Origin of the sequence: Streptomyces sp. NPDC127119, assembly GCF_042677425.1 — a bacterium.
Classification (GTDB): Bacteria; Actinomycetota; Actinomycetes; order Streptomycetales; family Streptomycetaceae; genus Streptomyces.
In genome coordinates, this window is record NZ_JBHXTO010000001.1 from 1 (window position 1) to 56,837 (window position 56,837).

Below are 56,837 nucleotides of genomic sequence, written 5' to 3' on the forward strand. Positions count from 1 at the left end.
CCCGGCTGCCCCCCTCCCTCCTCGCCGCGTGCGGGGTCCCACCGCCGCCTCGGGGGGCGGAGGGGGCGGGCGTCCACCGCGCCCGGCCCCGGAGGCACCGCACAGCTCTGTGAGGGCGCGGGGAAGCGCGCAGGGCATTGCCTCCACCCGTGGGTGGAGATCAGCGGTCGCCGGGATCCACCCACGATCCACCCCTGCTCCGATCCGCGGACCGGCGCGTTTCCGTAGCGTCGAAGGCGTCGGCAGCACTCGCTGCCGGCGCCTTCCTTCCTCGCTCACGGAGGCCGTGATGTCCGGGCTTGTCGATGTCCTGGCGATTGTCGCCGTAGTCGTCCTGGTGATCGCCCGCCAGTTCCGCCCCCGGCAGTTGGACGCGGACAGGCGCTGGTGGGTCGTGCCCGGGGTGCTCGTCTTTCTCGCCGTGCGCGAGCCCGGCCTGCTGGATCCAGGCCATCGGACCGCATCCGCTCTCCTGCTCGGCGTCGAACTCCTCGTCGCCCTGGTCACCGGCCTCGGCTGGGCATGGACCACCCGCATCTGGGCCATGCCGGACGGAGAGGTGTGGAGCAAGGGCACCAAAGCCGGCGTCGGCGTCTGGATCACCGGCATAGCCCTGCGCACGGGCCTGGTCGGCCTCGGCGCCGCGTTCGGCCTCCACCAGAACACCTCGGCGCTCCTTCTCGGGCTCGCTCTGACGCTGCTCGTCCGCTCCGGCATCCTGGCCTGGCGGGCGCAGGGACTGCGTCCGGCGACCGGGCGGAGCGCGGCCTACGGTGCGGACGGGCCGCGCACCTTGCGGAAGGAGCACGTGTGACGGAGAACGTCTGGCAGCGCTGGCCCTCCCGCGAGGCGCTCTCCGGAGCGGGGGTGCACAGGGCCCGGCACGCGCTCACGCTGGCCTCGCGCATCCTCGCCGTCGGGATTCTCCTGGTGGCGGCCTTCAAGGACAGCGACCTGCACGGCTGGGGTGTCGCGGCAGCCGTCCTGGGAGTCCTCGCGTGCGGATTCGGCGTCTGGGGCTTCACGAGGACCACGCTCGACCACCGGCTCCTGCCCTCCCTCGGGCTGCTGGCCCTGCTGTTCGCCGCCGCCGTGGTGGCGCACGGTGTCGGGCTCCGGACGCCCGCACTCGTCCTGTGGTGCGTATGCGGCGTCATCGCGATGGAGCGGTTGCCCCTGCTGGCCGCACTCCCCGCCACCTGCGCGGCGCTGGGGGCGTACGCGGTCGTCAATCACGACGGCCTGCTGCCCACCGTGGCCACGACAGGAGGGATCGCCCTGGCCGGCTACGTGCTCCGGCTGGACGCCGAGGCCCGGGGCAGCACCCAGCGGTTGCTCACCCAGGAGCGTGCGGCGCGGGCGGCCGAGGCGGAGTCCGCGGCACTGGCGGAGCGGGCCCGGATCGCGCGGGAGATCCACGACGTACTGGCGCACAGTCTCTCCGCCCAGCTCGTGCACCTGGAGGCGGCCCGGCTGCTGATCGAGGGAGGAGGAGAGAAGGACCAGGTCCTCGACCGTGTCGTGGACGCGCGAAGAATGGCCCGTGAAGGGCTCGCCGAGACCAGGCAGGCGCTTTCCGCCCTGCGCGGTGAGCTGTCTCCGCTGGAGGAGTTCCTGAGCGAGCTCGTCGCCGAGTCCGACAGCGCCGACGTCACTGTCACGGGTGAAAAGCGACTGCTGCCGGCCGAGGTGTCCCAAGCGGTCCGCAGAGTCGCCCAGGAGGCGCTGACGAACGTCCGGAAGCATGCGCCGGGCGCCAAGGTCCGCATACGGATGGAGTACGGGCCGCACGAAGTGACCCTGCGCGTACGGGACTCGGGCGCGCCGCCGGGGGAATTCACCCACACCGGCGCCGGATACGGTCTGCTCGGAATGCGGGAGCGGGCCGAGCTGCTGGGCGGCTCGCTGGAGGCCGGGCCGTACGAGGAGGGGTTCGTGGTGACGCTGAAGGTGCCCGTATGACGGAGGAGCACGGTGCCGCGCCGGCCCGTGTCGTGGTGGCGGACGACCAGACGGTGGTGCGGGAGGGCATCGTGATGCTGCTCGGTCTGCTGCCAGGGATCGAGGTCGTCGGTGCGGCCGCCGACGGGTACGAGGCGGTACGGCTGGTGGCCGAGCTGGACCCGGACGTGGTGCTGATGGATTTGCGGATGCCCCGCTGCGACGGAGCCGAGGCGACCAGACGCATCAGGTCCGAGCACCCGAGGACCCAGGTCGTCGTGCTCACCACGTTCGGGGACGACGAGTCGCTGTTTCCCGCTCTGCGGGCGGGTGCCCGCGGCTATCTCACCAAGGACGCGAGCGGCGACGAGATCGTCAGAGCCGTGCGGAGCGTGCTGTCCGGGGGCGCGGGACTCTCGCCGGTCATCCAGCGGCGTTTGCTGGAGCGACTGTCGGAACCGGAGGCCGTCGTGCCCGCGCAGGAGACTCCGGACGGGCTGACCCTGCGGGAGAAGGAGGTGCTGGTGCTGATCGCCGAGGGTCTGAGCAACCAGGAGATCGCCCGCAGGCTGCAAGTGTCCACGGCCACGGTGAAGACCCACATCAACAACCTCTTCGCCAAGACGGGACTCAAGGGTCGTGCTCAAGCCGTCCGTTACGCCTTCGGGAAAGGACTTGTGCGGCCACCAGGGGGGTGAGTCACCTGATGGGGTGAAGTGCGGGGAGAGAAGAGTCAGGGATCTTCCCGTTCTGTCCATCCTTGGGCACGCGGCCGAAACGGGCGGCGGACAAGGAGAGTTCGGTGGAGAAGCACGACGGTCCCGACCCCGGACAGGTCCGGATCGACGACCCCTGGTACGACGCGCTCGCCTCCGGGTGGGGCGAGTTGGACGGTACGGGTGCGCCCGCTCCCGTTGTGCCGCCCGCGCGCGGGGAGCGGGAGGACCTCAGCGCGCGCGCCGCCGACGTCTATCTGGAGGTGCAGCGCAGTGCCGCCTTCCAGGAGGTGCGCAGCCGGTATCGGCGGTTCGTGATTCCCGCCGTCGCGGTGTTCTTCACCTGGTACGTGGCGTATGTCGTGACGGCCACCACGGCGCCGGCCTTCATGGCACGGCCCGTCGTCGGCGCGGTGAACGTGGCGATGGTCGCGGGGCTCGGGCAGTTCCTCACGACGTTCCTCTTCACCTGGGCGTACGCGCGGCACGCGCGGCTGCGCAGGGACTGGGCCGCGCTCGACCTGCGCTGGGACACACAGGAGCTGACGCGCAGCGTCGCGGGCGGTGGGAGGTGACGGGGAACCATCAGACGCTGGCCCTGCTGCTCTTCAGTGTGTTCGTCGCGATCACTCTGGGGATCACGACCTGGGTGAGCCGTCACCGGCACGGTTCGGCGGAGGAGTTCTACGCGGGCGGCCGGCTCTTCTCGCCGATGGAGAATGGTTTTGCCATCGCGGGCGACTACATGTCCGCCGCCTCCTTCCTCGGTATCTCGGGTCTGATCGCGCTCTTCGGCTACGACGGGCTGCTGTACTCGGTGGGCTTCCTGGTCGCGTGGCTGGTCGTCCTCTTCCTGGTCGCCGAACTGGTGCGCAACTGCGGGCGGTTCACGCTCGCCGACGTCGTCGCCGCCCGGATGAGTGAGCGGCCGGTCCGTATCGCGGCGGGAACGTCCTCCGTGACCGTGTCGATCCTGTACCTGGTCGCCCAGATGGTGGGAGCGGGCAGCCTGGTCGCGCTGCTGCTGGGAGGCACGAGCGAGGCGGCACAGACCTGGACGGTCATCGGCGTCGGCGCGCTCATGGTCGTGTACGTGTCGTTCGGCGGGATGCGGGCCACCACATGGATCCAGATCGTCAAGGCGGTCCTGCTCATGGGCGGGGCGATCGCGTTGACCGTGCTCGTCCTGGTGCGGTTCCACGGGGACTTCGACCAGTTGCTGCGTACGGCGGCGGATCGGAGCGGGCACGGGAAGTCGTTCCTGGCGCCGGGCCTGAAGTACGGCGGTGACTGGACGGCGCGCCTCGACTTCATCAGCCTGGGACTGGCCCTGGTGCTCGGCACGGCGGGCCTGCCGCACATCCTGTCGCGCTTCTACACCGTGCCGACCGCCCGTGCCGCCCGTCGCTCCGTCGTCTGGTCGATCGGGCTGATCGGCGGGTTCTACCTGATGACGATCGTGCTGGGGTTCGGTGCGGCGGCGATCGTCGGCCCCGAGGCCGTACGCGGATCGAACGCGGCCGGGAACACGGCGGTTCCGCTACTGGCGCTCGATCTGGGCGGCGGAGCCGCGTCCACTGGAGGAACGGTTCTTTTTGCGATCGTCGCGGCGATCGCCTTCGCCACGATCCTCGCGGTGGTCGCCGGCATCACGCTCGCCTCCTCGGCTTCCGTGGCACACGACCTCTATGCGTCGCTACGGCGACGGCGCGCCAAGCCGCGCAGCGAGGTCGCCGTGGCGCGCGTCGCCGCGGTCGGGGTCGGCGTCGTGGCCATCGCGCTCGGTCTGCTGGCGCGCGACCTCAATGTGGCGTTCCTGGTGGGACTGGCCTTCGCGGTCGCCGCGTCGGCGAACCTGCCCGTCCTGCTGTACTCGCTGTTCTGGCGGAACTTCACGACGCGCGGCGCGGTGTGGTCCGTGTACGGGGGCCTGGTGCCCGCCCTGGTGCTCGTGGTGCTGTCGCCCGTGGTGTCGGGCAGTCCCGGTTCGCTGTTCCCGGGCGTCGACCTCCAGTACTTCCCGCTGGACAATCCGGGCCTGGTGTCCATTCCGTTGGGCTTCTTCGCGGGCTGGCTCGGCACGATCACGTCGACGGAGGCGCCGGACGAGGCCAAACACGCGGAGACGGAGGTGCGGGCGCTCACGGGGGCGGGGGCGGTCTGAGACGCCGTGGGGGTTCTCCTCAGGTTCGGGTCGCCCAGACATAGCGGTGTTCGGGGCGGCCCGCGTCGCCGTACTTCAGGCTCAGGGTGGCCCGGCCGGTGCGCTCCAGCAGCTTCAGATAGCGTTGGGCGGTCTGCCGGCTGAGGCCCGTCCGGTCGGCGATCTCCTGGGCGGACAGGGGGCTTTCCGCGGTCACCAGAGCCTGGCGCACCGCCTCCGCGGTGGTGGGGGAGTGCCCTTTGGGCAGGTCCGGTTCCGTGCCCGTGGAGAGGGCGCCGAAGATCTTGTCGACCTCTGCCTGCTCGGCCTCGCCGCCGCCGTCGAGGGTGCGACGCAGTTCGGCGTACGCCTCAAGCTTCGCGCGGAGCCCGGCGAAGGCGAACGGCTTCACCAGGTACTGCAGAGCGCCCTGCCGCATCGCCGCCTGGACCGTGGTGATGTCACGGGCCGCCGTCACCATGATCACGTCGGCCTGGAGGCCCCGCCTCCGCATCTCCTGGACGACCGCCAGACCCGTCTCGTCGGGCAGGTAGTGGTCGAGCAGCACCAGATCCAGCCGGGGCAGCGCCTCCAGCTGCCGCAGGGCCTCCGCCGCGGAATGCGCCTCGGCCGCGACATGGAAACCCGCGACCTTCTCGACGTAGGCGGCGTTGACCCGGGCGACCCGGACGTCGTCGTCCACGACCAGTACCTCGATCATCGCGGCTCCTCCTTGGTGGTCGTGGCGGATCTCTCCGGTACGGAGCCGGGTTCCGGCCCGGATGGCGGTGCCGGTTCCGCGAGGGCTTCCGGCAGCACGATCGTGAATTCCGCGCCTCCGCCCTCCGCCTGCGCGACCTGTGCGCTGCCACCCTGCCGTTCGGCGAGCCGGCGCACCAGCGACAGGCCGATCCCGCGCTCCCGGTGGGCCGGCGGTTCCTTGGTGGACCAGCCGTCCGTGAAGATCAACTCACGTTGCCCGGCGGGGACCCCCGGCCCGGTGTCCCGCACCTTGAGCACGGCCGTACGTCCCTCCGCGCGCAATTCGACCTCCACGCGTGCGTGGAAGGTGCCCGCGACGGCGTCGAGCGCGTTGTCGACGAGGTTCCCGACGATCGTGACCAGCCCCCGGGCATCGATCAGCCGGTCGGGAAACAGTGTCCTGTCGGAGACCGTCAGGGCCACGGCGCGCTCCGCCGCGACGGTGGCCTTGCCCACCAGAAGAGCGGCGAGCAGCGGGTCGTGGATCTTCTCGGTGATCTGTTCCGCGGTGGCCCTGTGGTCGCCGACCACCTCGCCGACGAACTCCACGGCGTCGTCGAACATCTCCAGTTCCAGCAGCCCGAGCAGGGTGTGCATCCGGTTGGCGTGCTCGTGGTCCTGGGCGCGCAGGGCGTCGATCAGACCGCGCGTGGAGTCCAGCTCGCGGCCCAGCTGCTCCAGTTCCGTGCGGTCCCGCAGCGTGGCGACGGCGCCGCCGTCGTCGGTGGGCATGCGGTTGGCGACCAGGACCCGCTGCCCGCGGACGGTGAGCAGATCGGTTCCGCTGACACTCCCGGCCAGCACATCGGTCGTACGTCCCTCGCCGAGGGCCGTGTCCAGAGGCTGCCCCACGGCTTCGTCGCCGAGGCCGAGCAGGCGCCGGGCCTCGTCGTTGAGGAGCCGGATCCTGCCCTCGCGGTCCAGCGCGACGACACCCTCCCTGATGCCGTGCAGCATGGCCTCACGTTCCGCCAGAAGTCCGGCGATGTCCGAGAAGGCCAGGTCACGGGTCTGCCGCTGCACCCGCCGTGAGATCAGGTACGCGGCCAGCGCGCCCACCGCCATCGCCCCGCCCGCGTAGGCGAAGAGCCCCGGGATGGCGTGGATGAGGCGGGCCCGCACGCTGTCGTACTCGATACCGACCGAGACCGCGCCGACGATGTCCCCGCCGGCGTCCCGCAGCGGCACCTTGCCGCGTGCCGAGCGGCCCAGCGTGCCGTCGTCGATCTGCATGACCTCCTGGCCCGCCAGCGCCTGCTGGGGGTCGGTGGAGACGCGTCCCCCGATCTCGGCGGGGTTGGTGTGCGACCAGCGCACGCCGCGCATGTCCATGACGACGACATACTCGGCTCCGCTCGCCTTGCGGATACGTTCCGCCTCGGCCTGGACGGGTCCGTCCGTCGAGGGACGCGTCGACGTCAGCTCGTCGGCGAGCTGCGGCTGTGCCGCCGTGGTCTGCGCGATCGCGAGCGCGCGACGCATCGCCTGGTCGTCCAGCTGGTCGCTGAGAGGGGCGAGGAACAGACCCGTCGCGAGTACGGCGACTCCGGCGGCGATCGCCACCTGCATCAGCAGCACCTGCGAGAACATCCGCCTCGGCATGCCGAGGCGGAGTCGTCGAGCAGGGGGAGTGGGGCTCATACCCATGACGGTACGGGGAAGGGTGGGCCGGGCTGGGGACGAAGTGGCGTGGATCTCGTTCGGATGCCGTGGTCAGGCGGGTCGGCGGGTCAACAGGCCGGTGGGTCGGCGGGCCGGCGCATCAGCAGGTCAACGGGTCGCGGGGCTCATGGCGGTCGTAGGCGACAGCTCACGTACCGCCGTCACGTCCATGCGGGCCGGGGAACCGAGAGCCGAGCCGCAGCTCTCCGCACGGGGCGGCGACGAGGCACCCTGGCTGACCGCGACGAGCCAGTTGCGGCCGTCGGTGTGGGCGACCGTCACCTCCCAGTGAGGTGCCTCGCCCTCGGTACGGACCACGCTCAGCGCGCCCGCCGCATCCTCGCGCACGGCTGTACGTACTGCCAGTTCGGCGGCCTGGCCGGGGCGCTCCCAGGCGGAGCTGCCGCGACACCCCTCGGTGACGACACGCCCTTCGCGTACGCCCTGGAGGACCTCCTTCACGGCATGGGCCTCGGCGCGCCCGTACGCGTAACCGAACGGCAGGACGAGGAGCGTGGGTGAGAAGCGGTGGCCCCCCAGGTGCGTGACCTCCCAGGCTCCGGCCACTCCGGAGGCGGCGAGTTCGGCGGCGAGGGGACGGCCGAGCAGGGCACAGCACCGGTCGCGCTTGCCGTTGGTGCATACGAGGGCGAGCGGGTCCCCGTCGTGGGGGCGGCCGTCGAGCCCGGAGTCGAAGGTGCCGGACAGGCCCCTGCCCAGCTCGGCGAAATCAAGTTTGAGCAGTTGCTCGGGGTCCGATGTGCTGGCGCTGTGCAGCCATACGTTTCCCGGAGTGGTGTGGGCCGCGTACACGTGACGCTCGGCGGCCGTGTGACAGTCCGCGTGGCGTCCCGGGCGGCGGATGAGGGCGACGCGGACGCCGGTGCCTTCGACGGCCCGCTGCAGGGCCCGGCCCAGGGCGGGATCCAGATGGCTCGACGTCAGCGCTTCGGCGCCCCAGGGGCCGGGCTGTTCGACCAGCAGCCACGTCCTCGCCGTGGCGGCGGTCCCCGCGAGGGGCTCCTCCAGGTCTCGTGAGACCTTCGCGCACGTACTCACAGAGGTGAGCCTAACCTGACTTGGCTCCTGGTGACTGGTGGGGCCGGTGGTGTCACTGCTCCGGAAGTGGTTGGGGCGGCCGTTCTCCTACGTAGTGTCCGCTCGGGCGCATACGCAGTGGTGCCTCGCCGTACTCCTCCAGGGTGTGGGCGATCCAGCCGGCGGTGCGGGCCACGGCGAAGATCGTCTCGCCTGCCGAGGCCGGCATGCCGGACGAGGCCGTGAGGACGGCGAGGGCCAGGTCGACGTTGGCGTGCAGCGGGACGTGGCGAGCGGTCGTGGTCACGACGTCATGGGCCGCGGCCAGCGCGGGCGCGGCGTCGGGGATGTCCTCCAGGAGGGCGAACAGTGCCCGCGCGCGTGGGTCCTCGCCCGCATAGAGGCGGTGGCCGAGGCCCGGGACGCGGCGCCCCGCGCGCAGTTCGTCGGCGATCACGGGGGCAGCTGTGCCGCGGTCGAGGACATCCAGGAGCATCCGGTGTGCAAGGCCACTGGCTGCCCCGTGGAGGGGGCCTTCTAGTACGCCCAGGCCCGCCGAGACGGCTGCGTACGGATGCGCGCGGGCCGAGGCCGCCACCCGGACCGCCAGTGTCGAGGCCGCCAGGTCGTGGTCGACGAGCAGCGCGAGAGCCGTGTCCAGGGCCCGCAGGGATGCTTCCGAGGCCTCGCGTCCGCTGAGCCGGGCCCACAGGCGATGGGCCAGCGGGCCGTCGTCCCGCTGATCGTGCCTCTTGGGCGGCAGGGCGGCGACGAGCGTGGGGATCAAGGTGCGGGCCGTGCCCAGCACGGACTGTTCCGAAAGGTCGAAACGCAGTGGATCGGCTGCCGCCGCGGCGATGGCGGCCACGCGGAGCCGGTCCGTGGGGCTCGTGTGCTCGGGCAGCGCGTCGACGGCGCGGCGTGCCACTGTGAGGGATTCCCCGGGCGCCGTGAAGGTCGCGCCGGGACGCAGGACGCCTGTCCAGAGCCACTCCGCGACCTCCTCGTAGGAGTGGCGTGCGGCGAGCTCGGTCGCGTCGACACCGCGGAAGTAGTAGCGGTCTTTGTCGATCAAGGTGATCCGGGTGCGGACGGAGAGCGTGCCCGCGGTCGGTGAACTCATCGCCGGTTCACGCCTGTTGCGGCGCGCGAGAGCCTCCACCTCCTGGGGGTCGAAGGTGCTGCCGCGGCCGCCGGGGTTGATCTGGCTGCCGAGTCGGCCACGGCTCACGTACGCGTACACCGTCTCCGGTTTCACGCCGAGCAGCTCGGCGGCTTGGCGGGTGCTGATCCGTCGCTCCTCGCCTTTGCGCGCCGGGGCTTCTTCTTGATCCGTCATGGGCGTCACCGTATCTGTGGGTCATGTATTGATTCAATCAATATTGACAATGAATAAGTCAAGCATGGACAGTCAAATCAAGTTCAGGGAGGCAAGCAATGTCGATCAACCGGGCCGCGAACGGTCGGGACGCGGGCACTTTTGTCGACGTCCCGCGAGGACTCGCGGGCGTCGTCGTCACCGATACCGTGCTGGGTGACGTCAGAGGGGCTGAGGGGTTCTACCACTACCGCCAGTACTCGGCCGTGGAACTCGCGAGGAGCCGCGGCTTCGAGGACGTCTGGCATCTGCTGATGCACGGTGAACTGCCGGACGCGGCGCAGAGTTCCGCCTTCGCCGCGCGCACGGCGGAACTGCGACGGCTGCCCGAGGAGGTGCGGGGGGCGCTGCCCGCGATCGCCGCGGCCAGTGGGCGGGCCGGGGCGATCGCCGGGATGAGGACGGCGTTGTCCCTGTTCGGTGCGGCGCGTGGGTTCCGGCCGGTGTACGACCTCGACGGCGAGCAGCGCCGGGCGGACGCGCTCGCCGCGTCGGCGGCCGTGCCGACGCTGTTGACGGCGCTTCACCGGCTCGGACAGGGCCTTGCTCCGGTCGAGCCGCGTGACGACCTGTCGTATGCCGCCAACTACCTCTACATGATGGCGGGTTCCGAGCCGGAGCCTGGCCGCGTGCGGGCCGTCGAGCAGTACCTGATCTCAACCATTGATCATGGATTCAACGCTTCAACATTCACTGCTCGGGTGATCGCGTCGACGGGGGCTGATGTGGCGGCCTGTCTCGGCGGGGCGGTGGGGGCGCTTTCCGGTCCGCTGCACGGTGGGGCGCCGAGTCGGGCCCTGGACACCCTGGACGCGATCGGGACGCCCGACCGTATCGACTCCTGGATCCGTGAACGGGTTCTGGCGGGCGACCGCATCATGGGCTTCGGTCATCCCGTCTACCGCACCGAGGACCCCCGCTCGCGCATGCTCCGCGAGATCGCCCAGGGCTTCGGCGGCCCGCTGGTGGACTTCGCCGTCGAGGTCGAGCGCCAGGTGGAGGCCATTCTGGCGGAGCTCAAACCAGGTCGTGAGCTGCACACCAACGTGGAGTTCTACGCGGGCGTCGTCATGGAACTCTGCGGCCTCCCGCGCGAGATGTTCACGCCGACGTTCGCGGCGGCACGTGTGGTCGGCTGGAGCGCGAACATCCTGGAACAGGCGGAGGACCCGAAAATCATTCGGCCGGCGGCGCGGTATGTGGGGCCGGGGGCGCCGGTCGGAGTGCCTGCGGTCGCCTGACCGCTTCGGCTACTGCCGCGCTGGGTGCGCATGAGGCCCGGAGCGCCGGTCTGGCGCCGGGCCTTGCGGTGTGTCGTCGAGCAGTGATCGGTTGGTGTGCTGCCCGGTCGGGGACGGCCTTCTACCTGCACCGAGGTGGGGGTGCGGCGAGGCGACGGCTATCACGGAGCGAGTCAGGGGTGGACTCGTCTTCCGTCCGCGGGGTTCAGGCGTCGGGGATATCGGCCTTGGCGCGAATCAAGGTCTCCCGGCTCACCACGACGATGCGTTCGTAGTCGGCACGCGCGGCGTCGGCGGGAAGCTCGGTGTCGAGCGCCGCTGTGGCCTCTGTGCCGATGACAGCGAAATTTCCATCGCTGAGTTCGAAGATGTCGGGGCAGGTCTCGCCGGACACGCTGCCTCGTTCACGAGGAGACGCGCCGATGCGACGCACGATTTTCAAAGGGGATCCCGGTCCTCAGGAGAATAGACAGAAGAGCGGGGCAAATGTAGTCCGTCGGTGCCCCGGGGACGAACCCGGGTCACCGAGGGTACTAGCCCAACTGGCCCTATATTGAAGGTGGTTCACCCACGACCCACCACTCTTCCGTGTCTGCCTCGGTCAGATCGCGGACAAGCCCGTCCACCATTTTCCCTACGCGAGCCTCCTCGGACGAGTCGTCGAGGCTGGCGCGATGGTGTCGGGTGGCCTCCCAGAAATCGCGGAACACACTGCTCTGGCAGAGCACCCGAAGGTGTCCGTGCAGCTCCTGCCAGTTGACGCCTCCGGCGTAGAAGGTGTGCAGAGCGTTCGTGTACAGCGCGTTGGCGAAGAGATACTGGCGTCGCAGCCTGGGGCGTTCGGCGACCGGCGCTGCGCTGAGATCGACGGTGCTCATCACGACGGCCAGTTCTGGGTTGTCCATCGCCTTGCTCAGCAACTGGAGGTGCACGCGCTGCTGCTCCACCCGCAGTCTCATCCTGTTGTACTGACGCTGCTGGAAGGTGAGGACTGCGAGAGTTCCTGCTGTGAACGCGAGTCCCGCCACAGAGGCGGTGCTCAACCCCCGGATCTGCAATTTCCGTGTGGCCATGTCAACCCCCGAATCAGGCGACCGTCCGCCGGTCGTCGGGTGCGGGTCGACAGGGAGCGGACCGGCGAAGCGTTGGGCGGCGCTTGCCGTCTCCCAGCGTGTCGAGCGGTCTGATCGGCTGGGAGGCGGAGAGGCGGCGCACGGAGGTAAGCGCGGGTCGCGCAACTCGGCGCCTTGCCCAACGTGTGCCCCGCGAGCGCCGCTAACAATCGTTCACTTCGGGCGCTTTCCGGGACGGCTCGTATCCTTGGCGGGCATTCGTCCCCCGTCGTGAGAGCCGGTTTGCGAGCCGGAGCACGCAACTGGTGTGAGAGAGGTCGCGTGTCGAGTCAGGCGAGCCCCCAGCAGATCCCGGTCCTCGTCCTCGCCGGGTTCCTCGGCTCCGGGAAGACCACACTGCTCAACCACCTCCTGCATCGAAGCGGAGGCAGTCGTATCGGTGCCATCGTCAATGATTTCGGGGCCATCGAGATCGATGCCATGGCCGTGGCCGGCGCGCTCGGCGACTCCACCGTCTCGCTGGGCAACGGGTGTCTGTGCTGTGCCGTCGACGCCAGTGAACTCGATCTGTATCTGGACCGGCTCGCCCGGCCCTCGTCCCGGATGGACGTGATCGTCATCGAGGCGAGCGGTCTCGCCGAGCCCCAGGAGCTGGTGAAGATGCTCCTGGCCAGCGAGAACCCGCACATCGTCTACGGCGGACTGGTGGAGGTCGTCGACGCCGTCGAGTTCGACGCCACCCGTGAGAAGCATCCCGAGATCGACCGGCACCTCGCCATCGCCGACCTGGTCGTCGTCAACAAGGCGGACCGCGCGCCGGATCCCGACCGTGTGACGGGGCTGGTGCGTACGCTCGCCGACGGTGCCGCCGTCGTATCCGCGTCGTACGGGAGGATCGACCCCGAGTTCCTCTTCGACTGCCGGCCGACCGAGGAGCGTATCGGCCAGCTGTCCTTCGACGACCTGCACCGGCACGAGGACCGTGACCGTGGTGACGGTGGCGCCGACGCGCATCCCGGACATCTGCACTCGGCCTACGAGTCCGTCTCCTTCACCTCCGAAGTACCCCTCGGACCCCGGCGGTTGATGGACTTCCTCGACAGCAGGCCCGACGGTCTGTACCGGATCAAGGGGTACGTCGACTTCGGCGCCGCCGATCCACGTAACCGGTACGCCGTGCACGCGGTGGGGCGGTTCCTGCGTTTCTACCCGGAACCCTGGGCTCCGGGCGAGCGGCTGACCCAGCTCGTGCTCATCGGGTCCGGCATCGACGCCGTCGCGCTCGGCAAGGAACTGGAGGCCTGCAAGGACGACGCCCCACACGCCGACGAGCGCAGCATGTGGGGCGTCCTGCGGTACGTACAGGAGCAGGAGGCAGAGACTGGGTGGGACGACCTGCCGGGCGGCGGTGGCTAGACCGGGCCCGCCACCACCGAGACCGTCTTCGCCAGGGAGACTCCCGAGCCGTCGCGGCGCGGGTCCATCTCCGGCAGCTCAGCGGGCGTTCCGTCCTTCTGCGCGGCCCGTGCGGGGGCGGGGCCCGCCCAGGCCAGGCTCAGGCAGTCCTCGCCCTTCAGGAACCGCTGGCAGCGCACGCCACCTGTGGCGCGGCCCTTGCGCGGGTACTGGTCGAAGGGGGTCAGCTTGGCCGTCGTCTGGACCGAGTCGTCCAGCGTGCCCCGCGAACCCGCCACGGTGAAGACCACCGCGTCCACGGCCGGGTCGACCGCCGTGAACGAGATCACCTTGGCCCCGTCCGTGAGCTTCACACCCGTCATGCCGCCCGCCGGCCGGCCCTGCGGGCGGACCTGGGACGCCTGGTAGCGCAGCAGCTGCGCGTCGTCGGTGATGAAGATCAGGTCCTCCTCGCCGGTGCGCAACTCGGCCCCGCCGACGATCCGGTCACCGTCCTTGAGGGTGATGACCTCCAGCTCCTCCTTGTTCGACGGGTAGTCCGGGACCACGCGCTTGACCACACCCTGCTGGGTGCCGATGGCCAGGCCGGGCGACGACTCGTCGAGCGTCATCAGGCAGACCACCTGCTCGTCGCCCTCCAGGGCCAGGAACTCCGAGATCGGCGCGCCTCCGGAGAGGTTGGGCGCCGAGGCGGTCTCGGGCAGCTGCGGGAGGTCGATGACGTTGAGCCGCAGGAGCCGTCCGCTGGACGTGACCGCGCCGATCTCGCCCTGGGCCGTCGCCGGGACGGCGGAGATGATCAGATCGTGCTTGACGCGCCTGCCCTCGCTCTCCCCGAAGGGGTCACCGTTGGCGGTACGCGCGAGCAGTGCCGTCGACGACAGGAGTACCCGGCACGGGTCGTCCGCCACCTGCAGCGGAACGGCCGTGGTGGCGGAACCGGCCGACTCCAGCAGCACCGTACGCCGGTCGGTGCCGAACTTCTTGGCCACCGCGGCCAGTTCGGCCGACACCAGCTTGCGCAGCTCGGCGTCCGAGTCCAGGATGCCGGTCAGCTCGTCGATCTCGCCGTTGAGGCGGTCGCGCTCGGTCTCCAGCTCGATGCGGTCGAACTTCGTCAGCCGGCGCAGCGGCGTGTCCAGGATGTACTGCGTCTGGATCTCGCTCAGTGAGAAGTGCTCGATCAGGCGCTGCTTGGCCTGGGCCGAGTTCTCACTGGAGCGGATGAGGCGGATGACCTCGTCGATGTCCAGCAGGGCGACGAGCAGGCCCTCGACCAGGTGCAGCCGGTCGCGCTTCTTGGTGCGGCGGAACTCGCTGCGGCGGCGCACGACCTCGAAGCGGTGGTCGAGGTACACCTCCAGCAGTTCCTTGAGGCCGAGCGTGAGCGGCTGGCCGTCCACCAGGGCCACGTTGTTGATGCCGAAGGACTCCTCCATCGGCGTCAGCTTGTAGAGCTGCTCCAGGACCGCTTCCGGTACGAAGCCGTTCTTGACCTCGATGACCAGGCGCAGGCCGTGCGAGCGGTCGGTGAGGTCCTTGACGTCGGCGATGCCCTGCAGCTTCTTCGAGCCGACCAGGTCCTTGATCTTCGCGATCACCTTCTCCGGGCCGACGGTGAAGGGCAGTTCGGTGACGACGAGGCCCTTGCGGCGCGCCGTCACGTTCTCCACGGACACCGTCGCGCGGATCTTGAAGGTGCCGCGACCCGATTCGTACGCGTCCCTGATGCCGGACAGGCCGACGATGCGGCCGCCGGTGGGCAGGTCGGGGCCCGGGACGTACTTCATGAGCGTTTCGAGATCGGCCGCGGGGTGGCGGATCAGATGGCGGGCGGCGGCGATGACCTCGCCGAGGTTGTGCGGCGCCATGTTCGTCGCCATGCCGACCGCGATGCCCGACGCGCCGTTGACCAGGAGGTTCGGATACGCGGCCGGGAGGACCGACGGCTCCTGCTCCTGGCCGTCGTAGTTCGGGGCGAAGTCGACCGTGTTCTCTTCGATCGACTCCGTCATGAGGGAGGTGGCGTCGGCCATCCTCGCCTCGGTGTACCGCATGGCGGCCGGCGGGTCGTCGTTGCCCAGCGAACCGAAGTTGCCGTGGCCGTCGACCAGGGGCAGCCGCATGGAGAAGGGCTGGGCGAGGCGGACCAGGGCGTCGTAGATCGACGCGTCGCCGTGGGGGTGGAGCTTACCCATGACCTCGCCGACGACGCGGGCGCACTTCACATAGCCGCGGTCGGGGCGGAGCCCCATCTCGTTCATCTGGTAGACGATGCGGCGGTGCACGGGCTTGAGGCCGTCGCGGGCGTCCGGCAGGGCTCGGGAGTAGATGACCGAGTACGCGTACTCAAGGAAAGAGCCCTGCATCTCGTCGACGACGTCGATGTCGAGGATGCGCTCCTCGAAGTCGTCGGAAGGCGGGGTCTTCGTGCTGCGGCGGGCCATCGCTGCTGCGACTCCTTCACAGTCTTTGCCGGGGCATGAACGGGTTCTGACGCGGTCCATTGTGGACCGCAGTACTGACAACGCGGACCACGACCCGTCCGTACGGGCCTGTCGGGCCGGGTGCGCGATCGCCCCAACAGGCCTGGCAGGCCCCGATCGAGGCGGCCCCGGAGGCTCCACGAGCGCGACCCGCGGGTGCCCGCGGAGGTTTGAGGACGCTACCGCGTTCCGTTTCCACGGGGGTGGTGGAGGGGGCTTGTCGGGTGTGGGGCGTCCTGGTCGGTCGCACAGTTCCCCGCGTCCCCGGAGGGGTGCTTTTTTGGGGAGCGCCCCTGGAGGAGTGCCCCTGCGGGGCGGCTCCCCGGAGGGGTGCCGGGCGGCGGGCCTGTCGGCTGCGGGTCCGCTGCGGCTGGTCGCGCAGTTCCCCGCGCCCCCTGGCAGGGCGCGTGCTCGCGTGCTCGCTCTCGGCGTACTCGATGCGGGAACTTCGCCAGCCGTCCGCGCGCTTGCATACAGTGGCACGACTAGCAGGAATCAGCAGTTTTCCGCGATCGAAGGGACGTACATGCCCATGGGTCACACGGCCACAGCCGAGGCCGGTTCCGGCGGCCTGACAGCGACCGAGCACCGCCTGGCCAACGGCCTGCGTGTGGTGCTCTCCGAGGACCACCTGACCCCGGTCGCGGCGGTGTGCCTCTGGTACGACGTCGGCTCGCGTCACGAGGTCGCCGGCCGCACCGGGCTCGCCCACCTCTTCGAGCACCTGATGTTCCAGGGTTCGGGCCAGGTGAAGGGCAACGGCCACTTCGAACTGGTCCAGGGAGCGGGCGGTTCGCTCAACGGCACGACGAGCTTCGAGCGCACCAACTATTTCGAGACCATGCCGACGCACCAGCTGGAGCTCGCTCTCTGGCTGGAGGCCGACCGCATGGGCTCGCTGCTCGCCGCGCTCGACGACGAGTCGATGGAGAACCAGCGGGACGTCGTCAAGAACGAGCGCAGGCAGCGCTACGACAACGTCCCCTACGGCACCGCCTTCGAGAAGCTGACCGCCCTCGCGTACCCGGAGGGCCACCCCTACCACCACACGCCGATCGGCTCGATGGCCGACCTGGACGCGGCCACCCTTGAGGACGCGCGGGCGTTCTTCCGCACCTACTACGCGCCCAACAACGCCGTGCTGTCGATCGTCGGGGACATCGACCCGGAGCAGACGCTCGCCTGGGTCGAGAAGTACTTCGGTTCCATCGCCGGGCACGACGGCAAGCCCGCCCCGCGCGACGGCTCGCTCCCGGAGACCATGGGCGGGCAGCTGCGCGAGGTCGTCGAGGAGGAGGTCCCGGCGCGCGCGCTGATGGCCGCCTACCGGCTCCCGGAGGACGGCACGCGCGCGTCGGACGCCGCCGACCTGGCCCTGACCGTGCTCGGCGGCGGCGAGTCGTCCCGGCTCTACAACCGGCTCGTACGCCGCGACCGCACCGCCGTCGCGGCCGGGTTCGGCCTGCTGCGCCTCGCCGGAGCGCCCTCCCTGGGGTGGCTCGACGTGAAGACGTCCGGCGACGTCGAGGTCCCGGTCATCGAGACCGCCGTCGACGAGGAGCTCGCCCGGTTCGCCGAGGAGGGCCCCACCGCCGAGGAGATGGAGCGCGCTCAGGCCCAGTTGGAGCGCGAGTGGCTGGACCGTCTCGGCACGGTCGCGGGCCGCGCCGACGAACTGTGCCGGTACGCGGTCCTGTTCGGCGACCCCCAGCTCGCCCTGACCGCCGTGCAGCGCGTTCTCGACATCACCGCGGAGGAGGTCCAGGAGGTCGCCAAGGCCCGCCTGCGCCCCGACAACCGCGCGGTGCTGGTCTACGAGCCGGTCGCCCCCGAGGAGACCGACGCGGCCGAAGAGACCGGCGCCGCCGACAACACCGACGAGGAGGCGGCCAAGTGACCGAGCTCGCCACGATGGAGTTCCACCCGCAGCCCCAGGCCGGCGAGGCCAGGCCCTGGGCCTTCCCGGCGCCCGAGCGCGGCACCCTGGGCAACGGCCTGACGCTGCTGCGCTGCCACCGCCCCGGCCAGCAGGTCGTCGCCGTGGAGGTCCTTCTGGACGCTCCGCTCGAAGCCGAGCCCAAGGGCCTCGACGGCATCGCCACGATCATGGCGCGAGCCTTCTCGGAGGGCACCGACAAGCACTCCGCCGAGGAGTTCGCCGCCGAGCTGGAGCGCTGCGGCGCCACCCTGGACGCCCACGCCGACCACCCCGGCGTACGGCTCAGCCTCGAAGTGCCCGTCTCCCGGCTGCCCAAGGCGCTCGGCCTGCTCGCCGACGCCCTCAGGGCACCCGCGTTCGAGGACGGCGAGATCGAGCGGCTGGTGCGCAACCGGCTCGACGAGATCCCGCACGAGAGTGCCAACCCGGCCCGGCGGGCCGCCAAGGAGCTGTCCCGGCAGCTCTTCCCGGCGGACTCCCGGATGTCGCGCCCGCGCCAGGGCACCGAGGAGACGGTCACCGCGATCGACTCGGCGGCCGTACGCGCCTTCTACGAGAAGCACGTACGCCCCGCCACGGCCACCGCGGTCGTCGTCGGCGACCTCACGGACGTCGACCTCGACGCGCTGCTCGGGGACACCCTCGGCACCTGGACCGGCTCGCAGGCCCAGGCGCGTCCCGTGCCCTCGGTGACCGCCGACGACACCGGCCGCGTGATCATCGTGGACCGGCCCGGAGCCGTCCAGACGCAGCTGCTCATCGGCCGCGTCGGCGCGGACCGCCACGACCGTGTGTGGCCCGCCCAGGTGCTCGGCACGTACTGCCTCGGTGGCACCCTCACCTCCCGCCTGGACCGCGTCCTGCGCGAGGAGAAGGGATACACCTACGGTGTGCGGGCGTTCGGCCAGGTGCTGCGCTCCGCTCCGGACGGGACGGGCATCTCGATGCTCGCCATCAGCGGCTCCGTGGACACCCCGAACACCGGTCCGGCGCTCGACGACCTGTGGAAGGTGCTGCGCACCCTCGCCGCCGAGGGTCTGACGGACGCCGAGCGCGACGTCGCCGTGCAGAACCTGGTGGGTGTGGCGCCCCTGAAGTACGAGACCGCGGGCGCCGTCGCGGGCACGCTCGCCGACCAGGTCGAGCAGCACCTGCCGGACGACTTCCAGGCGACGCTGTACAAGCAGCTCGCCGCGACCGGCACCGTGGAGGCCACCGCTGCCGCCGTCAACGCGTTCCCGGTGGACCGTCTGGTGACCGTCCTCGTCGGGGACGCCGCGCAGATCGAGGAGCCCGTCAGGGCCCTCGGCGTCGGCGAAGTCAGCGTCGTGACGGCCGAGTAGGGATCTGAGGCCGGGCAGGGCCCGCGATCGGGCGGGACACTGTTCACGGCCGGGGCCCGGGTGACTGGACGAGTCACCCGGGCCCTTTTCTGTCCTTCTTCGTCCATGGTTTGTCCGTATTGCAGGGAAGTTGCCTGTCTGCCCTGTGGCATGCGCTACAAAAATGGTGATCCGTTTGTCTATTGAAAGAGGCGCCGCTTAGCGTCGGTCCGGCTGTTCGTCAGGCACTGCGCCGCGTCCGCGGCACCGGACAGTCATCGCCGAGTCCCCGTACGGCGCGAGCCAGGGGAGCCGGGGACCCAGGTCCCTGGGGTGAATCGGACGCCCTTCCCGAAGGGGGTCCGTAGGAGACCTTCCTGCTCCGAACCCGTCAGCTAACCCGGTAGGCGAGAAGGAAGGAAAGGACCAGCCACTTCATGGCGTTCACCCGCGCCACGGGGAAGCACCGTCTTCCCAGCCGCATGACGCGCACCACCCGCAGGACCGTCGGCGTCGCCGCCCTGGCCACCACCGGTGTCGTGGGCACGCTGGCCGCCCCGGCGTTCGCCGCCGAGAGCGAGATCGAGCAGACGGGCCCCCTCAAGGCCGTCACCATGGGCGACTCGGTCGCCCACGAGATCGACGCGCAGGCCGTCGCCCAGCGCCAGGCCGCCGACCAGGCCGCCGCCCGCGAGAAGGCCGAGGCCGCCGCGAAGAAGCGTGCGGAGGAGGCCAGGGAGAAGGCCGAGAAGGAGCGCGAGGCCAAGGCCCGTGCGGCCCGCGAGGCCGAGCGCAAGCGCCTCAACGCCTACACCGCGCCGATCACCGGCTCGTACGTCTCCACGTCCTACCAGGCCGGCGGCGGCATCTGGTCCTCCGGCAGCCACACCGGCATCGACTTCCACGCCGCCAGCGGCACAGCCGTGCACGCGGTGGGCTCCGGCACCGTCGTGGAGGCCGGCTGGGGCGGCTCGTACGGCAACCAGATCGTCATCAAGATGGTCGACGGCACGTACACCCAGTACGGGCACCTCTCGTCCATCGGTGTCTCGGTCGGCCAGACGGTCACTCCGGGGCAGCAGATAGCCCTCTCCGGGGCGACGGGCAACGTCACGGGGGCGCACCTGCACTTCGAGGCGCGGACCACCGCCGAGTACGGCTCCGACATGGACCCGATCGCGTACCTCCGCGGGCACGGCGTGAACGTCTGACCGCACGGCACCCGCCGCCGCGGCTCCGCGCGGCACCGCACCTCCGTCGCAGGCCCCGGCTCACCGAGCCGGGGCCTGCGTGCGTTCGGACGGCTTCCGGTCGCTTTCGTACCGGACGACCGCCTGTTCAGAAGCCCGGTGTGTCCAAAAAATATCCATGGATTCCCGGCTGCCTTCGGAATTTCCCGTTCTCTGCAATAGAGTCACCGAACAAGCGTCAATCGACCGCGTTTCGCGGGGATTAAGGCGGAGGTCCGGTCATGCGTATTCCCGCGCGCTCGGTATGCACGGCGATCCGGGACGACATCGTCGCGGGTGTCTACGAGCGCGGCAGCCGGCTCACCGAAGAACTGCTCGCGCGCCGCTACGGCGTCTCGCGGGTCCCCGTGCGCGAGGCGCTGCGCACCCTGGAGGCGGAGGGCTTCGTGGTCACCCGCCGGCACGCGGGCGCGTGCGTCGCGGAACCCACGGAGCAGGAGGCCGCCGACCTCCTGGAGATGCGCGTGCTGCTGGAGCCGCTGGGCGCCGCCCGTGCCGCCCAGCGGCGCACCGAGGCCCATCTCAAGGTGCTGCGCGGCCTGGTCAGGCTCGGCCAGGAGCGGGCCAGGCGGGGCAACAGCGAGGATCTGCGCTCGCTCGGCGGCTGGTTCCACGAGACGCTCGCGCAGTCCTCGGGCAGCCCGGCGCTGACCTCGACGCTCGGCCAGCTGCGGCACAAGATCGCCTGGATGTACTCGGTCGAGGCGCCCGCGCACCCCGCCGAGTCCTGGACCGAGCACGGGGCCATCGTGGACGCCGTGGCCCGCGGTGACAGCGACCGGGCCAGGGCGATCACGGCGCTGCACACGGAGCGGGCGATGTCCGCGCACCGGCTGCGTTTTCCCGGCGGGGACCGCGCCGAGCGTGTGAGGACTTCGCAACATCCCGTAAACACAGCGGGCCTGCGGCATTAACAGAAGCACCGTATACAAAGAGAGATATTCGGCGGGGCCCTATTTCCGGTGCCCTTTTCTTCCGCGTGCCCTGAATTGCGGAGCACGTCATTTCCGTGTGCGCGGAAGCGGGTGGAGGCGGGCGGAAATCAATACGCCGCAGGCAGGAAAAGAACGGCCCCCGGCCCTGCACGCTCCCGGACGCGCGAACGGCGGAGCCGCGTCGCCCGGGGTGTGGGTGACGCGGCTCCGCCGTACGGGATCCGGGGCGACCGATGGGGTCCGACGGAATCCGGGGAGACCCCAAGAGGTCCCAAGAGGTCCGAGAGGCCCTGAGGGTCAGACGGTCTCGGGGAGTTCGTCGAGGCCCTCGGCGACCAGCTTCGCGAGGCGGTCGAGCGCGGCGTCCGCACCCTCGGCGTCGGAGGCCAGGACGATCTCCTCGCCGCCCTGGGCGCCCAGGCCGAGGACCGCGAGCATGGACGCGGCGTTGACGGGGTTGCCGTCGGCCTTGGCGATCGTCACGGGGACGCCGGTGGCCGTGGCCGCCCGGACGAAGATGGAGGCGGGACGGGCGTGCAGGCCCTCGGCCCAGCCGACGTTGACGCGGCGCTCAGCCATGTGATGCTGCCCTTCAGGTGTCAAGGTTGTCTAGACCAGTGTTCCATACGGTGAACAGTGGGGCGTGCCGTGCGCGGGTGCGGGCCCGGACCGGCCCGGGCCCCAAGACTGCCCCGGGTCCCCGCCGGGCGCGAACCCGCCGTTGTCGGACCCGAGTCGTACTCTGGGCCCCATGCAGACCCCGACGGACCGGCACGAGTACCCCGCTCACTGGGAGGCCGACGTCGTGCTGCGCGACGGCGGCACCGCGCGCGTCCGGCCCATCGCGGCCGACGACGCGGACCGCCTCGTCAGCTTCTACGAGCAGGTGTCCGCCGAGTCGAAGTACTACCGCTTCTTCGCGCCGTACCCGCGTCTGTCCGCCAAGGACGTCCACCGTTTCACCCACCACGACTTCGTGGACCGGGTGGGACTCGCGGCGACCGTCGGCGGCGAATTCATCGCCACCGTACGGTACGACCGCATCGCCGCGGACGGCCGGCCCGCCTCCGCCCCCGCGGACGAGGCGGAGGTCGCCTTCCTCGTCCAGGACGCCCACCAGGGCCGCGGCGTGGCCTCCGCCCTGCTCGAACATGTCGCGGCCGTCGCCCGTGAGCGCGGCATCCGCCGCTTCGCCGCCGAGGTGCTGCCCGCCAACAGCAAGATGATCAAGGTCTTCACGGACGCCGGATACCAGCAGAAGCGCAGCTTCGAGGACGGCGTCGTACGCCTGGAGTTCGACCTGGAGCCCACCGACCGTTCGCTCGCCGTGCAGCGCGCGCGGGAGCAGCGGGCGGAGGCGCGTTCCGTGGCCCGGCTCCTGGCACCCGGTTCGGTCGCGGTCGTCGGAGCGGGCCGCACACCCGGGGGAGTGGGCCGCAGCATCCTGGACAACCTGCGCGACGCGGGCTTCACCGGGCGTCTGTACGCGGTGAACGGCGCACTTCAGGAGAAGGAGCTCGCCGGAGTCCCGGCCCACCGCTCCGTGCGCGACATCGGCGAGCCCGTCGACCTCGCGGTGATCGCCGTCCCGGCCGAGCGGGTCCCCGAAGCGGTCGCGGAGTGCGGCGAGCACGGGGTGCAGGGGCTCGTCGTGGTCTCCGCGGGGTACGCCGAGAGCGGCCCCGAGGGCAGGGAGCGCCAGCGCGAGCTCGTACGCCAGGTGCGGACGTACGGAATGCGCCTGATCGGGCCGAACGCCTTCGGAGTCATCAACACCTCCCCGCGCACCCGGCTCAACGCCTCGCTCGCCCCGGAGATGCCACGCACCGGACGCATCGGCCTGTTCGCCCAGTCCGGAGCCATCGGGATCGCGCTGCTGTCCCGGCTGCACCGGCGCGGCGGCGGGGTCACCGGGGTGACGGGCGTGTCGACCTTCGTCTCCTCCGGCAACCGCGCGGACGTGTCCGGCAACGACGTCCTTCAGTACTGGTACGACGACCCGGACACCGATGTCGCGCTCATGTACCTCGAATCGATCGGCAACCCCCGGAAGTTCACCCGCCTCGCCCGGCGCACGGCCGCGGCCAAGCCGCTGGTCGTCGTCCAGGGCGCGCGGCACGGCGGAGCCGCGCCCCAGGGACACGCGGTACGGGCCACCCGGCTGCCGCACGCCACGGTGTCCGCCCTGCTGCGGCAGGCCGGCGTCATCCGGGTGGACACGATCACCGAGCTGGTCGACGCGGGGCTGCTCCTGGCACGCCAGCCCCTGCCCGCGGGCCCCAGGGTGGCGATCCTCGGGAACTCCGAATCGCTCGGGCTGCTGACGTACGACGCGTGTCTCGCCCAGGACCTGCGGCCGCTGCCGCCCCGCGACCTGACGACGGGCGCCTCCGCCGAGGACTTCCGGGACGCGCTGGCGCACGCCCTGGCCGACGACGCCTGCGACGCCGTCGTGGTCACCGCGATCCCGGCGGTGGGCGAGAGATCGGCGGCGGACGCCGCGCTGGCGGAGGCCCTGCGTTCGGCATCGGCGGCGGCTCCCGCCAAACCGGTCCTCGTGGTGCACGTGGAGCTGGGCGGACTCGCGGAGGCCCTGTCCGCGGCGGCCAGCACCGCACCGGCCGGAAGTACGGCACCGGCCGACACCACAGCGGACGGCACGTCACGGGTCGCCACCACACCGGATGGCGCCACACCGGACGGCACCTCACCGTTCGCCGGCACACCGGACGGCGCCACACCGCTCGGCGCCGCGTCAGCGGCAGCCGGCCCCGCCCCACAAACCGCTCCCGTCCTCCCCGAGGCGGCGGACGGCGCCGGGGCGGAGAGCGCCGCGGTGGACTCCCGGCTCATCCCCGCCTACCCCGCCGCCGAGCGGGCCGTGCGCGCGCTCGCGGAAGCGGTGAAATACGGCCAGTGGCGGCAGGAGGCCGCCGATCCGGGGCGGGTGCCCGAGTACGAGGACATCGACGAGAAGGGCGCGGCCGAACAGATCGGCCGCCTTCTCGTCGACGGGGAGGGCAGCACCACCGCGGAAGCGGGACAGACGGAGCCGGGAGCGGCGGTGCCGGCGTGGGAGCCGGGCCCGGCCGAGGGCGCGCTCACCCTCGGCCCCGACGACACCTGCGCCCTCCTCGCCCGGTACGGCATCGATGTCCGCCGAGCCCTGCCCGCGCCCACCCCCGGGGAGGCCGTCGCCGCGGCGGAACACCTCGGCCACCCCGTGGCCCTGAAGACCACCGCCCCCCACCTGCGGCACCGCGCCGACCTCGGCGGCGTCCGCCTCGACCTGGCGGACGAGGAGCAACTGCGGCGCGCGTACGCCGAGTTGACCAGTCTCTTCGGAGAGCCCGAGGAACTGCGCCCGGTGGTACAGGCCATGGCACCGCGCGGCGTGGACACGGTCGTACGGGCGGTCATCGACCCGGCCGCCGGAGCGGTGCTCTCCTTCGGGCTCGCCGGAGCGGCGTCGGAACTGCTCGGAGACACCGCGCACCGACTGATTCCGGTCACCGACCGCGACGCCGCCTCACTGGTCCGATCCATCCGGACCGCGCCCCTCCTCTTCGGCTGGCGCGGCTCGGCCCCCGCGGACGTCGCGGCACTGGAGCACCTGCTGCTGCGCCTGTCACGGCTCGTCGACGACCACCCCGAAGTCGTCTCCGTGTCCCTGGAACCGGTCGTCGTCGCCCCGCATGGGCTGAGCGTGCTCGGCGCGTCCGTACGGCTCGCGCCGCCGCCCGCCCGCGACGACCTCGGCCCCCGCACGCTTCCTGTGTACTGAGCGGTGCCTCGCAGTCAGTACGCCCCCGTAGAATGGACATCATGGCCAAGACCAGTACGACGACCCAGGGGCTGCGAGCGGCGATCGAGCGCAGCGGCTACTACCCGGCCCTCGTGGCCGAGGCGGTGGAGGCCGCTGTAGGGGGCGAGCCCATCCGGTCGTATCTGGTCCACCAGGAGACGACGTTCGACGCGAACGAGGTGCGCCGGCATGTGACGGTGCTCGTTCTCACGGGCAACCGTTTCATCGTGAGCCACACCGACGAGCAGGCGGCGGACAGCACGTCCCCCACGCCGTACGCGACGACGTCCACCGAGTCCGTGAAGCTTGGCCGGATCTCGTCCGTCGTGCTCAGCCGGGTCGTGGCGAACCCCGAGAAGTACGTGGTGGGGACCCTTCCGCGCGAGGTCGTCCTCACGATCGGCTGGGGCGCGGTCGCCCGTATCGACCTGGAGCCCGCGGCCTGCGGCGACTCCAACTGCGAGGCTGACCACGGCTACACCGGCAGTTCGACGGCGGACGACCTGAGCCTGCGCGTCAGCGAGGCCGGTGACGGGCCGGACGCCGTGCGCCAGACGCTCGCCTTCGCGCAGTCGCTCTCCGAGGCGACCGCGGACGTCACCCGCTGATGTCCCAGCAAGTCTGGGACGACCCGGAACCGCTCACCGTCGAATCAGCGCCCGTACCCGAGTACGGAACGGGGTCGCTCGCCGACCTCCTGCCCACCCTGGCCGCGGGCATGGACGTACCGGACATGACCGCCTCGCTCGGCGAACTGGGCCCGGCCGACCGGAACTGCGTCTTCCTCATCGACGGCCTCGGCTGGGAACAGCTGAAGGCCCACCCGGACGAGGCCCCGTTCATGAGCTCCCTGCTGGGCAGCTCGCGCGGCGGCACCGGACGGCCGATCACGGCGGGCTATCCCGCGACCACCGCCACCTCGCTGGCCTCGGTCGGCACCGGACTGCCCCCGGGAGCCCACGGACTGCCCGGCTACACCGCGCGCAACCCGGAGACCGGCGAGCTGATGAACCAGCTCCGGTGGATCCCCTGGACCAAGCCGGGCAAGTGGCAGCCGTACCCCACGGTGTTCCAGCTGGCCGACGCGGCGGGTGTGCACACGGCCCAGGTGTCGGCCCCGCACTTCCAGAACACCCCCCTGACCAAGATCGCGCTCAGCGGCGGCACGTTCCACGGCCGGCTGACCGGCGAGGACCGCATGGACATGGCGGCCGAGCAACTGGCCGCCGGGGACCGCTCGCTGGTCTACACGTACTACGCGGAGGTCGACGGCAAGGGGCACCGCTTCGGCATCGACTCCGACGCCTGGCGCGGACAGCTCATGTACGTGGACCGGCTGGTCCAGCGCCTGGCCGAGCAACTGCCGCCGCGCGCGGCCCTGTACGTCACGGCCGACCACGGCATGATCGACATCCCCTTCGACGAGCAGCACCGGATCGACTTCGACGAGGACTGGGAGCTGCGCGCGGGCGTCGCCCTCCTCGGCGGCGAAGGACGCGCCCGGCATGTGTACGCGGTGCCGGGCGCCGAGTCGGACGTCCTGACCTGCTGGCGCGAGGTGCTCGGCGAGCAGTTCTGGGTGGCCTCGCGCGACGAGGCGATCGCGGCGGGCTGGTTCGGCCCGCACGTCGACGAGCGGGTGTACGCGCGCATCGGCGACGTGGTCGCGGCAGCCCGGGACGACGTGCTGATCACCGCGTCCGAACGGGAGCCGAAGGAGTCGCTGATGGTCGGCAACCACGGCTCGATGACCCCGGCGGAACAGCACATTCCACTGCTGGAAGTGCGTTCCTGACCCTCCGCCCGCCGCGCGCCGTCACCCGCCCACCCCTCACTCCACCGCCGCTCCGTCCCTGCTGAAAGGTGCTCGACTCCCCATGCCCGAGCTGGTGTTCTTCTCCGGAACCATGGACTGCGGGAAGTCGACGCTGGCTCTGCAGATCGAACACAACCGCTCGGCCCGCGGCCTGCAGGGCATGATCTTCACCCGGGACGACCGCGCGGGCGAGGGCAAGCTCTCCTCACGGCTCGGCCTGGTCACGGACGCGGTGGAGGTCGAGGAGGACCAGGACGTGTACGCGTACCTCGTCGAGCACCTCTCGCGGGGCGGCAGGGCGGACTACGTCATCGCCGACGAGGCACAGTTCCTCGCCCCCGAGCAGATCGACCAACTCGCCCGCGTGGTCGACGATCTGGACATCGACGTCTTCGCCTTCGGCATCACCACCGACTTCCGCTCCAAGCTCTTCCCGGGCTCCCAGCGACTCGTCGAACTGGCCGACCGCGTCGAGGTCCTGCAGGTCGAGGCCCTCTGCTGGTGCGGCGCCCGCGCCACCCACAACGCCCGCACCATAGGCGGCCGGATGGTCGTCGAGGGCGCCCAGGTCGTCGTCGGCGACGTCGACCAGTCGGAGGACATCGGTTACGAGGTGCTGTGCCGCCGTCACCACAGCCGGCGGATGACCGCGGCGACCGCGCGGGCGGGCGTCCTGTCCCCGGACGTACTCCCGGTGGACACCGCGGCGCGCGGCTGACGCGTACGTCCTAGCGGCTGGTCCGCACCAGTGAGAACGCCGCGCCCTCCAGGTCCGCCACCTTGGCGACCCGGCCGTACGCGCTGTCGTGGGCCGGCCTGAGGACGTGGCCGCCCAGTTCGACGACCAGGGCCACCGCCGCGTCCACGTCGACGACCTCGAAGTACGTCATCCAGTGGGCGCCCCGGTCGCGGGGCAGGGCGTTGCCGACGCCGTGGATGCCGGCCACCGGGCGGCCCTTGATGTGCAGGGTGACGTAGTCGGAGTCGGCGGAGACGACGGGCTCCTCCTCGTAACCGAAGACCGTCTCGTAGAACTTGGCCACACCCGCGGATTCCCTGGTGACCAGCTCGTTCCAGGTGGGGGTCCCGGGAACCCCGGCGAGGCCCGCACCGAGATGGGCCGCGGCCTGCCAGACGCCGAACACGGCGCCCGAGGGGTCCGAGGCGATCGCCAGGCGGCCGGCGGCGTCGGCGACCAGCGGACCGACGCCGACCGTGCCGCCGCTGTGCCGGACCGTCTCCGCCGTCAGGTCCACGTCGTCCGAGGCGAGGTAGGGCGTCCACGCGACGGGCAGATGCCGGTCCGGTGGGAGCTGGCCGATGCCCGCCACCTCCTGCCCGTCCAACTGCGCCCGCACGTAGGCGCCCAGCTGCTGCGGACCGGGCTGGAACTCCCAGCCGAACAGCTCCCCGTAGAACTCCTGGGTCGCGGCCATCCCGTGCACCATCAGACTCACCCAGCAGGGCGTGCCGGGCGTGTACGCAGAGCCGTTCAGGCCGGCCGACTCCCGTGCCTCGGTCATCGTCACCCTCTCCTCGGCGCCTCGCGGGGCCGCTTCACTTCCGCTGTCGAACCGGGCGTACCGCCGTCCTGGACCGCGGCGCCCGGTGCCGATGGTCGCACCACCGGCGGTAAGCCGCGCCACGGCCGGACGGCCCTCGGCGGGAGGATGCCCGCATTCCTGTTGCCCATCCGTTTCCCCGCGATTGCCTGAGCATGTCCATCGGCCGTACAGCGTGTGCCCGTTCCTGCACGCCGTGTGGTCGGGTCGGCCCGGCGGAGCACAGTAGCCGGACCTGGACGAAGTGGCCACCCCGTGCGCGAGGATGGTGGCCATGAACGCCATCATCTCCGCATCCCGACTCGCGAGCGACCTGACGGGGCCGAACCCGCCGGTCGTGCTGGACATCCGCTGGCAGCTGGGTGGCCCCAACCTGCGCCGTTCCTACGAGGAGGCACACATTCCGGGTGCCGTCTACGTGGACCTGGACACCGAACTCGCCGGTCCCGCCGGCGCGGCGGGACGCCACCCGCTGCCGGACCCGGAGGTCTTCGGCGAGGCCATGCGCGCGGCCGGGGTCTCCGAGGACCGTGACGTCGTCGTGTACGACGGAGGGCTCGGCTGGGCCGCCGCGCGGGCCTGGTGGCTGTTGCGCTGGACGGGTCACCCGTCGGTGCGCGTGCTTGACGGCGGCTTCGCGGCCTGGAGCGGTCCGGTCGAGAGCGGCCGTGCCGCTCCGGCCGCCGGCACGTTCGTACCCGCTCCGGGGAAGGTGTCCGTGCTCGACGCCGACGGCGCCGCGGCGCTGGCCCGCACCGGTCTGCTGCTCGACGCCCGGGCCGCCGAGCGCTATCGCGGTGACGTCGAGCCGATCGACCGGGTCGGCGGCCACATCCCCGGCGCGGTGTCGGCGCCGACCACCGGGAATGTGGCCGAATCCGGTCGCTTCCTGCCGGCGGGTGAACTCGCCGACCGTTTCGCCTCCCTGGGCGCCGACGGCTCTTCGGAGGTCGGCGTCTACTGCGGGTCGGGCGTCTCCGGCGCGCACGAGGTTCTCGCGCTGGCGGTCGCGGGCATTCCGGCCGCGCTGTACGTGGGGTCCTGGTCGGAGTGGTCGCGGGACGAGGGGCGCCCGGTCGCGACCGGCCCCGATCCGCAGTAGCGCCAGGGGCACCGGCGGACGGTCCGACACGGAAGGGTGAACCAGTAAGGAACGTCGGACCCGCAGGAGCAGCCGGACCGGTGGGCGAGCGCGGACCGGTGACGAAGGGCGGACGGAAGGGCAGAGGGCTCGCACCGAGACGGTGCGAGCCCCTGTCACTTCGCCACTTCTCAGTCCTGCTTCTTGCGTCGCGTCCCGAAGACGATCTCGTCCCAGCTGGGCACGGCCGCTCTGCGTCCCGGACGGACGCCGTCCGCCTCGGCCTGCCGGTCGGTGGCGCCGACGAGCCGGTCGCGGTGGCTGGCCACCGAGCGCGGCATGAGCACGTCCGCGTAGGCCGAACCGGCCGAGGCCGCGGGAGCCGGCGGCTCCTCCACCTCGGGCTCCGTTACGGGCGGTTCCTCCGTCGCGGAGCGTTCCGTGGCCGAGGTCGTGGAGGCCGTCGAGGCGGCGGGTCCTGCCGAGGGCCGCTCGGGCACGACCATGTCCCCGCGGAAGCTGGGCACCGCCTCCAGAAGGCTGGTCAGGGAGTCGCGCTCACGCTCGCTGATGCCCTCCTCGATGTCCGGCTCGGACGACGGCGGCAGGCCGGGCCGCTCGATCTGCCGGTCCAGGGCGCGGTCCAGCGGACGGTCGCGGGGCAGCCGCGCGATGCGCGGTACGAACGGGAAGCTGGGTTCGGCGGAGCCGAGGTCGTCGGACTCGCCGATCAGCGAGCGCGCCTCGTCGTCGACGGCCTGGACGAGCCGCCGGGGCGGGTCGTACGTCCAGCTCGCGGAGTGGGGTTCGCTCGCCACGCGGTAGACGAGCAGCACCTCCCAGGTGCCGTCGTCGCGGCGCCAGGAGTCCCACTGGACGGTCTCCTTGTCGGCGCCGCGGTGCAGCAGGCGCTCCTGCACGGCCTCGCCGAGCTGGGGGCCGGTCGTCTCGCCGGGGCGGCGGACGGGAGTCTTGCGGGCCCGCTCCGCCATGAAGGCACGCTCGGCGAGCACGGGTCCCTCGAAGCGGCGCACCCGGTCGACGGGGATTCCGGCGAGCTGGGCGACCTCTTCGGCGGATGCTCCCGCGCGTATGCGGGCCTGGATGTCTCGGGGGCGGAGATGGCTCTCCACCTCGATCTCGATCTGGCCGAGGCGGGGACGATCGCCGCGTACGGCGGCGCGTAGACGCTCGTCAATCGGAAGCGTGTACTCCGTGCTGTCCGCAGCCTTCAGCACCAGCCGTGTGCCGTCGTTGGAGACGGCCACGACACGCAGTTCGGGCATGGGGACCTCCCGGGTGGTGCCTGCCGACGTCACGTGCGTCGCTGCTTCCGCTAGTCGAGTGTGGCCTGCCCGGGTGCAGCCTGCCACAACCTTGCCGAGTTGCCCGGCGTGTCGGACGGTGGCCCGAACTCGCCGTTATGGCACGGTTACCTATTCGCAACGCTAAGTGACGACCCTCATCACCCTGTGCAACGGGCCCCCTCTCGGCGGTCCTGTACGGCTCCGGACACCCTGGCGTGCGTCCGGTCCCAGGGCTCGCAACAGTACTCCATTCGGGCCACTTGCGTGGATCGGCACGCCACCGAACTTCTGTCCGGAGGCGGGAGTTGGCCGTCCGGGGTGACGTTTTCGTGATCATGGTGAGACTGATTCTTCACATGATCGCCGGAAGTGGAGGGAGTCGCTTCGACCGTACGTCCTGTGCTCGGGCAATCGGTCGGCGTGAGGGCTGCTCATGGTCTGCCCGGACCGTCAGTCGCCCAGGATCCGCCGCAGGTAGTCGTTGCCGAAACGCCGTTCCGGGTCGAGGCGGTCGCGCAGCGCGGTGAACTCGTCGAAGCGCGGATAGACGCCGGCGAAGTACTCCGCGTCCCGGGTGTGGACCTTGCCCCAGTGGGGCCGGCCCTCGTGCGCGGTGAAGATCCGCTCGGCGGCGCTGAAGTACGCCTGGTAGGGCGTCCCCCTGAACATGTGGACCGCGATGTACGCGCTGTCCCGGCCGGACGCGGTGGAGAGGGTGATGTCGTCCGCGGGGGCCGTGCGCACCTCCACCGGGAAGCTGATGCGCAGAGGCGAACGGTCGACCATGGCCTTCAGTTCGCGCAGGGTCTCGACCAGAGCGGCTCGCGGAACCGCGTATTCCATCTCCGTGAAACGCACTCGGCGGGGAGAAGTGAAGACCTTGTAGGGAATGTCGGTGTAGGTGCGCGCGGACAGGGCGCGGCTGGAGATCCGGGCGATCGAGGGGATCGTGGCGGGGACGGCCCGGCCCACGTAGTTGGCCGCCTGGAAGACCCCGTTCGAGAGGAACTCGTCCTCGTACAGGCCGCGGACGGTACCGACCGGCTTCTCCGGGCCCACGCTGCGGTTGTTGCGCTTGGTGTTGCAGTTGCCGGTGTGGGGGAACCAGTAGAACTCGAAGTGCTCGTTCTCCGTGAACAGTTCGTCGAAGGAACCCGTCACCTCGTCGAAGCCCATCGGCTCCTCGCGGGCCGAAAGGAGGAAAAGGGGCTCCACGGAGAAGGTGATCGCGGTGATGATCCCCAGGGCGCCTATCCCGATCCGGGCCGCCGCGAAGATCTCGGGGTTCTCCTTCTCGGAACAGGCGAGGACCGAGCCGTCGGCGGTCACCAGTTCAAGTCCCGCGATCTGGGCGGCGATCGAGGCGGAGTCGCGGCCGGTGCCGTGCGTGCCGGTGCTGGTCGCGCCCGACACCGTCTGCTCCATGATGTCGCCCATGTTCGTGAGCGACAGACCCTCCCGGGCCAGGGCGAGGTTGAGGCGCTTGAGCGGTGTGCCGGCCTCGACCGTGACGGTGCCGTTGTCCCGGTCGATCCTGCGGATGCCGGTCAACAGTTGAGGGCGGATCAACACGCCGTCGGTCGCCGCCGCCGCGGTGAAGGAGTGGCCGGTGCCGACGGCCTTGACCCTGAGTCCGTCCTCGGCGGCCCGGCGCACGGCGGCGGAGAGTTCCTCCACGGAGGCAGGAGTGACCTCCCGGGCCGGCCGGGCGGTGACGTTCCCGGCCCAGTTACGCCAGGTGCCGCTCTTCGCGCTCACTGTGCTTCTCATGGGTTCCTCCCCGCTGCGGAACCGGCCTGCTGAGCCGGCGATACCCGAGGAAACCCACCGCGACCGCGACAGCCCCGGCCGCGACCGGGACCCCGTACCCGGCCCGCGCCCCGGCTGTGTCGATCACCCAGCCGGACAGGGAGGAACCGAGCGCGACCCCGACCGCGAGCCCGGTGCTCACCCATGTCATGCCCTCGGTCAGTTTCGCGCGTGGTACGTGCAGTTCGACGAGGGCCATCGTCGTGATCATCGTCGGTGCGATGGACAGGCCCGCAACGAACAGCGCCACAGCCAGGAACGGCAGGTTTCCGACCAGTAGCAGAGGGATCATACTCACGGCCATGGCGCAGATGCCCAGTACCCACCTGCGGGCGGGCGCCCCTCCGAAGCGCAGCAGCCCGAAGACGGCCCCGGCCACGCACGAGCCCGCCGCGTAGACGGCCAGGACGACGCTCGCCGCGCCCTTGTGACCCTCCTCGTCGGCGAAGGCCACGGTGACCACGTCGACCGCGCCGAAGATCGCGCCGGTCGCCACGAAGGTGGCGACCAGGACCTGCAGTCCGGCCGAGCGCAGCGCCGAGCCGCCCGTGTGGTGCCCACGCGGATGCGGCGGGGGTTCGGTGGCGCGCTGGGACGTCAGCCAGAAGACACCGGCCGCCAGGAAGAGGGCCGCCAGCAGCGGCCCGGCCTCCGGGAACCACACGGTGCACAGGCCGATGGAGATGATCGGCCCGAAGATGAAGCAGATCTCGTCGACGACGGACTCGAAGGCGTACGCGGTGTGGAGTTCGGGCCTGCCCCGGTAGATGAGCGCCCAGCGTGCCCTCGTCATCGCGCCGACGCTCGGTACGCAGCCGATGCCGGCCGAGCAGAGGAACAGCACCCAGTCCGGCCCGTCGAAGCGGGTGGTCAGCAGGAGACCGGCGGACGCGGTGAGCGCGGACAGTGTGGCGGGCCGCAGTACCCGCCGCTGCCCGTACCGGTCCACCAGGCGGGATATCTGTGGCCCGAGCACCGCCGCGGAGAGCGCGATCGTCGCCGAGAGGGCGCCCGCGAGCCCGTACCGCCCGGTGACCTGGGAGATCATCGTGACCACGCCGATGCCCATCATCGACAGCGGCATCCGGCCGAGGAGGCCCGCGGTGGTGAAGCCCTTGGAGCCGGGCGCGGCGAACAGGGCGCGGTAGGGGCTGAGCACGGGGGTCTCCGGTGAAGGTCCGGGTAAGGCGTAAATCCGACGGATACAGCTTACGAGCCAGGTGACCCTAACCCATCCGCTGATTTCCCCGTCCACCGTGTCCACCTGCCGTTCGGCCCCCCGCCGATGCCCGGCTGTCGGAGGCGGATGGCAGGATCGAGGTATGCGAGACGCGCTCGATGCCACTCCCTACGACGCCCTGCTCCTGCTCTCCTTCGGAGGCCCCGAAGGCCCCGACGAAGTGGTCCCGTTCCTGGAGAACGTGACCCGGGGCCGGGGCATCCCCAAGGAACGCCTCAAGGAAGTGGGGCAGCACTACTTCCTGTTCGGCGGGGTCAGCCCGATCAACGACCAGAACCGCGCCCTGCTGGACGCCCTGCGCAAGGACTTCGCGGAGCACGGCCTGGACCTGCCCGTGTACTGGGGCAACCGGAACTGGGGTCCGTACCTGACGGACACCCTGCGCGAGATGGTCGCCGACGGCCGCCGCCGCGTCCTGGTGCTGGCCACGAGCGCGTACGCCTCGTACTCGGGCTGCCGGCAGTACCGCGAGGACCTGGCCGGGGCCCTGGCGACCCTGGAGGGGGAGGGTCTGGAGCTGCCGCGGATCGACAAGCTCCGGCACTACTTCAACCACCCGGGCTTCGTCGAGCCGATGACAGAGGGCGTCCTGAAGTCCCTCGCCGAGCTTCCCGAGGACGTCCGCGCGAGCGCGCACATCGCCTTCACGACGCACTCGATCCCGACGTCCGCGGCGGACACCTCCGGACCGGTGGAGGGCCACGGGGACGGCGGGGCGTACGTACGGCAGCACCTGGACGTCGCCCGACTCGTCGCCGACGCGGTGCGCGAGCGGACCGGGACCGAGCACCCCTGGCAGCTCGTCTACCAGTCGCGCTCGGGAGCCCCGCACATCCCGTGGCTGGAGCCGGACATCTGCGACCACCTGGAGGAGCGGCACACGGCCGGCGTCCCCGCGGTGGTGATGGCACCCATCGGGTTCGTCTCGGACCACATGGAGGTCCTGTACGACCTCGACACGGAGGCCGCGGCGAAGGCCGCGGAGCTGGGTCTGCCGGTGCGCCGCGCGGCCACCGTGGGGGCCGACCCGCGCTTCACCGCCGCGATCCGCGACCTCGTCCTGGAGCGGGCCGCCACCGAGAACGGCAGAGACGTTTCGCCCTGCGCCCTCGGTGCCCTCGGCCCGAGCCACGACCGCTGCCCCGCTGGCTGCTGCCCGGCCCGCGCCCCCAAGCCCGCCGCCGCAGGCGCCGACAGCCCGTACGTATGAGGAGCCCCGTGACCGCCACAGCGAACGACGAGCTGAAGGCCGAACTGCTGGAGATCGCGCTCGACGCTGCCCACCGCGCGGGCGCCTTCCTCCGGGACGGCCGCCCCGACGACCTCGGCGTGGCCGCGACCAAGTCCAGCGCCGTCGACGTCGTCACCGAGATGGACATCGCCTCCGAGAAGCTGATCACCGGTCTGCTGGCCGACGCCAGGCCGGACGACGGCGTCCTGGGGGAGGAGGGCGCCGACATCAAGGGCAGCAGCGGCGTCCAGTGGGTGATCGACCCGATCGACGGGACGGTCAACTATCTGTACGGGCTCCCCAGTTGGGCCGTCTCAATCGCGGCCCGCAAGGACGGCGAGACGCTCGTCGGGGTCGTGCACGCCCCGATGCGCGCGGAGACCTACCGGGCCGTCCTGGGCGGCGGCGCCTTCGTCGACGACCGCCCCGCGCGCGTGCGGCCCGCCCCCGACCTCGGGCTGGCCCTCGTCGGCACCGGCTTCGGCTATCTCGCGGACCGCAGGACCCGGCAGGCCGAGGTGGTCGGACAGCTGATCGCCCAGGTCCGCGACATCCGCCGCGGCGGCTCGGCGGCCATCGACCTGTGCGACGTGGCGACGGGCCGCCTGGACGCGTACTACGAGAGGGGACTCAACCCCTGGGACTACGCGGCGGGTGACCTGATCGCCCGGGAGGCGGGCGCGCTGACCGGCGGACGCCCCGGAGAGCCCCTGTCGACCGACCTGACCGTCGCCGCCCCGCCCGGCCTCTTCGAGACCCTCCAGTCCCGGCTCGACGAACTCGGCGCCTGGCACGACTGACGCCGCACGACGTACAGGGCGTGACCGATACCGCGCGACAGGTACATGACTCGCTGTGCGCGGCCGGCGTCGCGTCACGGACGACCGAGCGGGGCCCCGGGCTGGATCTGCCGGGGCCCCGCTCCTGTCACGAGCTGGGTCAGACGTGTGACACGCCGACCTGCACACCGTGCTCCGCGGCAAGGCGGTGCAGGTCGTCGAGTTCGGCCTGCTCGACCTCCGCGAGGAAGTCGTCGCCGGTCTCGCGAGCCATCGTCAGGTCGGACTCGGTCGCCCTTATGCGCTGCAGAAGTCCTGCGGTGAATGCGTCCATGCTGCGCCCCCTCGTCCTGGGTCGTGGGTCGGTAATGGCACGGGGGTGTGCCGTTCGGAAGGGGCGATCACGTCTCCAGGGATGCCCGGCGCTGCCCAGCCGGGCGGCGTCAGTGCCGGACACCCACGCCCGCTCTGCGGAAGCGGACCATGACGTACCGCCGGGTGGTGCGGCACAAGCAGAGCGTGATCGCGGGGTGTAAAGCCGTCCTCCCCTCGCTCCCTTTCACGGAAACCTCAACCTCCCGAGAAAATCTGGCATTCCCCGCTCCTGAACCCGTCTTACAGCCGACTTATGGCCGAAAAGGGCAGGATGGAGTCCCACCCTCCCCGCTCTCGGCTGCGTTCGAGCGGGAGGACCCCATCGGACCCGCCCGTGTACGCCGCGAAGGCGCTACGCGGGTGGACACAGGAAGGACAAGCGACGTGCGCGTACTCGTCGTCGAGGACGAGCAGCTGCTCGCCGATGCGGTGGCCACCGGACTGCGCCGGGAGGCCATGGCCGTCGACGTCGTGTACGACGGCGCGGCCGCCCTGGAGCGCATCGGCGTCAACGACTACGACGTGGTCGTCCTCGACCGTGACCTCCCGCTCGTGCACGGCGACGACGTCTGCCGGAAGATCGTCGAGCTCGGCATGCCGACCCGCGTGCTGATGCTCACGGCCTCCGGGGACGTCAGCGACCGGGTGGAGGGCCTGGAGATCGGCGCCGACGACTACCTCCCCAAGCCCTTCGCGTTCAGTGAGCTGACGGCACGCGTGCGTGCACTCGGCCGGCGTACGAGCATGCCGCTGCCGCCCGTCCTGGAGCGCGCCGGGATCAAGCTCGACCCCAACCGACGCGAGGTCTTCCGCGACGGCAAGGAGGTCCAGCTCGCGCCCAAGGAGTTCGCCGTTTTGGAGGTCCTGCTGCGCAGCGAGGGCGCGGTCGTCTCCGCCGAGCAGCTCCTGGAGAAGGCCTGGGACGAGAACACCGACCCGTTCACCAACGTCGTGCGGGTCACGGTGATGACCTTGCGCCGCAAGCTCGGCGAGCCGCCGGTCATCGTCACCGTGCCCGGCTCCGGATACCGGATCTGACCCCCGATGACCACCACCCCCGCGCCTCCCAAGGCGCCCCCGAAGCCCACCTGGGACCCGAGGAAACCGGAACCCCCCTTCCCCTGGCTGCGTCCGACCATCCGGATACGGCTCACGCTGCTGTACGGCGGGATGTTCCTGATCGCCGGGATCCTGCTGCTGTCGATCATCTATCTGCTGGCGGCCCAGGCCCTGCACGAGGGCAGCGGCGTCGACTTCCAGGTGACCGGCAGCAACCTCGAACTCACCAGCGCCACCTGTCCGCAGCTGAGCGGAGCCGGCAACAACCAAGAGCTGAACGCCATGCTCAAGGAGTGCACCGCCGTCCAGCGCCAGCACGCCCTGGACGGACTGCTCAGCCGCTCGCTGATGGCCCTCCTCGGCCTCGCCGTGATCGCTTTCGCGTTCGGTTACGCGATGGCCGGCCGGGTTCTCTCGCCGCTGGGCCGCATCACCCGCACCGCGCGCGCGGTGGCGGGCTCGGACCTGTCCCGGCGGATCGAGCTGGACGGCCCCGACGACGAGCTCAAGGAGCTGGCGGACACCTTCGACGACATGCTGGAGCGGCTGCAGCGGGCCTTCACTGCCCAGCAGCGGTTCGTCGGGAACGCCTCGCACGAGCTGCGGACGCCCCTGGCGATCAACCGCACGCTCCTGGAGGTGCACCTGTCCGATCCGGGCGCCCCCATGGAGCTGCAGCAGCTGGGCAAGACCCTGCTCGCCACCAACGAGCGCAGCGAGCAGCTCGTCGAGGGCCTGCTGCTGCTCGCCCGCAGCGACAACCAGATCGTCGAGCGCAAGCCGGTCGACCTCGCCGAGGTCGCCTCGCAGGCCATAGACCAGGTGCGCGGCGAGGCCGACGCGAAGGGTGTGGAGGTGCGCGGGGAGCGGGCCGCCGCGGTCGTCCAGGGCAACGGCGTCCTCCTGGAGCGGATCGCCCTGAACCTCGTCCAGAACGCCGTGCGCTACAACGTGGCACAGGACGGCTGGGTCGAGGTCGTCACGCAGGTGCAGCACGGCCAGGCGGTCCTCACGGTCTCCAACACCGGACCCGTGGTCCCCGCGTACGAGGTCGACAATCTTTTCGAGCCGTTCCGGCGGCTGCGCACCGAGCGGACGGGAAGTGACAAGGGTGTGGGGCTGGGACTGTCGATCGCCAGGTCGGTGGCCCGCGCCCACGGTGGCCACATCGTCGCGGAACCGCGCGAGGGGGGTGGCCTGGTGATGCGAGTAGCCCTACCTATCTGAGACCATGTCGCCGACACGCGAGGATGTTCGCTTTGCGCGGAATTTCCCGGGCAGACGAAAGGCACGCTCGTGTGTGATCGATCACAGGGCCAATTTCCGGTCATCTACCCTCCGTGATCAATAGGGCCGCCGTAAAGCCGGGAAAATCCGGGTTTTCGGGGGTCGAGATCACGGGAAGTACACGGTGAGACGCCTTTGAAGTGCGGCATTCGGACCGTGTACGGTCCGCTTCGCCATCCAAGCCGATCACTCCTCGGGAGTCCGGTTGGGTGTCGATTGAGTAACAGACCTTGATGTGAGGCAAAATCTCCGCCTCAGGTCGGGCACAAGTCCGGCCTCTCACGCGTTACCTGCGCTGAGACACCGCAGACACCCAGAGGGGGAGAGCGACAATGGCAACGGATTACGACACCCCACGCAAGACCGACGACGACGTCGACTCGGACAGCCTTGAAGAACTGAAGGCTCGCCGGAACGACAAGTCGACTTCGGCGGTCGACGTGGACGAGTTCGAGGCTGCCGAAGGCCTGGAACTGCCCGGAGCGGACCTTTCGAACGAGGAACTGGCCGTCCGGGTCCTGCCGAAGCAGCAGGACGAGTTCACCTGCATGAGCTGCTTCCTGGTCCACCACCGCAGTCAGCTGGCCCGCGAGAAGAACGGTCAGCCGATCTGCCGCGACTGCGACTGAGGCAGGGTCGGCCGTGACAGGCTCGACCCCGCCCTGGAAGCGCCGCTTCCGTGACCGGGGAGCGGCCGGTCCGTCCCAGGACGGCTTGCACGACGACGAGCGGGGCCACCCGGCCTCGCTCGAAGCAGCGGACGCGACAGGCGCTTCCGGCGCCCTGGAGGTGCCGGTGACCAAGGCGCCTGTCGCCAGACGCCGGGCGGCCGCCGTCGGCCACGGGGTCGCGGAGGGCGTCCGTAAGGGCGGCAGCCGGGCCAGGGCCGCCCTGGCGTACGTCACCGACCCCATTATCGAGATGGCCCCGCGGATCCCCGTACGCGACCTCGCCGCACTCCGCCGGCAGTTTCCGGGCCTGGGGCCCGAACAGCTCGCGGACAAACTCGTCGCGGGCGCGTGCAACGCGACGTCCACCGTGGGCGCCGGCGTCGGCGCCGCCGCGATGATGCCCGTACCGCCGGCCATGCCCACGGAGCTGGCCGCCGAGGTCACCGGCGTCGCCGCGATCGAACTGAAACTGATCGCCGAGCTGTACGAGGTCTACGGCCTGCGACCGCCTGGCAATCTGAAAGAGCGCTCCACCACGTATCTGAACTCGTGGTCCGAGGAGCGCGGCATCGACGTGACCAAGCCGTCAACGCTCAACGCGGCCCTCGGGGGCCAGATGAAGCGCGAGCTGCGCCAGCAGATTATGAAGCGCACGGTCCGCAACCTGCCGAACCTGATGCCCTTCATGGTGGGCGCGGCCGTCGGGGCGCTCATGAACCGCCGTGACACGAGAAAGCTCGCGGACCGGGTCCGCAAGGACCTCCGCAAGGTGCAGGTCCCCTGGGACGCCCTCCCGGCGCTGCCGCCCCTGGAGGAGCCGGCCGACCCGCTGAGCATGGGCGACCTCCGCGGAGAGCTGGGGCGCTGATCCCGAACGGATCCACCGGTCCCGCCCCCCCCGCGGCGGGCAAAGTTCTGACCGCCCAAAGGAAAAGTTTCCGTACGAGTACACGTACGGAAACTTGTTCGGGTTCGGGCTCGGACACAGATGCGGGCCGGACGTCGTGGTGGACACCGGGACGGCCCCGGTGCGGTCCGGCCGCGGTCGCCGCCCGTCTACGCGTTCGTGCGCGCGGACTCCAGGGCCGCCGCCAGCCGCTCCGGGTCACGGGTCGACAGATAGACGTACGGAGTCGGGTCGGCCGGGTCGGTGATGTCCACGCGCAGGGCCGTCGGGATGTACGCCCGCAACAGCATGTGGGCGCGCGCGTCGGCCTTGAACGACCGCCAGGCGCGGGCCTCTTCGGGGTCGAGGACGTGTGCCTCGCCCAGGGCGGAGACCGGGATCCTGGCGTCCCCGGCGATCAGGGCGCCGCCCACCACACGGATCCGTGCGGAGCCGTACGAACTGGCCACCACCGCCGACACCGCCGTGCCGCCGACCAGGCCGCCCAGCAGGGGGAGCGTGCCGAAGGGGAGCAGGATCAGCGCCATCGAGACGCCCACCAGCAGGCAGACGAACCACCAGGATCGGGGCGCGGTCAGACGTTCTTCGTACGGCGAGGCGGAGGGCTGCATACCGCCAAGCCTGCCACGGTGCGTACGGGCCGCTGACGCGGAGGTAAGGTCTGCGCCTGTGAGTGGTACATCTTCGGCCCTGCGGCCCCCGGCCGACGCCGTGGCGCCGGTGCGCCATCCCGACGCGCCCGCCCCGGGCGAGCTCCTCGGCGCGCACTACGCCCAGTGTTTCGGCTGCGGCGGCGGACAGACGCACGGACTGCACCTGGAGGCCCGCGCGGGCGACGGGGTGCGGATCACCGCAGAGTTCACCGTGCAGAGCGCGCACCAGGGTGCTCCCGGTCTGGCGCACGGCGGCGTCCTCGCCACTGCCCTCGACGAGACCCTCGGCTCGTTGAACTGGCTGCTGCGCACCATCGCCGTCACCGGCCGCCTGGAGACCGACTTCGTACGGCCCGTGCCCGTGGGCACCGTGCTGTATCTGGAGGCCGAGGTCACGGCGGTGGCCGGACGCAAGATCTATTCGTCCGCCACGGGACGGATCGGTGGCCCCGAGGGGCCCGTCGCCGTCCGCGCGGACGCCCTCTTCATCGAAGTGAAGGTCGACCACTTCGTGGACAACGGCCGGCCGGAGGAGATCCGGGCGGCCATGGACGACCCCGACCAGGTCCGTCGTGCCCGTGCTTTCGAGGTGAACCCGTGACCCCCGCCAAGACCCCGGTGGGCGTGCTGATCAAGCGCGTCGACCCGGACGTACCGCTTCCGCACTACGCGCATCCCGGCGACGCCGGCGCGGACCTGCGGACCACCGAGAGCCATGTGCTGGAGCCCGGCGAACGCGCCGTGCTCCCCACCGGGGTCTGCATCGCGCTTCCCGAGGGGTACGCCGCCTTCGTGCACCCCCGTTCGGGGCTGGCCGCCCGCTGCGGTGTCGCTCTCGTGAATGCCCCGGGGACGGTTGATGCCGGGTACCGTGGGGAGATCAAGGTGATCGTGGTGAATCTCGACCCGCGCGAGTCCGTGCGGTTCGAGCGCTTCGACCGGATTGCCCAACTGGTCGTCCAGCAGGTCGAGAAGGTGAGCTTCCAGGAAGTCGCGGAGCTTCCCGACTCGGCGCGGGCCGCAGGGGGCTTCGGGTCCACCGGCGGGCATTCCGCGGTGGGCGGCACAACGGGTGGGAATCGATACGCTTCGGTCGTATCCGACCGGGAAGGACAGTGACGTGTTCGGACGTCGCAAGAAGGGCAGTGCCGCCGAGGACGCGGCGGGCGAGGCCGAGCAGGTCGACGGAGTCGGCACTGAGGCGGACGGGGCGGAGCGCGAGCGCGTGAGGCTCGAACCGGAGCCGCGCCCCGACGGTCCCTGGGACAGCACCGAGGTGCGCGATCCGGCCGACGGCCGGGTCGACCTGGGCGGCCTTTTCGTGCCCGGGGTCGACGGCATGGAGCTCCGGGTGGAGGTCGCGGGCGACGCGATCGTCGCGGCCACCGTGGTGCTCAAGGACAGCGCCGTCCAGCTGCAGGCCTTCGCCGCTCCCAAGCGCGAGGGCATCTGGGGCGAGGTGCGCGAGGAGATCGCCACCGGCATCACCCAGCAGGGCGGTGTCATCGACGAGGTCGAGGGTCCGCTGGGCTGGGAGCTGCGCGCTCAGGTACCGGTGCAGCTGCCGGACGGCACGGGCGGCTTCCAGGTCGTCCGGTTCATCGGTGTGGACGGTCCCCGCTGGTTCCTGCGCGGAGTGATCTCCGGGCAGGGCGCGGTGCAGCCGCAGGCCGCCGGTCTGCTGGAGCAGATCTTCCAGGACACCGTGGTGGTCCGCGGAGAGGGCCCGATGGCCCCGCGCGACCCGATCGTGCTGAAGCTGCCGGACGACGCGCAGATGGTCGCTGAGGGTGTTCAGCAGGAGGAGCAGGCCGGGTCCCGCTTCTCCGGCGGCATGGGGCAGTTGCAGCGCGGACCGGAGATCACCGAGGTCCGCTGACGCTTCGACGGCCGCGTACCCGTACGTGTGCGACGGGCCGCATTCCCTTAGGGGAGTGCGGCCCGTCGTCGTGCGCGGCCGGGTGCGGCCGGTGCGCCCCGGATGGGGCTCTCGGGGTCGTCAACCGCAGGTTGGCGTGGGTGTGCCGGACGATGGGCGAGCCATGGGGCACCGGCGGACGGGCCGGGTCGGAGTGAGGAGTGGCGGGCGCGGCGGGGGTGGTGGTCGCGGACGCTCTTCATGCCGTCCCTCCCTCGTCCGTATCTGGACATTGATGCCTTTCGAGGGGCTGCGTGTGGGCCAAACGAGTGAAGAAGACCCCGAGTCGCCCTCCGGATGTGACTACGCTGCGTCACCCTGGGCATGACGAAGGAGGGTGGAGCGTTCAACTTCCTTGATCCACACCCGACTTGCCGATCATGCGAATCCATGGGGGATGCGACGTGGGTACCAACTGGATCGAGAAGGCGCAGCGCTTGGGGGACGGGAGCATCGGAGGCGCGATGGATCTCCCGTCGGTTCCGGGCCGGGTCGTCTGGCACACCACCGAGAGCGGCGCGGGCGACGACGCCTTCAAGGCCGTGGCGGCGCATCTGATCCGCAAGACCGCCGAGCCGCACCTGCTCTACGACCCGACGACCGACCGCCTCGGACAGTTCGGCCCGCTGAACCACAGCGCCCGCGCACTGCTCAACGACGGTTCGACGAGGACCAATCGCGTCGGAAAGGTCTGCATCCAGATCGAGGTGCTGGGACGGGCCGCCAAGCCGTTCACCAAGACCTGGGAGCCGGGCCCGAACTACCGGGCCATGATGGCCGCGATCCGCTCCTGGAAGATCCCGGACACCTTCCCGGCCGGGCGCCTCGCGACCTCGGCCGCCGACGCCACCAACCGCCCCCGCTCGGTCTGGATGAGCAAGGGCGGCCACTACGGCCACGCGAACATCCCGGGCAACGACCACTGGGACCCGGGCGACATCGACAGGTCCGCCCTCTTCGAAGCGGCCCCGGCCGAGAAACCGGACAGTGGCAGCGCGGCCGTCAAGCCCGTCGTCGACCTCAGCAATCTGATCGCCGCCGCGCGCCGCGACCCGGGGCTGCCCCAGGGCGGCAAGACGCACAAGCCGGACGTCCTGGTCGTCGAAAAGGCGTTGGTGGCAGAGGGGTTGCTGCCCGCGCAGTGGGCCGACGGGTCCTTCGGCAGCAGGACCGTCGAGGCGTACGCGGCCCTGCAGCGCCGCTACGGCTTCAGTGGCGCGGAGGCGAACGGCATCCCGGGGCAGACCACCCTCAAGAAGCTCGGCCGGCAGCACGGTTTCACGGTCAAGGCCTGAGCGGTCCGCAGCCGACGCCCGCCGTTTCTCTTGACGCGGACATGGTCTGTACCTATGGTCCCGGCCAACGCCTGTGTTCATAAAGGCATTCCGTGTTCACATACGAGAACGGATGGCCCCCCATGAAGCCGACCGCTCCGATCCCCCCACGTCCCTCACGCTCACGCCCGGCACGCCTCGCGCGCCACCGCCGGGCGTCCCGCTTCGCGCTCCTCGCCACCGTCACCGCCCTCCTGGCCGGCGCCCTCGCCTGGCCCGCCGCCCCGCGCGCCGAGGCGGCCCCCGCGACCTTCGCGCACCCCGGGGTCACCGTCTCCCGCGGCCAGTTGGACTTCGCCCGACAGCAGGTCAACGCGGGTGCGCAGCCCTGGAAGGGCGCCTACGACCAGATGATGTCGAGCAAGTACGGCTCGCTCACGCGCACCGCCAAGCCCCGCGCGGTCGTGGAGTGCGGCTCGTACTCGAACCCCAACTACGGCTGCACCGACGAGCGCGAGGACGCGATCGCCGCGTACACCCAGGCGCTGGCCTGGTACGTCACGCGCGACGCCCGGTACGCGAAGAAGGCGATCGAGCTGATGGACGCCTGGTCCGCGACCATCAAGGACCACACCAACAGCAACGCACCGCTGCAGACCGGCTGGGCGGGCTCGTCCTGGCCCAAGGCCGCCGAGATCATCAAATACACGTACGACGGCGGCTGGGCGAACTCCGGGCGCTTCTCGACGATGCTGCGTGACGTCTATCTGCCGAAGGTCATCAACGGCTCGAACTCCAACGGCAACTGGGAGCTGTCGATGATGGAGGCCGCCGTCGGCATCTCCGTCTTCCTGGAGGACAAGGCCTCGTACGACAAGGCCATGGCCAAGTTCCGCACCCGTACGGCCGCCTACGTCTACATAGCCGCCGACGGCGCCCTGCCGAAGACCGTGCCGAGCCAGAACCTCGACACCACCCAGAAGATCGTCAACTACTGGCAGGGACAGTCCACCTTCGTCAACGGGGTCACCCAGGAGACCTGCCGCGACTTCACCCACACGGGATACGGGATCTCCGCGATCGCGCACATCGCCGAGACCAGCCGCATCCAGGGCCAGGACCTGTACGGCACCGACGTCGGCGAGCGGCTGCGGCACGCGCTCGGCTTCCAGGCGAAGTACCAGCTCGGCGAGGCGGCCCCGAGCTGGCTGTGCGGCGGGTCGCTGAACCTCGGGCTCGGACCGGTCACCGAGGTCGGTTACAACGCCCTGCACAACCGGCTCGGCATCGCCATGAGCAACACCGAGCGGCTGACGGCGCAGAACCGTCCGGCGGGCAGCAACAACCTGTTCGTCGCCTGGGAAACGCTCACGCACGGCGACAACCCGAGCTGAGCCGTTGCAGGTCCGGGCGTCGGACGGTGATACTGACGCCCGGTCCACGGGGGACGCGGGGGACACGGGGGAGGGGCGAGAGGCATGACTCAGGTCGTCACGCACACGGTCGGCACGGACACGATGGTGCGGGTGGAGAGCGTCCGCCGCTCGTACGGGAGCGGTGCCACCGCCGTGCACGCCCTGCGCGGGGTGTCGTTCGACATACCGCGCGGCGAACTCGTCGCGCTCAAGGGGCGCTCGGGGTCGGGCAAGACCACACTGCTGAACCTCGTCGGCGGGCTCGACGAGCCGGACGGCGGACGGATCACCGTCGACGGGCTCGACCTCTCCGGGCTCGGCGAGAACGGGCTGCTCGAGCTGCGCCGGGACCGTATCGGCTTCGTCTTCCAGTCCTTCGGGCTGATCCCGATCCTGACGGCGGCCGAGAACGTGGGCGTGCCGATGCGGTTGCGCCGGGCCGATCCGCGTGAGCGCGAGGAACGCGTCGAGCTGCTGCTCTCGCTGGTCGGGCTCGCCGACCATGCGGCGCAGCGGCCCGGTGAGCTGTCCGGAGGGCAGCAGCAGCGTGTCGCCATCGCCCGTGCACTTGCGAACAATCCGGCGCTCCTCATCGCCGACGAGCCGACCGGGCAGCTCGACGCCGAGACCGGTATCGGGGTGATGGAGCTGTTGCGGGCGGTGGTGCGCAGTGAGCGGGTCACCGCGCTCGTGGCCACGCACGACGCTGCGCTCCTGGATCTGGCCGACCGGGTGCTGGAGCTGAGTGACGGGGAGATCGTGGAGCGCTGAGGCGCCGGCCGCGTGTCCGCTTGTCCGCTCGACCCTGGGATTCGTCTGCGGGTCCGGTGGGGGCTGGGTGCGCCGTTCCCCGCGCCCCTTGGGGGCTGCGCCCCCTAAAGATTGCGCCGTTCCCCGCGCCCCTGAAGGTCCGTGCGCGTCAGGGTTGTGTCAAGGACGGGCTTGGGCTTGCTCGCCGTCTCATTTGTCCTGATCGTCGGTCGTATGGTCTATCCAGCCACGCAGTGCGTTTGGGAAGACAATGAGGCCATGGGACGCGGCAAGCTTCGGATCTATCTCGGTGCGGCACCCGGCGTCGGCAAGACGTACGCGATGCTGTCCGAGGCGCACCGCCGTGTCGAGCGGGGCGCGGACTGTGTGGTGGCCTTCTTGGAGCACCACGACCGGCCGCGCACGGAGGTGATGCTGCACGGTCTGGAGCAGATCCCCCGCAGGGAGCTGGCCCACCGCGACGCCGCCTTCACCGAGATGGACGTCGACGCGGTCCTGGAGCGGGCCCCCGCCGTCGCCCTGGTGGACGAACTGGCGCACACCAATGTGCCCGGCTCCCGCAACGCCAAGCGCTGGCAGGACGTCGAGGAACTGCTCGCCGCCGGCATCGACGTCGTCTCGACGGTCAACATCCAGCACCTCGAATCGCTCGGTGACGTCGTGGAGTCGATAACCGGCGTACGCCAGCGCGAGACCCTGCCGGACGAGGTGGTGCGGCGGGCCGACCAGATCGAGCTGGTCGACATGTCGCCCCAGGCGCTCCGCCGCCGGATGGCGCACGGCAACATCTACAAGCCGGACAAGGTCGACGCGGCCCTGTCCAACTACTTCCGCCCCGGCAACCTCACCGCGCTGCGCGAACTGGCCCTCCTCTGGGTCGCCGACCGCGTCGACGAATACCTCCAGCAGTACCGGGGCGAGCACGGCATCCGCACCACCTGGCAGGCCCGTGAACGCATCGTCGTCGGCCTCACCGGCGGTCCCGAGGGCCGCACGCTGATCCGCCGGGCCGCCCGCCTCGCCGAGAAGGGCGCCGGCGGCGAGGTCCTGGCCGTCTACATCGCCCGCAGCGACGGCCTCACCTCCGCCTCGCCCAAGGAACTCGCCGTCCAGCGGACCCTCGCCGAGGACCTGGGCGGCACCTTCCACCACGTCGTGGGCGACGACATCCCCTCCGCGCTGCTTGAGTTCGCGCGCGGCGTCAACGCCAGCCAGATCGTACTGGGCTCCTCGCGCCGCAAGGCCTGGCAGTACGTGTTCGGGCCCGGCGTCGGCGCCACGGTCGCCCGCGAGTCCGGGCCCGACCTGGACGTGCACATCGTCACGCACGACGAAGCCGGCAAGGGGCGCGGCCTGCCCGTCGCCCGGGGCGCGCGCCTGGGCCGGTCCCGGATCATCGCGGGCTGGCTGACCGGTGTCGTCGGCCCCGCGATCCTCGCGCTGCTGCTGATCAACGCCGACGCGGACCTCGGGCTCGCCAACGACATGCTGCTGTTCCTGACCCTGACCGTGGCGGCGGCCCTGCTCGGCGGACTGCTCCCGGCCCTCGCCTCGGCGGCCTTCGGCTCCCTGCTGCTGAACTACTTCTTCACCCCGCCGCTGCACCGGCTGACCGTCTCGGACCCCAAGAACATCGTCGCCATCGTGATCTTCGTCGGAGTGGCCATCTCGGTCGCCTCGGTGGTGGACCTGGCGGCCCGCCGCACCCACCAGGCGGCCCGGCTGCGCGCCGAGTCCGAGATCCTCTCCTTCCTCGCGGGCAGCGTCCTGCGCGGCGAGACCAGCCTCGACGCCCTGCTGGAGCGGGTCCGCGAGACCTTCGGCATGGAGTCCGTCGCCCTCCTCGAGCGCACGAGCGACGTCGACCCGTGGACCTGCGCGGGCAGCGTGGGCCCGCACCCGCCGACGCTCCCCGAGGCCGCCGACGTGGACATGCCCGTCGGCGACCACACCGCGCTGGCCCTCTCCGGCCGGGTGCTGCCCGCCGAGGACCGCCGGGTGCTGGCCGCCTTCGCCGCCCAGGCCGTCGTCGTCCTCGACCGCAAGCGCCTCCAGCAGGAGGCCGACCAGGCCCGCACGCTCGCCGAGGGCAACCGCATCCGCACCGCGCTGCTGGCCGCCGTCAGCCATGACCTGCGTACGCCGCTGGCCGCGATCAAGGCCGCCGTGTCGTCCCTCAGGTCGGACGACGTGGCCTGGTCCGAGGAGGACGAGGCGGAGCTCCTGGAGGGCATCGAGGCGGGCGCCGACCGGCTCGACCACCTGGTGGGCAACCTGCTCGACATGTCCCGCCTCCAGACCGGCACGGTCACCCCGCTGATCCGCGAGATCGACCTCGACGAGGTCGTCCCGATGGCGCTGGGCGGCGTGCCGGAACACAGTGTCGAACTGGAGATCCCCGAGACGCTGCCCATGGTCGCCGTCGACCCGGGCCTGCTGGAGCGCTCGGTCGCCAACCTCGTCGAGAACGCCGTCAAGTACAGCCCCGGGGGCGAGCGCGTCCTCGTGGCCGCCAGCACGCTCGGCGACCGGGTGGAGGTACGGGTCGTGGACCGGGGCCGGGGCGTCCCGGACGAGGCGAAGGACCGCATATTCGCCCCCTTCCAGCGGTACGGCGACGCCCCGCGCGGCGCCGGGGTCGGCCTGGGCCTCGCGGTCGCCCGGGGGTTCGCCGAGGCCATGGGCGGCACGCTCAACGCCGAGGACACCCCCGGCGGAGGCCTGACCATGGTGCTCACGCTCAGGGTGGGCCCCTCCCGCGCGGAACGCCCCGCGGAACCCGTACAAGAAGGGGCCGTACAAGAAGAGGCCGTGCAAGAAAAGGGCGTACAGGAAGAGACCGCGCGAGCAGAACGAGTACAAGAAGAGGCCGTACAACCGGAAAGGCAGGCTTCATGACCCGGGTCCTCGTGGTCGACGACGAGCCGCAGATCACCCGAGCCCTCGTGATCAATCTCAAGGCACGCAAGTACGAGGTCGACGCGGCCCCCGACGGCGCCACCGCCCTCCAGCTCGCCGCCGCCCGCCACCCCGACGTCGTCGTGCTCGACCTGGGTCTGCCCGACATGGACGGCGTCGAGGTGATCAGGGGACTGCGCGGCTGGACACGCGTACCGATCCTCGTCCTGTCCGCGCGGCACTCCTCCGACGAGAAGGTCGAGGCCCTGGACGCGGGCGCCGACGACTACGTGACCAAGCCCTTCGGCATGGACGAGCTGCTGGCCCGGCTGCGCGCCGCCGTCCGCCGCGCCGAGCCCACCGGCGGCGGCGAGGACGACGTGATCGTCGCGACGGAGGACTTCACCGTCGACCTGGCCGCCAAGAAGGTCCACCGGGACGGCCGCGACGTACGCCTCACCCCGACCGAGTGGCACCTCTTGGAGGTGCTGGTCCGCAACACGGGCCGCCTGGTCAGCCAGAAACAGCTCCTCCAGGAGGTCTGGGGCCCCTCCTACGGCACCGAGACGAACTACCTGCGGGTCTACATGGCCCAGCTCCGCCGCAAACTGGAGGTGGACCCCTCGCATCCGCGGCACTTCGTCACCGAGCCGGGCATGGGGTACCGGTTCGAGCGTTAGTGCTACGGGTACGTTCCTGTCAGCGGCCCCCGGTACGCTTTGAGGTATGAGTGCTGTCCCTCGATCCGAAAAGCCGGCGGGCCGGTTCCGGCGCATGATCGACCGGCTCTCCTCCTCCCAGGAGGACCTGGAGTCGGAGGAGCTGCGCGAGGACGCCGAGACCGCGGGCTGCACCCGTATCGGTGACTGCCGCGACCGACAGGTGGTCACGGTTACTGGTACCTTGCGCACGGTCACGCTGCGCCCGCGGGCCGGTGTCCCGGCCCTGGAGGCCGAGCTGTTCGACGGTTCGGCCGCCCTGGACGTGGTGTGGCTCGGCAGGCGTTCCATCGTGGGGATAGAACCGGGGCGCAAGCTGATGGCGTCGGGCCGTATCTCGATGAGCCGGGGCCGGCGCGTGCTGTTCAATCCGAAGTACGAACTCAGACCCCTCGGACGGGAGTAGCCGGTGACGTCGCTCGACAAGCCGACCGAAGACGCCCAGCGGGACGCGCAGGATGCGCAGGACTCACGGGCGGTGACCGAAGCCGCCCTTTTCGAGGCGTTCGGCGGTCTGCGGGGCATGATCGAGACGGTCCTGCCGGGCCTGCTCTTCGTCACGATCTTCACGATCAACAAGGACCTGCACTCGGCGGCCATCGCGGCCCTCGGCGTCTCGATCCTGCTCGTCGTGGTCCGTCTGGTCATGAAGGACACCGTCAAGCACGCGTTCAGCGGTGTCTTCGGTGTCGCCTTCGGTGTCGTCTTCGCGATGATGACGGGCAACGCGAAGGACTTCTATCTGCCGGGCATGCTGTACACGCTCGGGCTCGCCCTCGCGTACATCGTCACGACGCTCGCCGGAGTGCCGCTGATCGGCCTGATCCTCGGCCCGGTCTTCAAGGAGAACCTCTCCTGGCGTACGCGCAATCCTGGCCGCAAGAAGGCTTACGCGAAGGCCAGTTACGCGTGGGGTCTCATCCTGCTCGCCAAGTGCGCGATCCTTTTCCCGCTCTACTGGTGGGCCGACACGACCCAGTTCGGCTGGGTTCTGATCGCGCTGAAGATCCCGCCCTTCCTGCTCGCGGTGTGGCTGACGTGGGTCTTCCTCGCGAAGGCTCCGCCGCCGATCGATGTCTTCGCCGAGATGGAAGCCGCGGAGAAGGCCGAGAAGGAACGGCAGGCTGCGGCTCGGTCAGCTGACTAGGCACCCCTGCGTCCACGCATGAAGAAGAGGGGCACCCGGAGAAATCCGGGTGCCCCTCTTGCTTGTCCTCTGCCGCGTCAGTCCGTCGTGGTCTCGCGGCGTACCGACAGCAGGTCCTCCAGTTGTTCCTCGCGGGCCTGGGCCGCGACGAACAACAGCTCGTCGCCCGCTTCCAGGGAGTCCTCGCGGGTCGGGGTGAGGACCCGGGTGCCGCGGATGATGGTGACCAGCGAGGTGTCCTCCGGCCAGGCCACGTCGCCGACCTGGGTGCCGGCCAGCGCGGACTCCGGCGGCAGGGTCAGTTCGACGAGGTTGGCGTCGCCGTGGCTGAAGCGCAGCAGGCGGACCAGGTCGCCGACGCTCACCGCCTCCTCGACCAGGGCCGACATCAGGCGCGGGGTCGAGACGGCGACGTCCACGCCCCACGACTCGTTGAACAGCCATTCGTTCTTGGGGTTGTTGACGCGGGCGACGACCCGCGGGACCCCGTACTCGGTCTTCGCGAGCAGGGAGACGACGAGGTTGACCTTGTCGTCACCCGTGGCCGCGATCACCACGTTGCAGCGCTGGAGCGCCGCCTCGTCCAGGGACGTGATCTCGCAGGCGTCGGCGAGCAGCCACTCCGCCATCGGGACGCGTTCGACCGAGATGGCGGTCGGCGCCTTGTCGATCAGCAGGATCTCGTGCCCGTTCTCCAGGAGCTCGCCCGCGATCGAGCGGCCCACGGCGCCGGCACCGGCAATGGCGACCCTCATCAGTGACCGCTCTCCTCTTCGGGGCCCTCGGCGAACGACGCCTCGACCTTCTCGATGTCGTCCGTGCGCATCATCACGTGCACGAGGTCGCCCTCCTGGAGCACCGTCTGCGAGGAGGGCAGCACCGCCTCACCCAGGCGGGTGAGGAAGGCCACGCGTACGCCGGTGTCCTCCTGGAGCCGGCTGATCCGCTGGCCCACCCACGCGGTCGACGCGTGCACCTCGGCGAGCTGCACCCCGCCGGTGGGGTCGCGCCACAGCGGTTCGGCGCCCGAGGGCAGCAGGCGGCGCAGCATCTGGTCGGCCGTCCAGCGGACGGTGGCGACGGTGGGGATGCCCAGGCGCTGGTAGACCTCGGCGCGGCGCGGGTCGTAGATGCGCGCCGCCACGTTCTCGATGCCGAACATCTCGCGGGCCACCCGGGCGGCGATGATGTTCGAATTGTCGCCGCTGGAGACGGCGGCGAAGGCGCCCGCCTCCTCGATGCCCGCCTCGCGCAGGGTGTCCTGGTCGAAACCGACGCCGGTCACACGACGGCCGCCGAAACCGGAGCCCAGTCGTCGGAAGGCGGTGGGGTCCTGGTCGATCACGGCGACCGTGTGCCCCTGTTGCTCCAGGGTCTGGGCGAGAGCGGAACCCACTCTGCCGCAGCCCATGATGACGATGTGCACGACCGTCCTTCCGGTGTGAAAAGTTACTGCTCAGGCTGAAACAGGGTCTCAGACCGACGCCCAAGCTACACACGCGCGGTCCGTCGGCGGCACCCCCGTGCACATTGGCCCCACTCCGTGATGACGATCAGCCCGACAGCGTGCCGACGATCGGCCGGCCGGTGCTGTCCCAGTGCCGTCCTGCGCTGTCCTGCCGCTGTTTCAGTGCTGTCCCGGTGCTGTCGGCGGTCAGCGGCGGCTGATGCTGCGCACGCTGACGAGGGCCAGGATGCTCAGGCCGACCAGTCCGGCCGCGGCACCGATGAGTTCGGCGGTGGCGCCGGCGAGTTCCGCGGTGGCGAGCATGAAACCTCCATGAATTGGCAAAGGGGAGCAAAGGTTTGGCTTTTTTCATATAGGCACGGAGATTCGTCTGGCCAGGGATTACATAAGCGAGCGCACACCGGATTTCACTCGTAGAGCAGATCCCGGTCACAGATCCCACCGATCAGGCGTCCCGGTGGGCGGGGGAGGGTGGGCGAGGCCGTGTTCGAGCGCTTACGATCCTCACCGTGTCCAAACTGACCGACGTGCCCAAACGGATCCTGATCGGGCGCGCACTGCGCAGTGATCGGCTCGGGGAAACTCTCCTGCCGAAGCGCATCGCACTCCCCGTTTTCGCTTCCGACCCGCTCTCCTCCGTGGCGTACGCGCCGGGAGAAGTGCTGCTCGTCCTGTCCATCGCGGGCGTGTCGGCCTATCACTTCAGCCCCTGGATCGCCGTCGCGGTCGTCGTGCTGATGTTCACCGTCGTGGCCTCCTACCGGCAGAACGTGCACGCCTACCCCAGTGGCGGCGGCGACTACGAGGTGGCGAACACCAACCTCGGCCCCAGGGCCGGTCTCACCGTCGCCAGCGCGCTGCTCGTGGACTACGTACTCACCGTCGCCGTGTCGATCGCGTCGGGCATCGAGAACCTCGGCTCGGCGATCCCGTTCGTCGTCGAGCACAAGGTCCTGTGCGCGATCGCCGTGATCGTGCTGCTCACCCTGATGAACCTGCGCGGGGTCAAGGAGTCGGGCAAGCTCTTCGCGATCCCGACGTACGTGTTCGTGACCGGGGTCTTCCTGATGATCGCGTGGGGCGCGTTCCGCGGGCTCGTCCTCGGCGACACCATGAAGGCGCCGACCGCCGACTTCACCATCAAGGCCGAGCACCAGGGGCTCGCGGGCTTCGCCCTCGTCTTCCTGCTGCTGCGCGCCTTCTCCTCCGGCTGTGCGGCGCTCACCGGCGTCGAGGCGATCAGCAACGGCGTCCCGGCCTTCCGCAAGCCCAAGTCCAAGAACGCGGCGACCACCCTCGCCGCGATGGGTCTGCTGGCCGTCACCATGTTCTGCGGCATCATCGCCCTCGCCATGGCGACCAACGTCCGCATGGCCGAGCGCCCGGCGCACGACCTGCTGGAGAACGGGGTCGCGGTCGGTTCCGACTACGTCCAGAACCCGGTGATCTCCCAGGTCGCCGAGGCCGTGTTCGGCAGCGGCAGCTTCCTGTTCATCGTGCTCGCCGCGGCCACCGCGCTCGTACTCTTCCTGGCCGCGAACACCGCGTACAACGGCTTCCCGCTGCTCGGCTCGATCCTCGCCCAGGACCGCTACCTGCCGCGCCAGCTGCACACCCGCGGAGACCGGCTCGCCTTCTCGAACGGCATCGTGCTGCTGGCCGGCGCGGCCATCCTGCTGATCTGGATCTACGGCGCCGACTCGACCCGTCTCATCCAGCTCTACATCGTCGGCGTGTTCGTGTCCTTCACGCTGAGCCAGACCGGCATGGTCCGGCACTGGAACCGCCACCTGGCCACCGAGAAGGACCAGGCCAAGCGCCGCCACATGGTCCGCTCCCGCGCCATCAACGCGTTCGGCGCCTTCTTCACCGGCCTGGTCCTGGTCGTCGTCCTCGGCACCAAGTTCACGCACGGCGCCTGGGTCGCCCTGCTCGGCATGGTCATCTTCTACGCGACGATGTCCGCGATCCGGAAGCACTACGACCGGGTGGCCGAGGAGATCGCCGCGCCCGAGGGCCCGTCCGACGACACCCTGCGTCCCTCGCGCGTGCACTCCGTCGTCCTGATCTCCAAGATCCACCGGCCGGCGCTGCGTGCCCTCGGCTACGCCAAACTGATGCGCTCCGACACCCTGGAGGCGCTCAGCGTCAACGTCGACCCGGCCGAGACGAAGGCCCTGCGCGACGAGTGGGAGCGACGCGGCTTCACCGTCCCGCTGAAGATCCTCGACTCGCCGTACCGCGAGATCACCCGGCCGGTCATCGAGTACGTGAAGGGGCTGCGCCGCGAGTCCCCGCGTGACGTGGTGTCCGTGATCATCCCCGAGTACGTGGTCGGCCACTGGTACGAGCACCTGCTGCACAACCAGAGCGCGCTGCGGCTCAAGGGCCGGCTGCTGTTCACGCCGGGCGTGATGGTGACGTCCGTGCCGTACCAGCTGGAGTCCTCCGAGGTGGCCAAGAAGCGCGCCCGCAGGCGTTCGGAGTGGACCGCACCCGGTTCGGTGCGGCGCGGTCCCGCGGAGCACCGGCCGAAGGAGCCGTCGGGGCCCAAGCGCTGAGGGCCCCGGGCGGCCGGGCCGATGTGCTCGTGGTGAGCGGTCGGTGAGGCGGATGTGCTTGTGGTGAGCGGTCGGGCGGCGTCCACGTAGACTGGTGGGCTGTTGTCCGGCTGCCCCGGCAGTTCCGGCCGCCAGTTCTGGCAGTCCGTCCCCTTTCGCATCTGGAGTCACCCCGCAATGCAGGCAGAACCGAAGAAAACGCCGGCGGGGTCGCTCGTGGGGCAGGAGTACGAGGTCGAGGTCGGCCCCGTCGCGCACGGCGGGCACTGCGTCGCCCGCACCGACGCCGGCCAGGTCCTCTTCGTACGGCATGCGCTGCCCGGCGAGCGGGTGCTCGCGCGGGTGACGGACGGCGAGGAGGACTCGCGGTTCCTGCGCGCCGACGCGGTCGAGATCCGGGAAGCCTCCAAAGACCGGGTGGCGGCCCCGTGCCCCTACGCGGGCCCCGGGCGCTGCGGCGGCTGCGACTGGCAGCACGCCAAGCCGGGTGCGCAGCGGCGGCTCAAGGGCGAGGTCGTCGCCGAGCAGCTGCAGCGGCTCGCGGGCCTCACCCCGGAGGAGGCCGGCTGGGACGGGACGGTCATGCCGGCCGAGGGCGACAAGCTGCCGCCCGGCGAGGTGCCCGCCTGGCGTACGCGCATGCAGTACGCGGTCGACGAGGACGGCAACGCCGGTCTGCGCCGCCACCGTTCGCACGAGGTCGAGCCGATCGAGCACTGCATGATCGCCGCCCCCGGGATCTCCGAGCTGGGCATCGAGAAGCACGACTGGTCCGGCATGGAGTCCGTCGACGCGATCGCCGCGACGGGTTCGCAGGACCGCATGGTCATCCTCGAACCGAAGCCCGGCGCCCGGCTGCCCCTCGTCGAACTCGACAAGCCCGCCTCCGTGATGCGCGTCGAGGAGCACGACGGCGGCATCCACCGGGTGCACGGCCGCGCCTTCGTCCGCGAGCGCGCCGACGGCCGTACGCACCGGGTCGGCAGCGGCGGCTTCTGGCAGGTCCACCCGCAGGCGGCCGACACCCTGGTCAAGGCCGTCATGCAGGGCCTGCTGCCGCGCAAGGGCGACATGGCGCTCGACCTCTACTGCGGCGTCGGCCTCTTCGCCGGCGCGCTCGCCGACCGCATCGGCGACAAGGGCGCGGTGCTCGGCATCGAGTCCGGCAAGCGCGCGGTGGAGGACGCCCGGCACAACCTCGCCGCGTTCGACCGCGTCCGCATCGAACAGGGCAAGGTCGATGCGGTCCTGCCGCGCACCGGCATCACCGAGGTCAACCTCATCGTCCTGGACCCGCCGCGCTCCGGCGCAGGCAAGAAGACGGTCCAGCAACTGACGTCACTGGGCGCCCGCAAGATCGCCTACGTCGCCTGCGACCCGGCGGCGCTGGCGCGGGACCTGGCGTACTTCAAGGAGGGCGGATACCGGGTGCGGACGCTGAGGGCGTTCGATCTGTTTCCGATGACGCACCATGTGGAGTGCGTGGCGATCCTCGAACCGGTCGCGAAGGGCGCCTGACCTGCGGTTTTGCGCGTGCGCGTTATGGGCGGTGTGGGCGTTACGGGCGATATCTTGACGCGGAAATGACGCTCGTGACGCTCATTTGACGCTCGTTCTGATGGGGTGTCAGGTGGGTAGTGGGCAGGTCAGGTGGCGTCGAAGCTGCGAGTAACGATGCGACGCCGAGAGCTGGTGACGCTCAATGCGGGGCCGCCGGATCGTGCAGATCAGATGTTCCGGAAGAGAGCTGCGAAGGCGATGACCTGCCGTGATGGGTGGCTG

General features: G+C 70.7%; 50 protein-coding genes and 1 riboswitch. Of the genes, 34 read left to right on the forward strand and 16 right to left on the reverse strand.

What is annotated here, in order from left to right:
* The first annotated feature begins 289 nt into the window (after window positions 1-289).
* The 5 genes from ACFVH5_RS00005 to ACFVH5_RS00025 all read left to right on the forward strand — a co-directional run bounded on the left by ACFVH5_RS00005 (window position 290) and on the right by ACFVH5_RS00025 (window position 4,821).
* The gene (locus ACFVH5_RS00005) at window positions 290-814 is read left to right on the forward strand and encodes a DUF1453 domain-containing protein (protein WP_385830723.1); all 525 of its coding nucleotides are present in this window, start codon (window positions 290-292) and stop codon (window positions 812-814) included.
* On the forward strand, window positions 811-1,962 hold the full coding sequence (locus ACFVH5_RS00010) for a sensor histidine kinase (protein ID WP_385830725.1): 1,152 nt from the start codon (window positions 811-813) through the stop codon (window positions 1,960-1,962). Before ACFVH5_RS00005 ends, ACFVH5_RS00010 begins: the two co-directional genes overlap by 4 nt.
* Window positions 1,959-2,639: a response regulator gene (locus ACFVH5_RS00015; RefSeq protein WP_385830727.1), complete on the forward strand. Its 681-nt coding sequence runs from the start codon at window positions 1,959-1,961 to the stop codon at window positions 2,637-2,639. The genes ACFVH5_RS00010 and ACFVH5_RS00015 overlap by 4 nt, the downstream gene beginning before the upstream one ends.
* A gap of 104 nt (window positions 2,640-2,743) precedes the next feature.
* Window positions 2,744-3,232, forward strand: a complete 489-nt coding sequence (locus ACFVH5_RS00020; RefSeq protein ID WP_385830729.1) for a DUF485 domain-containing protein — start codon at window positions 2,744-2,746, stop codon at window positions 3,230-3,232.
* Window positions 3,229-4,821 (forward strand): cation acetate symporter, encoded by a 1,593-nt coding sequence (locus ACFVH5_RS00025; protein WP_385830730.1) that lies wholly within the window; start codon window positions 3,229-3,231, stop codon window positions 4,819-4,821. Before ACFVH5_RS00020 ends, ACFVH5_RS00025 begins: the two co-directional genes overlap by 4 nt.
* A 19-nt stretch (window positions 4,822-4,840) precedes the next feature.
* Here ACFVH5_RS00025 and ACFVH5_RS00030 read toward each other — a convergent pair whose 3' ends face one another.
* The 4 genes from ACFVH5_RS00030 to ACFVH5_RS00045 all read right to left on the reverse strand — a co-directional run bounded on the left by ACFVH5_RS00030 (window position 4,841) and on the right by ACFVH5_RS00045 (window position 9,601).
* Entirely contained in the window at window positions 4,841-5,521 is a 681-nt protein-coding gene (locus ACFVH5_RS00030) for a response regulator (RefSeq protein WP_385830732.1), read from the reverse strand.
* Entirely contained in the window at window positions 5,518-7,203 is a 1,686-nt protein-coding gene (locus ACFVH5_RS00035; protein ID WP_385830735.1) for an ATP-binding protein, read from the reverse strand. Before ACFVH5_RS00035 ends, ACFVH5_RS00030 begins: the two co-directional genes overlap by 4 nt.
* 129 nt (window positions 7,204-7,332) lie before the next feature.
* Entirely contained in the window at window positions 7,333-8,283 is a 951-nt protein-coding gene (locus ACFVH5_RS00040; protein WP_385830737.1) for a sucrase ferredoxin, read from the reverse strand.
* A 52-nt stretch (window positions 8,284-8,335) separates the two neighbouring features.
* Window positions 8,336-9,601, reverse strand: a complete 1,266-nt coding sequence (locus ACFVH5_RS00045) for a citrate/2-methylcitrate synthase (RefSeq protein WP_385830739.1) — start codon at window positions 9,599-9,601, stop codon at window positions 8,336-8,338.
* A gap of 98 nt (window positions 9,602-9,699) precedes the next feature.
* Here ACFVH5_RS00045 and ACFVH5_RS00050 point away from each other — a divergent pair, with 98 nt between their 5' ends.
* Window positions 9,700-10,881, forward strand: coding sequence for a citrate synthase/methylcitrate synthase (locus tag ACFVH5_RS00050; RefSeq protein WP_385830741.1), 1,182 nt, complete (start codon window positions 9,700-9,702; stop codon window positions 10,879-10,881).
* A 205-nt stretch (window positions 10,882-11,086) separates the two neighbouring features.
* Here ACFVH5_RS00050 and ACFVH5_RS00055 read toward each other — a convergent pair whose 3' ends face one another.
* Both ACFVH5_RS00055 and ACFVH5_RS00060 read right to left on the reverse strand, forming a co-directional pair.
* A complete protein-coding gene (locus tag ACFVH5_RS00055) occupies window positions 11,087-11,323 on the reverse strand; it encodes a hypothetical protein (RefSeq protein WP_385830743.1) in 237 nt (78 codons plus the stop codon).
* Window positions 11,324-11,429: 106 nt separating this feature from the next.
* On the reverse strand, window positions 11,430-11,954 hold the full coding sequence (locus tag ACFVH5_RS00060; protein ID WP_385830745.1) for a DUF6082 family protein: 525 nt from the start codon (window positions 11,952-11,954) through the stop codon (window positions 11,430-11,432).
* 321 nt (window positions 11,955-12,275) lie between these two features.
* Here ACFVH5_RS00060 and ACFVH5_RS00065 point away from each other — a divergent pair, with 321 nt between their 5' ends.
* On the forward strand, window positions 12,276-13,370 hold the full coding sequence (locus ACFVH5_RS00065; protein ID WP_385830747.1) for a CobW family GTP-binding protein: 1,095 nt from the start codon (window positions 12,276-12,278) through the stop codon (window positions 13,368-13,370).
* Here ACFVH5_RS00065 and ACFVH5_RS00070 read toward each other — a convergent pair.
* Window positions 13,367-15,817, reverse strand: coding sequence for a DNA topoisomerase (ATP-hydrolyzing) subunit A (locus ACFVH5_RS00070; RefSeq protein WP_385830749.1), 2,451 nt, complete (start codon window positions 15,815-15,817; stop codon window positions 13,367-13,369). The genes ACFVH5_RS00065 and ACFVH5_RS00070 overlap by 4 nt on opposite strands.
* A 571-nt stretch (window positions 15,818-16,388) precedes the next feature.
* On the opposite strand from ACFVH5_RS00070, the gene ACFVH5_RS00075 reads away from it, so the two are divergent.
* From ACFVH5_RS00075 to ACFVH5_RS00090, 4 genes are all read left to right on the forward strand, one after another.
* Window positions 16,389-17,753 carry a M16 family metallopeptidase gene (locus tag ACFVH5_RS00075; RefSeq protein WP_384798822.1) on the forward strand — a complete coding sequence of 455 codons (1,365 nt, stop codon included), beginning with the start codon at window positions 16,389-16,391 and terminating at the stop codon, window positions 17,751-17,753.
* A complete protein-coding gene (locus tag ACFVH5_RS00080) occupies window positions 17,750-19,138 on the forward strand; it encodes a M16 family metallopeptidase (protein ID WP_385830750.1) in 1,389 nt (462 codons plus the stop codon). Before ACFVH5_RS00075 ends, ACFVH5_RS00080 begins: the two co-directional genes overlap by 4 nt.
* Window positions 19,139-19,386: 248 nt before the next feature.
* Window positions 19,387-19,542, forward strand: a riboswitch (cyclic di-AMP (ydaO/yuaA leader).
* 12 nt (window positions 19,543-19,554) lie between these two features.
* Window positions 19,555-20,328, forward strand: coding sequence for a M23 family metallopeptidase (locus ACFVH5_RS00085; protein ID WP_385830753.1), 774 nt, complete (start codon window positions 19,555-19,557; stop codon window positions 20,326-20,328).
* Between the two features lie 260 nt (window positions 20,329-20,588).
* On the forward strand, window positions 20,589-21,281 hold the full coding sequence (locus tag ACFVH5_RS00090; protein ID WP_384798586.1) for a GntR family transcriptional regulator: 693 nt from the start codon (window positions 20,589-20,591) through the stop codon (window positions 21,279-21,281).
* A 318-nt stretch (window positions 21,282-21,599) separates the two neighbouring features.
* Here ACFVH5_RS00090 and ACFVH5_RS00095 read toward each other — a convergent pair whose 3' ends face one another.
* Window positions 21,600-21,881: an HPr family phosphocarrier protein gene (locus tag ACFVH5_RS00095; RefSeq protein ID WP_107021509.1), complete on the reverse strand. Its 282-nt coding sequence runs from the start codon at window positions 21,879-21,881 to the stop codon at window positions 21,600-21,602.
* Between the two features lie 172 nt (window positions 21,882-22,053).
* On the opposite strand from ACFVH5_RS00095, the gene ACFVH5_RS00100 reads away from it, so the two are divergent.
* The 4 genes from ACFVH5_RS00100 to ACFVH5_RS00115 all read left to right on the forward strand — a co-directional run bounded on the left by ACFVH5_RS00100 (window position 22,054) and on the right by ACFVH5_RS00115 (window position 27,641).
* Entirely contained in the window at window positions 22,054-25,086 is a 3,033-nt protein-coding gene (locus ACFVH5_RS00100) for a GNAT family N-acetyltransferase (RefSeq protein WP_385830755.1), read from the forward strand.
* Window positions 25,087-25,127: 41 nt separating this feature from the next.
* The gene (locus ACFVH5_RS00105) at window positions 25,128-25,715 is read left to right on the forward strand and encodes a DUF5998 family protein (RefSeq protein WP_107021511.1); all 588 of its coding nucleotides are present in this window, start codon (window positions 25,128-25,130) and stop codon (window positions 25,713-25,715) included.
* Window positions 25,715-26,902 (forward strand): alkaline phosphatase family protein, encoded by a 1,188-nt coding sequence (locus tag ACFVH5_RS00110; RefSeq protein WP_385830757.1) that lies wholly within the window; start codon window positions 25,715-25,717, stop codon window positions 26,900-26,902. Before ACFVH5_RS00105 ends, ACFVH5_RS00110 begins: the two co-directional genes overlap by 1 nt.
* 82 nt (window positions 26,903-26,984) lie before the next feature.
* Entirely contained in the window at window positions 26,985-27,641 is a 657-nt protein-coding gene (locus ACFVH5_RS00115) for a thymidine kinase (protein ID WP_384798578.1), read from the forward strand.
* 10 nt (window positions 27,642-27,651) lie between these two features.
* Here ACFVH5_RS00115 and ACFVH5_RS00120 read toward each other — a convergent pair whose 3' ends face one another.
* A complete protein-coding gene (locus ACFVH5_RS00120; protein ID WP_385830758.1) occupies window positions 27,652-28,446 on the reverse strand; it encodes a VOC family protein in 795 nt (264 codons plus the stop codon).
* 313 nt (window positions 28,447-28,759) lie between these two features.
* On the opposite strand from ACFVH5_RS00120, the gene ACFVH5_RS00125 reads away from it, so the two are divergent.
* Entirely contained in the window at window positions 28,760-29,587 is an 828-nt protein-coding gene (locus ACFVH5_RS00125; protein ID WP_385830761.1) for a sulfurtransferase, read from the forward strand.
* Window positions 29,588-29,757: 170 nt separating this feature from the next.
* Here the strand turns inward: ACFVH5_RS00125 and sepH are convergent, their stop codons facing one another.
* The 3 genes from sepH to ACFVH5_RS00140 all read right to left on the reverse strand — a co-directional run bounded on the left by sepH (window position 29,758) and on the right by ACFVH5_RS00140 (window position 33,841).
* Window positions 29,758-30,852 (reverse strand): septation protein SepH, encoded by a 1,095-nt coding sequence (sepH, locus tag ACFVH5_RS00130; protein WP_385830763.1) that lies wholly within the window; start codon window positions 30,850-30,852, stop codon window positions 29,758-29,760.
* A 471-nt stretch (window positions 30,853-31,323) separates the two neighbouring features.
* A complete protein-coding gene (locus ACFVH5_RS00135; protein ID WP_385830765.1) occupies window positions 31,324-32,643 on the reverse strand; it encodes a D-arabinono-1,4-lactone oxidase in 1,320 nt (439 codons plus the stop codon).
* Window positions 32,603-33,841: an MFS transporter gene (locus ACFVH5_RS00140; RefSeq protein ID WP_385830767.1), complete on the reverse strand. Its 1,239-nt coding sequence runs from the start codon at window positions 33,839-33,841 to the stop codon at window positions 32,603-32,605. The genes ACFVH5_RS00135 and ACFVH5_RS00140 overlap by 41 nt, the downstream gene beginning before the upstream one ends.
* Before the next feature lie 163 nt (window positions 33,842-34,004).
* On the opposite strand from ACFVH5_RS00140, the gene ACFVH5_RS00145 reads away from it, so the two are divergent.
* Window positions 34,005-35,132: a ferrochelatase gene (locus ACFVH5_RS00145; RefSeq protein ID WP_385830769.1), complete on the forward strand. Its 1,128-nt coding sequence runs from the start codon at window positions 34,005-34,007 to the stop codon at window positions 35,130-35,132.
* Window positions 35,129-35,953: an inositol monophosphatase family protein gene (locus ACFVH5_RS00150; protein ID WP_384798558.1), complete on the forward strand. Its 825-nt coding sequence runs from the start codon at window positions 35,129-35,131 to the stop codon at window positions 35,951-35,953. Before ACFVH5_RS00145 ends, ACFVH5_RS00150 begins: the two co-directional genes overlap by 4 nt.
* A gap of 139 nt (window positions 35,954-36,092) precedes the next feature.
* Here the strand turns inward: ACFVH5_RS00150 and ACFVH5_RS00155 are convergent, their stop codons facing one another.
* Entirely contained in the window at window positions 36,093-36,266 is a 174-nt protein-coding gene (locus ACFVH5_RS00155) for a hypothetical protein (protein WP_169801958.1), read from the reverse strand.
* 425 nt (window positions 36,267-36,691) lie between these two features.
* Here ACFVH5_RS00155 and ACFVH5_RS00160 point away from each other — a divergent pair, with 425 nt between their 5' ends.
* The 4 genes from ACFVH5_RS00160 to ACFVH5_RS00175 all read left to right on the forward strand — a co-directional run bounded on the left by ACFVH5_RS00160 (window position 36,692) and on the right by ACFVH5_RS00175 (window position 40,192).
* Window positions 36,692-37,345: a response regulator transcription factor gene (locus tag ACFVH5_RS00160; RefSeq protein WP_055615445.1), complete on the forward strand. Its 654-nt coding sequence runs from the start codon at window positions 36,692-36,694 to the stop codon at window positions 37,343-37,345.
* Between the two features lie 6 nt (window positions 37,346-37,351).
* On the forward strand, window positions 37,352-38,593 hold the full coding sequence (locus ACFVH5_RS00165; protein WP_385830771.1) for a sensor histidine kinase: 1,242 nt from the start codon (window positions 37,352-37,354) through the stop codon (window positions 38,591-38,593).
* A 392-nt stretch (window positions 38,594-38,985) separates the two neighbouring features.
* Entirely contained in the window at window positions 38,986-39,282 is a 297-nt protein-coding gene (locus ACFVH5_RS00170; protein WP_005481602.1) for a DUF4193 domain-containing protein, read from the forward strand.
* Between the two features lie 13 nt (window positions 39,283-39,295).
* Window positions 39,296-40,192: a hypothetical protein gene (locus ACFVH5_RS00175; RefSeq protein ID WP_385830772.1), complete on the forward strand. Its 897-nt coding sequence runs from the start codon at window positions 39,296-39,298 to the stop codon at window positions 40,190-40,192.
* A 188-nt stretch (window positions 40,193-40,380) separates the two neighbouring features.
* Here ACFVH5_RS00175 and ACFVH5_RS00180 read toward each other — a convergent pair whose 3' ends face one another.
* Window positions 40,381-40,842: a DUF3093 domain-containing protein gene (locus ACFVH5_RS00180; protein ID WP_385830773.1), complete on the reverse strand. Its 462-nt coding sequence runs from the start codon at window positions 40,840-40,842 to the stop codon at window positions 40,381-40,383.
* A 58-nt stretch (window positions 40,843-40,900) separates the two neighbouring features.
* Between ACFVH5_RS00180 and ACFVH5_RS00185 the strand changes: the two genes are divergently transcribed.
* The 10 genes from ACFVH5_RS00185 to ACFVH5_RS00230 all read left to right on the forward strand — a co-directional run bounded on the left by ACFVH5_RS00185 (window position 40,901) and on the right by ACFVH5_RS00230 (window position 51,026).
* On the forward strand, window positions 40,901-41,485 hold the full coding sequence (locus ACFVH5_RS00185; RefSeq protein WP_385830775.1) for a PaaI family thioesterase: 585 nt from the start codon (window positions 40,901-40,903) through the stop codon (window positions 41,483-41,485).
* Entirely contained in the window at window positions 41,482-42,003 is a 522-nt protein-coding gene (gene dut, locus ACFVH5_RS00190; protein ID WP_385830777.1) for a dUTP diphosphatase, read from the forward strand. The genes ACFVH5_RS00185 and dut overlap by 4 nt, the downstream gene beginning before the upstream one ends.
* A gap of 1 nt (window position 42,004) precedes the next feature.
* On the forward strand, window positions 42,005-42,763 hold the full coding sequence (locus tag ACFVH5_RS00195; protein ID WP_385830780.1) for a DUF3710 domain-containing protein: 759 nt from the start codon (window positions 42,005-42,007) through the stop codon (window positions 42,761-42,763).
* 443 nt (window positions 42,764-43,206) lie between these two features.
* A complete protein-coding gene (locus tag ACFVH5_RS00200; protein WP_385830782.1) occupies window positions 43,207-44,097 on the forward strand; it encodes a peptidoglycan-binding protein in 891 nt (296 codons plus the stop codon).
* Between the two features lie 122 nt (window positions 44,098-44,219).
* Window positions 44,220-45,470, forward strand: a complete 1,251-nt coding sequence (locus ACFVH5_RS00205) for an alginate lyase family protein (protein WP_385830783.1) — start codon at window positions 44,220-44,222, stop codon at window positions 45,468-45,470.
* 84 nt (window positions 45,471-45,554) lie between these two features.
* Window positions 45,555-46,262 carry an ABC transporter ATP-binding protein gene (locus ACFVH5_RS00210; protein WP_385830785.1) on the forward strand — a complete coding sequence of 236 codons (708 nt, stop codon included), beginning with the start codon at window positions 45,555-45,557 and terminating at the stop codon, window positions 46,260-46,262.
* Window positions 46,263-46,520: 258 nt separating this feature from the next.
* Window positions 46,521-49,160 carry an ATP-binding protein gene (locus tag ACFVH5_RS00215; RefSeq protein WP_385830787.1) on the forward strand — a complete coding sequence of 880 codons (2,640 nt, stop codon included), beginning with the start codon at window positions 46,521-46,523 and terminating at the stop codon, window positions 49,158-49,160.
* The gene (locus tag ACFVH5_RS00220) at window positions 49,157-49,840 is read left to right on the forward strand and encodes a response regulator (protein ID WP_385830789.1); all 684 of its coding nucleotides are present in this window, start codon (window positions 49,157-49,159) and stop codon (window positions 49,838-49,840) included. Before ACFVH5_RS00215 ends, ACFVH5_RS00220 begins: the two co-directional genes overlap by 4 nt.
* Window positions 49,841-49,886: 46 nt before the next feature.
* A complete protein-coding gene (locus ACFVH5_RS00225) occupies window positions 49,887-50,285 on the forward strand; it encodes an OB-fold nucleic acid binding domain-containing protein (protein WP_107021532.1) in 399 nt (132 codons plus the stop codon).
* Between the two features lie 3 nt (window positions 50,286-50,288).
* Entirely contained in the window at window positions 50,289-51,026 is a 738-nt protein-coding gene (locus ACFVH5_RS00230) for a DUF3159 domain-containing protein (RefSeq protein ID WP_210889158.1), read from the forward strand.
* A gap of 77 nt (window positions 51,027-51,103) precedes the next feature.
* Here ACFVH5_RS00230 and ACFVH5_RS00235 read toward each other — a convergent pair whose 3' ends face one another.
* Window positions 51,104-51,781 carry a potassium channel family protein gene (locus ACFVH5_RS00235; RefSeq protein WP_384798527.1) on the reverse strand — a complete coding sequence of 226 codons (678 nt, stop codon included), beginning with the start codon at window positions 51,779-51,781 and terminating at the stop codon, window positions 51,104-51,106.
* Entirely contained in the window at window positions 51,781-52,452 is a 672-nt protein-coding gene (locus ACFVH5_RS00240; RefSeq protein ID WP_189774659.1) for a TrkA family potassium uptake protein, read from the reverse strand. The genes ACFVH5_RS00235 and ACFVH5_RS00240 overlap by 1 nt, the downstream gene beginning before the upstream one ends.
* A gap of 551 nt (window positions 52,453-53,003) precedes the next feature.
* Here ACFVH5_RS00240 and ACFVH5_RS00245 point away from each other — a divergent pair.
* Together ACFVH5_RS00245 and ACFVH5_RS00250 are read left to right on the forward strand one after the other, a co-directional pair.
* Window positions 53,004-55,055: an APC family permease gene (locus tag ACFVH5_RS00245; RefSeq protein WP_384798524.1), complete on the forward strand. Its 2,052-nt coding sequence runs from the start codon at window positions 53,004-53,006 to the stop codon at window positions 55,053-55,055.
* Window positions 55,056-55,232: 177 nt separating this feature from the next.
* Window positions 55,233-56,573 carry a class I SAM-dependent RNA methyltransferase gene (locus ACFVH5_RS00250; protein WP_385830791.1) on the forward strand — a complete coding sequence of 447 codons (1,341 nt, stop codon included), beginning with the start codon at window positions 55,233-55,235 and terminating at the stop codon, window positions 56,571-56,573.
* Window positions 56,574-56,837: the final 264 nt, after the last annotated feature.

Excerpts from the sequence above, each read along its gene's own strand:
- ACFVH5_RS00075 (WP_384798822.1), top strand. The coding sequence starts at position 16,389 with ATGGGTCACACGGCCACAGCCGAGGCCGGTTCCGGCGGCCTGACAGCG.
- ACFVH5_RS00015 (WP_385830727.1), top strand. The coding sequence starts at position 1,959 with ATGACGGAGGAGCACGGTGCCGCGCCGGCCCGTGTCGTGGTGGCGGAC.
- sepH (WP_385830763.1), bottom strand. The coding sequence starts at position 30,852 with ATGCCCGAACTGCGTGTCGTGGCCGTCTCCAACGACGGCACACGGCTG.
- ACFVH5_RS00250 (WP_385830791.1), top strand. The coding sequence starts at position 55,233 with ATGCAGGCAGAACCGAAGAAAACGCCGGCGGGGTCGCTCGTGGGGCAG.
- ACFVH5_RS00110 (WP_385830757.1), top strand. The coding sequence starts at position 25,715 with ATGTCCCAGCAAGTCTGGGACGACCCGGAACCGCTCACCGTCGAATCA.
- ACFVH5_RS00125 (WP_385830761.1), top strand. The coding sequence starts at position 28,760 with ATGAACGCCATCATCTCCGCATCCCGACTCGCGAGCGACCTGACGGGG.
- ACFVH5_RS00120 (WP_385830758.1), bottom strand. The coding sequence starts at position 28,446 with ATGACCGAGGCACGGGAGTCGGCCGGCCTGAACGGCTCTGCGTACACG.
- ACFVH5_RS00210 (WP_385830785.1), top strand. The coding sequence starts at position 45,555 with ATGACTCAGGTCGTCACGCACACGGTCGGCACGGACACGATGGTGCGG.
- ACFVH5_RS00165 (WP_385830771.1), top strand. The coding sequence starts at position 37,352 with ATGACCACCACCCCCGCGCCTCCCAAGGCGCCCCCGAAGCCCACCTGG.
- ACFVH5_RS00050 (WP_385830741.1), top strand. The coding sequence starts at position 9,700 with ATGTCGATCAACCGGGCCGCGAACGGTCGGGACGCGGGCACTTTTGTC.
- ACFVH5_RS00115 (WP_384798578.1), top strand. The coding sequence starts at position 26,985 with ATGCCCGAGCTGGTGTTCTTCTCCGGAACCATGGACTGCGGGAAGTCG.
- ACFVH5_RS00215 (WP_385830787.1), top strand. The coding sequence starts at position 46,521 with ATGGGACGCGGCAAGCTTCGGATCTATCTCGGTGCGGCACCCGGCGTC.
- ACFVH5_RS00135 (WP_385830765.1), bottom strand. The coding sequence starts at position 32,643 with ATGAGAAGCACAGTGAGCGCGAAGAGCGGCACCTGGCGTAACTGGGCC.
- ACFVH5_RS00205 (WP_385830783.1), top strand. The coding sequence starts at position 44,220 with ATGAAGCCGACCGCTCCGATCCCCCCACGTCCCTCACGCTCACGCCCG.
- ACFVH5_RS00060 (WP_385830745.1), bottom strand. The coding sequence starts at position 11,954 with ATGGCCACACGGAAATTGCAGATCCGGGGGTTGAGCACCGCCTCTGTG.
- ACFVH5_RS00095 (WP_107021509.1), bottom strand. The coding sequence starts at position 21,881 with ATGGCTGAGCGCCGCGTCAACGTCGGCTGGGCCGAGGGCCTGCACGCC.
- ACFVH5_RS00005 (WP_385830723.1), top strand. The coding sequence starts at position 290 with ATGTCCGGGCTTGTCGATGTCCTGGCGATTGTCGCCGTAGTCGTCCTG.
- ACFVH5_RS00150 (WP_384798558.1), top strand. The coding sequence starts at position 35,129 with ATGAGGAGCCCCGTGACCGCCACAGCGAACGACGAGCTGAAGGCCGAA.
- ACFVH5_RS00225 (WP_107021532.1), top strand. The coding sequence starts at position 49,887 with ATGAGTGCTGTCCCTCGATCCGAAAAGCCGGCGGGCCGGTTCCGGCGC.
- ACFVH5_RS00085 (WP_385830753.1), top strand. The coding sequence starts at position 19,555 with ATGGCGTTCACCCGCGCCACGGGGAAGCACCGTCTTCCCAGCCGCATG.
- ACFVH5_RS00180 (WP_385830773.1), bottom strand. The coding sequence starts at position 40,842 with ATGCAGCCCTCCGCCTCGCCGTACGAAGAACGTCTGACCGCGCCCCGA.
- ACFVH5_RS00100 (WP_385830755.1), top strand. The coding sequence starts at position 22,054 with ATGCAGACCCCGACGGACCGGCACGAGTACCCCGCTCACTGGGAGGCC.
- ACFVH5_RS00045 (WP_385830739.1), bottom strand. The coding sequence starts at position 9,601 with ATGACGGATCAAGAAGAAGCCCCGGCGCGCAAAGGCGAGGAGCGACGG.
- ACFVH5_RS00170 (WP_005481602.1), top strand. The coding sequence starts at position 38,986 with ATGGCAACGGATTACGACACCCCACGCAAGACCGACGACGACGTCGAC.
- ACFVH5_RS00155 (WP_169801958.1), bottom strand. The coding sequence starts at position 36,266 with ATGGACGCATTCACCGCAGGACTTCTGCAGCGCATAAGGGCGACCGAG.
- ACFVH5_RS00145 (WP_385830769.1), top strand. The coding sequence starts at position 34,005 with ATGCGAGACGCGCTCGATGCCACTCCCTACGACGCCCTGCTCCTGCTC.
- ACFVH5_RS00070 (WP_385830749.1), bottom strand. The coding sequence starts at position 15,817 with ATGGCCCGCCGCAGCACGAAGACCCCGCCTTCCGACGACTTCGAGGAG.
- ACFVH5_RS00035 (WP_385830735.1), bottom strand. The coding sequence starts at position 7,203 with ATGAGCCCCACTCCCCCTGCTCGACGACTCCGCCTCGGCATGCCGAGG.
- ACFVH5_RS00030 (WP_385830732.1), bottom strand. The coding sequence starts at position 5,521 with ATGATCGAGGTACTGGTCGTGGACGACGACGTCCGGGTCGCCCGGGTC.
- ACFVH5_RS00235 (WP_384798527.1), bottom strand. The coding sequence starts at position 51,781 with ATGAGGGTCGCCATTGCCGGTGCCGGCGCCGTGGGCCGCTCGATCGCG.
- ACFVH5_RS00220 (WP_385830789.1), top strand. The coding sequence starts at position 49,157 with ATGACCCGGGTCCTCGTGGTCGACGACGAGCCGCAGATCACCCGAGCC.
- ACFVH5_RS00105 (WP_107021511.1), top strand. The coding sequence starts at position 25,128 with ATGGCCAAGACCAGTACGACGACCCAGGGGCTGCGAGCGGCGATCGAG.
- ACFVH5_RS00090 (WP_384798586.1), top strand. The coding sequence starts at position 20,589 with ATGCGTATTCCCGCGCGCTCGGTATGCACGGCGATCCGGGACGACATC.